The following is a 57,671-nucleotide window of genomic DNA, read 5'->3' on the forward strand; positions in this document are numbered from 1 at the left end:
TCAGTAAGTTTATTTCGCTACGGTTTGGACTATGTTCAAATGGCTATTCTACGTTTGATTGGTTTTGGAAAAAAAGAGGAATTTAAGAAAATTCTAGCAATTTTAAGAAAGAAAAAGCCTGATAGGACAAGGGCTATATGAAATTTGTCGTGTACAGAGAAAAAATTATAGAAAAAACTCAGTAATGTAAAACTTCTTATCCTCTCCATTTGCATCTTATTTCAAAACATCTAACCACTTTCAAAGTTGGCGGGCTTTTTGCTTGAAAGGGGTTGTATTCCTCTCTTGATTTGATGACTTATGTGGCAAAAACTTAAACGTAGTTTATTTCTACAAGTCCTCTGCGCTCTCTTTCTCGGTATTGCAGTAGGACTTGCTTTTCATGATTTCTCCCTAGCTTTAAAACCTCTTGGTGATGGTTTTATTTCCCTCATTAAAATGTTGATTGCTCCAATTGTATTCTGTGTAGTGGTACTGGGAATCTATGGTGCAAACGACATTAAAAAAATGGGCAAAGTCGGTGCAAAAACGATTCTTTATTTTGAAGTGGTCACGAGTATTGCTTTAATTTTGGGAATTATTGTTGCTTATGTCTTTAAACCGGGCGTCGGTATGAATATCGATATTACTCATTTAGATGCTAAAGATTTAAGTACCTATACCGAACGTGCTCATGACATGCATACAGGTTCGGAGTTTTTACTCAATATTATTCCGAAAACATTTACTGCCGCTTTTGCCAACGGCGATATTTTACAAGTTTTACTCATCGCTATTTTATTTGGCGTTTCACTACTGTTAATTCCTAAACATTTAGCAGAGTTGGTCCGTCAAGCGCTTGAAGCTTTTTCGGAAGTCTTCTTTAAAATTATGGGACTCATTATTCGCTTGGCACCAATTGGTGTATTTGGTTCAGTTGCTTATACCACTGCAAAATTTGGATTAGATTCACTCCTGCAACTCGGTTATTTAGTTTTACTCTTTTATGCGACTTGCATTTTATTTGTTGTCATTATTTTGGGTTCAATTTTAAAACTCACCGGACTGAATATCTTTAAATTTGTCGGCTATTTTAAAGATGAACTCGCTATTGTTTTAGGGACAGCCTCTTCTGATTCCGTTTTACCCCAAATCATGAAAAAGCTTAAAAACTTGGGAATTAAAGATTCAACAGTCGGTCTGGTTATTCCTACCGGTTATTCTTTTAATTTAGACGGCTTTTCAATTTATTTAACATTAGGCGTGATCTTTATTGCACAGGCCTGCAATATTAATCTCTCCATGCACGACTTACTGGCTATTTTATTAGTTTCGCTTATTACATCGAAAGGTGCACACGGCATACCAGGGTCAGCCTTAGTGATCCTTGCTGCAACGCTTTCCGTAATTCCAAGTTTACCTGCAATTGGTTTGGTACTTTTACTGTCTGTAGACTGGTTTATCGGAATTATCCGTGCCTGCACCAACTTAATTGGTAACTGTGTCGCAACCGTAGTCATTGCCCATTGGGAAAAAGACATCGATCATGCACAAGCGAAACAAATACTTAATATAAAAAATTAAATCTCTCATAGAGAATATTGAAGTATTTCAATGTTCTCTATTGTTCAATTCTGCAAGCTAATAGTTCAGTTTCAAATGCCAGCCAGTCATGTTCATGTTGGCTAATCATTTCAATGCGGTTATCAATGCCCTCTTCACCAGACTTATAGTTAAACTGCTCAGGATTAAAGTTAAAGGTCTTCCATCCCTGATCTGTATTAAAAATTCCCTTAATACGTAGCCAGTCTTGCTGTGCACACAACACATCGAGCAAAGCATAAAACTCAAATTTCCAACGTTTAGGAAATTTCCAACCCGCGACTATATAACCCTGCGCCGACTCAACATAATGGTAAGGCAGTTGGTGAATTTCTTTTGCAACTTCGGCTTCAGTCATTTGCTTTTGCAGCTTGAGTAAAGGCTGTATAGAGCGTGCAGTTAAACGAGCAGACACATCAATTTGCGCCAGTTCAAGTTGACCATGTTCAGTCTTTAGCCATTGTTGCTGATAAGGTTGGTATTCTTCTTTAAGCTCAACAAGTGCCTGTTCATCTTCAAAAGTCATGGTATCGGCATGAGAGACCACCACAATCTGTGCAGCTTTTAATTGGTCTTCATATAGGTTTTGCTTGACCCAATTGGTGTCATGCAGACGACTACCATCAACCACAGTCACTATTACACGCATAGCTAAGCTGTTTTGCCAATGTGGTTCCGTTAACTGATCAAATAATTGCGAAGGATGTCCAAGCCCTGTAGGTTCAATAAAGAGTCGGTCTGGCTTTTGTTCACTTAACAAGCGAGCCAAAGCAATATGCATAGGAAGTTGGCTACTACAACATAAACAGCCGCCCAATAGTTCTTTGACTGCATAACCTTGATCTTGAGGTAGGAGTTGTTGATCGACTCCGATTTGCCCAAATTCATTCATTAAGACAGCCCACACTTCATCTTTCGGTTTCTGACTTAATAAATGTTGCAATAATGTCGTTTTCCCTGCTCCTAAAAACCCTGAAATAATATGGGTAGGAACAGTTTTTTGGGCAATCAGTTTCACAAGCGGCTCAAATCAACAAGGTTTAAAAACTAAGAAAGGTATATCACTGTTTAAGTAGCATGAAAATAATTTTTCACTTTGAAGATATACTTTTCAATTATCAGGCTAAAGCACCAAATATGTGACATGCATCTCACCAATTATCTAAATTAACTTTAGAAAAATAATAATTAAACGAAATATCCTATTTAAGGACATTCACAATTCATGCCAGAGTGTTTTGTTTACGTAACTAACTTGCTTTTTTTTTACTCAATACGAAATATTCTTTCACATTTTTAGCGCTCAAGTAGCGCTTTAATTTTACAGTAGACGCACATAAACGGACGTTATATTTCATATTGTTAAGATAGGCGTAATAGATTGTTAAGTTAATTGATGTAATCCCAAGCTCGGCTTAGCATGTGTCCTAGCTTAATCATTCAGCCCTATATGTTCTATGTAGGTCAGAACGATTAGGTTTGATTTATTTTTTAATGAATTTAAGGATGCCATAAAATGAAATTAGCTAAAACTTTACTCGCTACTACACTAGCTTTAACTGCTGCTTCAACTTTCGCTGCTTCTAAGCACGACCAAGCACATAACACTGCTGGTGAAGAAAAAGTTGTTGTTTCAACTCAAGAGCAAGCAAACACTGCAAATGCTGCTTCTGACGCTGTAGGTTCTGCTTCTGAAGCTGCTCCTGCAACTCGTTAATTATCTCTGCACTCTCCTCCAAGCTCAGAGATAATTTTACTGAAACGAAACAGGACGTTAAATTTCGGTGAAGAAAAAAGATCGAACCATGCTGCGGTTCGATCTTTTTTTTTTAAGAAGTTTTCTTATACATGCTGCAAGAAGGGTTATGATTCTCTTGTAGGCGCAACACCTTACGATGTTCAGCTGCTTCAAATCGGCAACGTTTCCACTCGGTATCTAAATTTAATTTAGGCACTTCGCGTGGTTTACCCTGCTCATCAACCGCAACCATAGTGAAATAACAGCTATTGGTATGACGAACGGTACGCTTTTGAATATTTTGAGCCTCCACACGGATACCCACTTCCATTGAAGTACGTCCCACATGGTTCACACTCGCTAAAAATGTAACGAGTTCACCTACATAAATAGGTTCTTTAAAATTTACTTTGTCTACAGACAACGTTACAACATAGCTGCCTGAATAACGACTTGCACAAGCATAGGCCACTTGGTCTAGTAACTTTAGAATTGTTCCACCATGAACATTACCTGAAAAATTTGCCATGTCCGGTGTCATTAAAACTGACATGGTTAATTCTGACTGATCGTCAGTTACGGTTGTCATTTCATCTAATGTAGGCATGACTCAACTCTGTCTCAAACAAGCTCAGAAAACATTATGGTTGATAATTCACAAAAAAAACATGCTTAAATCCACAACATAGCATCGTATTTTTTAATATTGTTAATTCTTTTTTTGAACGAATATTTTTTAAGCTATTATTTTTAATAATTTTTTAGTTTTTCTTAAATAAACAATTATTGAGCGGTCAAAAATAATCAAAAGATGCTATGCCATTTTGTTCCATTTTAAATGACACAGCATCGTTTTATATGAGGTTCGCTATACTTTATGGATCAGTCCGGTAACACCATTAATAATCATATCAACAGCAATCGTACCGATTAATAAAGCAGATAAACGCCCGACAATATCGAAATAGCGATCGATATATTTTGCATGTTTGTACCGCAAATGATCATGTGAAAATTTCATCAAGATCAAAATACTGCATGTTAAAAACATGGTAAACCCGATCACAAGTGCCGCAGCACCAATCGACATTTCAATACCTGTCACCACAGCTGCACTAATGGTACCCGGCCCAATCATAAAAGGCATGGCTATGGTGCCGGCTAAATGTTCAGGTGCACCGCGCATTTCACCAATGGTATCTGCCCCCTGAAACACATAGCGGTAACCAATCACCAAAAAGATAAGACCACCAAAAATCTGGAAAGCTTCAAAGCGTACATTCAGGTATTTACTAAAGATTGCTTCACCGCCCCATGCAAACAGCATAAAGACGATATAAGCAATCAAGCTCCCCTGAATTAAGGCTTTGTTAAATACCTTGGTTTCTGAATGGCGGATGAGGCCAATCATATAAATGCTCATTAAAAAAGGATTGAGCAAAGAGAAAAATAAAGCAAAAGAATGCAGATATGGTGAAACCATGCATATTCCCCTTAAGCTTGTGGATCTGGGAATAATGGACGGTTCCCAGGGCTAATACGATTAATATGCAAGAACGTCATATGTCTTTCATATTTATCTAAAATGTCATTAATAACCTGTTCTTTACTGTAACCAACAAGGTCGTTGTCTTGAGAACCTTCATAAAGATAGGTTTCGAGACGGTAATAGAACTGTTTGCCTCGTTTTACACGCTGACTAAAGTTAGGCGCGCTATAACGGACAGGCCAAATCTGATAAACGAAGTTTTGCTCTTCTTCCAAATGAATAGTGATATCGAGGTGATATAGCGCCTCTTCATCTTCAAGTGGTGTTTGTTGCACATCTACGTTCATACCTTGCTTAATGAGTTCATCGGCAACAGCTTGAACGGCAGGTTTGCAAACGGTATCGAGCATTCGTCTGGTTTCAGTCGTTCCCGGATGATGCATAACCCGAGTCAAACGCTGTTTCCAATTGAGAATATCGACGTTACCCACCACAGGTGCCGCGTTCATACTTCGACTGGCATGCCTATAGTCTTCAAGCCTGAGCGATTTATAAAGCCCCGCCATCACAAGGAACATCACGAAACTAAACGGCAGTCCCATAATAATGGTTGCATTCTGCAAAGCGGTAATCCCGTTAGTCATCAGCATAGCGAGCGTTAATAACCCAATGGCAATTGCCCAAAACACGCTTAACCAACGCGGCGCATCATTATCAATATGGGTAAGCTTGGTCGTGAAGTTACCTAAAACCAATGCCCCCGAATCGGCAGAAGTCACATAGAATAAAAGGCCCGTCACTGTTGCGACTGAAGCAATAAAGGTAAAACCCGGGTACTGCGCTAACAGGTCATAAAAACCATGTGCCGGATTAGATAATACCGTTGCAGCTAAAGTCTGGTTGCCTTCAAAAATAACACTGTGCAATGCGCTATTACCAAAAATGGATAACCACGTTAAGGTAAATAACAGAGGAATAATTAAAGTCCCGCACACAAACTCACGAATAGTACGGCCTCTAGAAATACGGGCCAAAAACAAACCTACAAATGGCGACCAAGCAATCCACCATGCCCAGAAGAACAAGGTCCAACTGCTCATCCAATCTTTAGGTTGCTCAAAAGCAAAACTTTGTAAGGCTAAGGTTGGGAAGCGAGTTAAATAATCACCAATATTTTGTACTAGCGCATTGAGTAAAAACTCGGTATTGCCCAAGAACAAAATAAACAGTAAAAGACCAATCGATACATAAATATTGATTTCAGACAAAATCCGAAGGCCTTTATTCACCCCAGATGTCACTGAAATAATACTAATACCGACTGCAATAGCAATGAGTGCAAACTGCATCCAGATATTCTCTGGCAGTCCTAATAAAACATGTAAACCATAGTTCAGCTGTACCACGCCAATTCCGCAGGTGGTCGCAATACCAAAAATTGTCCCGATGACGGCAGCAGTATCTACACTATGGCCAATGGCCCCATTAATCCTATTCCCAAAAATTGGGTAAAGTGCAGAACGAATGGTCAGCGGCAAGTTATAGCGATAACTGAAATAACCAAGTGCCATACCAATCAAGGCATACATACACCATCCGGTCAAACCATAGTGAAACAGCGTCCACACCATACTTTGGCGTGCCGCTTCATAGGTCTGGCCTACGCCGACAGGCGGCTGCATATAATGAGATAATGGCTCAGCCACCGAGAAGAACATTAAATCGATACCAATACCTGCCGAAAACAGCATGGCAGACCAACTCAGTAAACTAAACTCAGGCTTTGAGTGTTTAGGGCCAAGTTTAATCTCACCATACCGTGAGCAGGCAATGAAAATTACAAACACCATATACAGCGTTGCAGCCAGTAAATAGTACCAGCCAAAGGTTGACGTTACCCACGCAAGGACGGTGTTAATGGTTCGATTTGCGAAATCGTTAAATAAAAAAGTAACGAGAGAAAAGATTAAAATGATTAGAGCTGAAATATAAAAAACCACACGGTTAAGCGGGTCTTTTTTAGATTTAGATAATGTTAAATCATCAACTGCTCTTGGATTATCTGTTGCCATACAATCCTCAAGGAATAGAAGAAAAATAAAATATTCAATTTAGTCTTTTCACTATTTAACAATAATGAAAAGACTGCTTTGAACGCAAAAAATATAAATAAATGTGATGAACCAAGGTTATAAAACCTCGGTCACTTTGTTCTGGTCACAATTCGATGGAATAGAAATGTCTTTTGAAATAGCTAACTGCTTTTTCGCAACATTCGGGTCAAAATCATCTTGCTTTAGGGCTTTGGCTAGACCAAACATATAAAGCAAAATAATCACAGAAAATGGTAAACCACATAACACCACTGCACTTTGCATGGAGTTAAAACTACCTGCTAATAATAAGCCGATACTTACAATGGTAATGACCACAGACCAAAAGATGCGTAACCAGATCGGTGAATCACTATCACTGGTGCCCCCTTTCGAGGACAAATTGGCGATCATTAGTGTACCAGACCCAACCGGTGTCAAAAATAAAACGAAACAAATTACAACAACAATCCCGGCAATATACGGATTAAACGGAAGATATTCGAGTAATTTGAATAATGACAACGCAGGGTCGCTTAAAACCATATCACCTAAAACTTTCTGTTTTTGATTGAGAATTAAATGAATTGCAGTATTTCCAAAAATCGAGATCCAAGCCAAGGTAAAACCTAATGGAATGAGACATACCCCCAAAACCACTTCTCGAATAGTTCGGCCTTTGGAAATGCGGGCAATAAACATTCCTACAAAAGGTGCCCAAGCAATCCACCATGCCCAATAAAACACAGTCCATGAACCCAACCAGCCACTGGCTTTTTGATTGTATAAATACATATCAAAACTTTTACCCATAAAATTATTAAGGTAATCGCCCGTATTTTGCACAAGACCATTTAACAAATGGTTGGTCGGTCCTGTTAAAAATACAAATAAAAGTAAAGCATAGAGCAAACGTAAATTAATCCGTGATAACCATGCCAAGCCTTTTTCAATCCCGACCACTGTAGTGACTGTCGCCACAAACATCATGATTAAAACTGCAGTAATTAAAGTTGCAGAGTTATCGGGAATTTCAGGAATTAAATAACAAATGCCTGAAACCAATACCAAAGCACCAATACCTAAGTTGGTTACCAAAGAAATTACGGTTGCTAAAATACCAAAGCCATCGACAAAATCGCCTACCAGACCATGAACTCGCTCTCCAAAAATTGGATAGAGTGCCGAGCGTAGTGCGAGTGGTAAATCTTGTCTAAAGGCAAAATAACCTAATGTCACACCCAGCAAGGCATAAAGCACCCAGCCATGAATACCCCAGTGCAAAAAGCTATAGGTCATGGCATTGCGGGCGGCCTGAATAGTACCGGCCTCACCTTCTGGCGGTCTTAGAAAATGGTCAACAGGTTCAGCAACACCATAATAAAGTAGCGCGATACCAATACCTGCCGAAAACAGCATTGAGGTCCAAGCCAAATAGCCAAACTCAGGTTTGTCGTGGTCTTTTCCTAAAGGAATCTGTCCCACTTTTGAGAAGGCAAGCCAAGCCACAAAGCCTAAACACAGCACAATCACCAACATGTAATACCACCCGAAAAAGTGGTTTACCTGCTCTTGCACATAGGTCAGCCAAAACTGACTTTTTTCTGGAAACAGCACAAATAATAGGCCAAAAATGCCGATACTGACTGCCGAACTCCAAAATACAAAACGATTTAACCGAATATGGTCTGAAGAATATCCATCACTTTTCAACACCATCTTATTGCTCCTTGCAATCGGTGTATTTTTTCCAAAATAACGTGATAAGTACCGGACTTATGCGCATCATCCTATCCGTAAGAACTTCTGATTCTATCTCTTCTACCCCGAAGTAAGATTCAAAAATTCATTGATTTTTACACATCATACTTGTTATTGATTGAACGTTCAATCAATAACAAGTATGATAAAAAAGTGCTATGATGCTCTGCAAGTTAACATGCTGAATTTAAAGCACCCATAAAAGTGCTGATGTGGACAATCATGACAAAACGCAGAGTAAAACCAGAGCATGTGCGCCGTGAAGAGATTATGAACGCTGCACTCGACGTAATTTATGAAGTGGGGTTATCCAATACCACCATTGCACAAATTGCAAAAAAAGCCGAGTTGTCGACCGGTATTGTCAGCCATTACTTTGGCGACAAACAAGGGTTAATAAATACCTGTATGCAAGAAATGCTCAATGTTTTGCGTCGGAAAACCGAACAGTACAGAGCAGAAGCAGATTCGCATCCGGAAAGCCAGATTAAGGCAATTATTGACTCTAACTTTGACATTAGTCAGGTAAATGAAAAAGCAATGCGGGTCTGGTTAGACTTTTGGTCTGCAAGCATGCATGTACCGGACCTGAGCCGTTTGCAAAAGATTAATGATCAACGCCTGTATTCCAACTTGAAGTTTTATTTTCTCAAGTTAATGGATGAACAACAGGCCAGTGTTGCCGCAAGAGGTCTGGCAGCATTGATTGATGGATTATGGCTACGTGGCAGTTTAAGCCGTCACAATGAATTTGACAGCGAACTGGCCCGTTCCATTGCTTACGATTATGTAAAAACGCAATTGCAATTTGCGAACAAGCCTTTGCAGGAGAGACAAAATGAGTGATGTACAAGTTCATCAATTGTATATCCATGGACGCTACGTTGAAGCAACCAGTGGTAAAACATTTAATAGTATTAACCCTGCCAACGGCGAAATTATCGCGACTCTTCAACAGGCATCTGAACAAGATATTGAAGCTGCTGTAAAAAGTGCCCAACAAGGACAAAAAATTTGGGCAGCCATGACCGCTATGGAGCGTTCACGTATTTTACGCCGTGCTGTCGATATTCTCCGTGAACGTAATGATGAGCTTGCCCGTCTTGAAACACTCGACACCGGTAAAGCCTACAGCGAAACATCTACCGTCGATATTGTGACTGGTGCAGATGTACTCGAATACTACGCAGGACTTGCAACAGCTATTCAGGGCGAACAAGTTCCGCTTCGCGAATCAAGTTTCTTTTATACACGCCGTGAACCTTTAGGCGTAGTTGCAGGTATTGGTGCCTGGAACTATCCAATCCAAATCGCTTTATGGAAATCTGCCCCTGCCCTTGCTGCCGGCAATGCCATGATTTTCAAGCCAAGCGAAACAACGCCACTTACTGCATTAAAACTTGCAGAAATCTATACAGAAGCTGGCTTACCAGACGGCGTATTTAACGTGGTACAAGGTGCTGGTCGTGAAATTGGTCAATGGCTCACAGAACATCCTGTGATTGAAAAAATCTCATTCACAGGTGGCGTAGAGACTGGCAAAAAAGTGATGGCAAGCGCTGCTGGCTCTACACTAAAAGAAGTGACTATGGAGCTTGGTGGGAAGTCGCCACTGATTATTTGTGAAGATGCTGACCTTAACCGTGCCGCAGACATTGCAGTTATGGCGAACTTCTTTAGCTCAGGTCAAGTATGTACCAACGGTACGCGCGTATTTGTTCCAAAATCACGTTTAGCTGACTTTGAAAAAGCGGTTGTAGAGCGTGTACAACGTATTCGCATTGGTGACCCAATGGCTGAAGACACAAACTTCGGTCCGCTCACTAGCTTCCCACATATGGAAAAAGTGTTGTCTTTCATTGAGTCAGGCAAACAACAAGGCGCTAAAGTATTAATCGGTGGTGGTCGTGCGACCGAAGGCGAGCTTGCCAAAGGCGCTTATGTACTACCGACTATATTTAGTGACTGCACTGACCAGATGGCGATTGTTCAAGAAGAAATTTTTGGACCTGTCATGAGCATCTTAAGCTATGAAACCGAAGAAGAAGTGATTCAACGTGCCAACGACACGACCTTTGGTCTAGCTGCCGGTGTGGTCACTCAAGATATTAGCCGCGCTCATCGCATTATTCACCAAATTGAAGCTGGTATTTGCTGGATTAACACTTGGGGTGAATCACCTGCCGAAATGCCAGTTGGTGGCTACAAGCAATCTGGTGTGGGCCGCGAAAATGGCTTAACCACGCTTGGGCACTATACCCGTATCAAATCTATTCAAGTTGAACTTGGCGATTATCAAAGCATTTTTTAATGCCTCAATCGCTCTAAAAACTTCAACCTAAATCACATATGCCGAGCAGTCTTTATAGATTGCTCAGGCAAACTGTTAGTAAAAAAAGGATAGTTATGAATATTAAAGAATATGATTACATTATTATTGGCGCAGGATCTGCCGGAAATGTACTCGCTGCGCGTCTTACTGAAGACAAAGATACCACCGTTTTACTGCTAGAAGCAGGTGGACCAGATTATCGCTTGGATTTCCGTACACAAATGCCGGCAGCTTTGGCCTACCCTCTTCAAGGTCGTCGCTATAACTGGGCTTATTTAACTGACCCAGAGCCACACATGAACAACCGTCGTATGGAGTGTGGTCGTGGTAAAGGCTTAGGTGGCTCATCTTTAATTAATGGTATGTGCTATATCCGCGGTAACGCCATGGATCTAGAACAATGGGCGACCCATAAAGGCCTTGAAAACTGGACTTATGCCGACTGTTTGCCTTACTACAAAAAAGCCGAAACTCGTGACATTGGTGGCAACGACTATCATGGTGATAGCGGCCCTGTATCAGTGGCTACACCAAAAAATGGCAACAACGTGCTATTCCATGCCATGGTTGAAGCAGGTGTACAGGCAGGTTACCCACGTACTGACGACTTAAATGGGTACCAACAAGAAGGTTTTGGTCCAATGGACCGTACCGTTACGCCTAAAGGCCGTCGTTCAAGTACCGCACGTGGTTATTTGGATATGGCAAAAGGTCGTCCAAACCTGACTATTTTGACTCATGCGACGACCAACAAAATCTTGTTTAATCAAAAGCAAGCAATTGGTGTTGAATATATTATTGGTGCTGATCAAAACAACTTGCAACGTGCTTTGGTTAAACGTGAAGTATTACTTTGTGCAGGCGCAATTGCGTCACCGCAAATTTTACAGCGTTCAGGTGTAGGTCAAAGTACCTTCTTAAAATCAATGGACATTGATGTGGTTCATGATTTGCCGGGCGTGGGTGAAAACTTACAAGATCACTTGGAAATGTACTTACAGTATAAATGTAAGCAACCCGTTTCTTTATACCCTGCTTTAAAATGGTATAACCAACCTGCCATTGGTGCCGAGTGGTTATTCAATGGTACAGGTATTGGCGCAAGTAACCAGTTTGAAGCGGGTGGATTTATCCGTAGCTCGGATGAGTTTAAGTGGCCAAACATTCAATACCACTTCTTGCCAGTAGCTATTAACTACAACGGTAGTAATGCAGTAAAAGAACATGGCTTCCAAGCACACGTGGGTTCAATGCGTTCACCTTCACGCGGTCGTATCAAACTTAAATCGAAAGACCCGTTTGCGCATCCAAGTATCTTGTTTAACTACATGTCGACTGAACAAGACTGGCGTGAGTTCCGTGATGCAATCCGTATTACGCGTGAAATCATGCATCAACCTGCGCTTGACCCATATCGTGGTGATGAAATTAGCCCGGGCAAACATTTGCAGACAGATGCAGAGCTTGATGACTTTGTTCGTAACCATGCAGAAACAGCTTACCACCCGTCTTGTAGCTGTAAGATGGGCGAAGACGAAATGGCTGTTGTAGATGGTCAAGGCCGTGTACACGGTATGAATGGTTTGCGTGTAGTTGATGCCTCAATTATGCCGCTGATTATTACCGGTAACTTAAATGCAACCACCATTATGATTGCCGAGAAAATTGCAGACCAAATTCGTGGACGCGAAGCGTTACCACGTTCGACTGCACCATTCTATGTAGCATCATAAAATCTTAAAGGGCATATTTCTTATGCAGGAATATGCCCTTAATTTATTATTTATAGCACTCATATTAATAAGAAGTATGTATGACAGAAAAATAAGGTCATGCAAGGATATTAATTACATCAATAGGTCATAAATTAAAAATTCACCTATTTTTATCGAAGCATATCCTTCAAATGGCTTAAGTTTAACCAAATTTATTTTATTAATTTATTTTCAATTACTTACAATAAAATTAAAACTAAAAATAATCTTATAAAAGTTTAATTTGATCAAATATAAATCATATTTATGATTTTAATAGAACCCATTTATTATAAAAATTGTATTGTCAATGCAAAATTAGTCTAAAATATAGAGTGTTTGCGATAATCCCAAGTAATTTTTCTTTTTTCAAAGTTCTCTGTTTTGGAGAATTTTACTTTCGCATTTATATCCGTTTTGTCTGGATACGCTGTCTAGGTTTCCTCACACCTTAAGTGACTCAAATAACTTATTTTAAGGTCCCCCTTACATGAAAAAGTTTTTGAAATACCTTCTGGTATTAATCATTCTTATTTTAATTGCGGGTATTGTTTTCTTGTTTAGACCGATTGCGTCAAAACAAGTACAAACTGCAAAAGATGAGCCAGTTGTTGATGCTGTTCTTGTTGGCGGCGGTATCATGAGTGCCACTCTCGGTACTTATTTCACTGAGCTTGAACCGAATTGGCAAATTCGTATGTTTGAGCGTCTTGACCAAGTTGCTCAAGAAAGTTCAAACGGCTTTAACAATGCCGGAACAGGCCACTCTGGCTTTATGGAAATGAACTATACCGAAGAGAAAAACGGTAAGATGGAAATTGCCAAAGCTGAAAAAGTTGCTTCTCAGTTTGAAGTTGCTAAACAGTTCTGGTCATATCAGGTAAAACAAGGCGTTTTAGCTGAACCAAAAACATTCATTAACCCAGTTCCACACATTGCTTTCGTTTGGGGCGATAACGTTAAATTCTTAGAAAAACGTTATGCTGCCATGATTCAAAGCCCGCTTTTCAAAGGCATGAAATTTACTGAAGACCCAGCTGTGATTAAACAATGGGCACCTTTAGTCATGACCGATCGTGATCCAACTCAAAAAGTTGCAGCGACTCGTATGGAAGTTGGTTCTGACGTGAACTATGGTTCAATCACTAAACAATTAGTGAATCACCTAAACCAAAACCCTAACTTCAAATTACAGACTTCAACTGAAGTGACAGGCATCAGCCAAAATGATGACAAAACTTGGACGGTGTCTTTCAAAAATTTGAAAACTGGTAAAACAGACCACGTTAAAACGCGTTTTGTATTTATCGGTGCAGGTGGTGCCGCGGTTAAATTATTGCAACTTACTGGTTTACCAGAAGCGAAACAATATGCTGGCTTCCCTGTAGGTGGTGAGTTCTTAATTACTGACAACCCAGCAATTACTGCTCAGCACACAGCGAAAGTATATGGTCGTGCGGAACTTGGTGCGCCTCCAATGTCTGTACCACATATTGATACACGTTATATCGACGGTAAAAAATATGTATTGTTTGGACCATTTGCAACGTATTCAAACAAGTTCCTAAAAAATGGTTCTCAACTTGACTTACTTGCGTCAACAAACAAAAGCAACGTTTTACCAATGACCACTGTTGGCTTGGAAAACCTTGATCTTGTTAAATACTTGGTGAGCCAAGTCATGATGTCAGATGAAGACCGTCTCAATGAACTTCGTAAATACTACCCAGATGCGAAAGCTGAAGACTGGCGTTTAAGCCAAGGTGGTCAACGTGTTCAGATCATCAAAAAAGAACCAGGTAAACCTGCAACACTTCAATTTGGTACAGAAATCTTTGCGTCTAAAGATGGTGCTGTAACTGCATTGTTAGGTGCGTCTCCGGGTGCTTCGACTTCTCCATACATCATGCTTAACTTGCTTGAAAAAGCTTTCCCTCAGCAAACTGAAGGTAAGTGGAACCAGAAGCTTCATGAAATTGTGGTTTCTTATAAACAAGACTTAAGCAAAGACCCTGTGTTACTCGACAAAGTTCGTCAGTACACAAGCTCTACGCTTGGCTTGAACTATACATCTCCGTTCAAAGCTGCAAACGATGAAACTGCTGCTGCCCCTGTTGCAAAAGCAAACTAAGTTTGATGATGTATAAGTAAAATATCAAAAGGATGAATTTCGATTCGTCCTTTTGTTTTTTAAGACTTCTGTTGAGATATTTAGACTTGCCATGACGCCTTTAAAATCATCACCTCGCCTCTTACCGTTTTGTTTTAAGCTCGTGCTTGTTTTGCTACTGGCTTATCTTTTGTTAAGCGGGTTTTATATGTGGATGATTGGCGGTACAGCTATTTACGTCAGCTCAGCCGTGTTATTTGTCATAACAGCTTATGCATTTAAGCTCGGTAAATATCAAAAACTATGTGCTGTTTTAAATGTGCTCATGAGCGCAGCCGCACTATATTTCAGCATGGCTCATCTATTTTTTTCCCCTATCCAGTTCTTTATATTTTTACCTGCGCTATTTTTTGTTGTGTTGGCTTTTACTCAAGTAAGTAAAGTTCGTAGTTTATCTAAAGTACTCATATTAATTAGTTTATTGATTTGGTCAGGCGTACATTTTACGCAGCTTGAACAACTTAAAGCGTATTATCAAACACAGCATACTGGTGAAAGCTGGCAGCAATACGGCGCGCTATAAGACTATTTTTAGTCTCTATACTTCATGAATATCTATTTTCTTTTTCACATGAAGTTCATCAGTAAAACTGAACAGCATTTACAGAATTCCTTTTAAGAAAAAATATTCATAACAATCTAATTTATTTAGAAATATATCGAGCATATTAGCGATTGAATAGCATTCATCTACACGCTAGATTAGCTGAATTATTTTTCTCCCTTTACGTTGTAATTTATGAAAATTTTAGATGGCGGTTTAGGCCGTGAATTGGCTCGCCGTGGCGCTCCGTTTCGTCAACCAGAGTGGTCTGCGCTTGCACTCATTGAAGCACCTGAAACAGTAAAAGAAGTCCATCTCGACTTTATCAACGCTGGTGCAGAAGTCATTACAACCAATAACTATGCGGTTGTGCCATTTCATATTGGTCAGGAACGTTTTGAAACTGACGGCGTGCGTTTAATTAAAGTTGCGATTGAACAAGCAAAAAATGCAGTTAAAGAAAGCGGCAAAAATGTCAAAATTGCAGGCTGCTTACCCCCGTTATTTGGTTCTTACCGCGCCGACTTGTTCCAACCGGGACAGGCTAAAAATCTTGCTGAGCCAATTATTAACACATTGGCACCAGAGGTAGATTTCTGGCTCGCTGAAACCCAATCCTGCTTAAAAGAAGTTGAAACAGTCCATGCGTTATTGCCACAAGATGGTAAGGACTATTGGGTGTCATTTACGCTGCAAGATGAAATCAAACAAGAACAAGCATTACTTCGCTCTGGCGAAAACATGCAACAAGTGGCTGACTTTATAAAGCAGTCAAATGCCAAAGCAGTATTGTTTAACTGCTGCCAACCTGAAGTGATCTTGCAAGCAATTAATGAAATTAAAGGACTCATTCCAGAGTCTGTGCAAATTGGTGCTTATGCCAACGCTTTCCCACCGCAAGATGAAAGCGCTACTGCTAACGATGGCCTTGATGAAATTCGTAAAGACCTAGATGCTCCAACTTATCTTGCTTTTGCCAAACAATGGCAACAAGCGGGTGCAAGTTTAGTGGGCGGTTGCTGTGGTATTGGACCAGAACACATTGCTGAACTTTCTCAATTTTTTAAAGAATAAATACCATGTCTGCTGCCAAAATCGGATTATTGTCTCTTACAGCGCTGGTATTTAGTTCTATGGTGGGGTCAGGCGTATTTAGCCTCCCCCAAAATATGGCTCAAGTTGCCAACGGCTCTGCCCTTCTTGTTGCATGGCTCATTACCGGAGTCGGCATTATTTTCTTGGCCCTGTCATTGTTGCATTTAACTCGTCAACGACCAGATCTAGATGGCGGTATTTATAACTATGCACGCGAAGGCTTTGGAGACCTCATCGGGTTTTGCTCGGCGTGGGGTTACTGGTTGTGTACTACCATTGGTATTGTCGGTTATGTAGTGATTGCCTTTTCAGGTGTCGGCATGTTTACCGACAGCAAAGACCACGTTATTTTTGGTGAAGGCAATACGCTCTACTCTCTGATTGGATCAAGCATTTTTGTATGGCTGGTGCACTGGTTAGTAAGCCGAGGTATTAAAGAAGCTGCGATTGTGAATTTACTGGCAACCATTGCCAAAATTATTCCAATGGTGGTCTTTATCTTCTTTACTTTTATTGCCTTTAAGTTTGATTTGTTCAAACTCAACTTAAATGACTTCTCTTTAAAAGTTCCCCTTTGGCAGCAAGTAAAAGACCTAATGCTCATTACCCTTTGGGTATTTACCGGTATTGAAGGTGCGGTGGTTTTATCATCACGTGCCAAAAACCGTCATGACATTGGCAAAGCGACTATTTTAGGTGTTTTACTGGCATTAAGTTTTTACGTGATGGTGACAGTGTTGGCTTATGGTGTGGTGAGCCGTGAAGCGCTTGCGGGCATGCATAACCCATCCATGGCGACCATTTTGCAGCAACTCATCGGTCTACCCGGTACCATCATTATTACCATTGGGCTTATTATTTCAGTTTCATCGTCTTATTTAAGCTGGACGTTATTTGCGACTGAAATTCCATATTTAGCTGCAAAAAATGGTGCTTTCCCGAAACTATTTTTAAAGAATAACCAAAATAATGTGCCGATTTCATCACTATGGCTGACCACTATTGTGGTGCAAGGTTCTCTGATTGCCGTGTATTTTTTCAATAAAAACTATACCCAGCTTTTATTGATTTCATCGGTGATGATTTTGCTGCCTTATTTTCTGGTATCGGCGTTTTATCTTAAAGAATCGATTCGCCACAAACGCACGCCGCATATTGCCATTGCAAGTGTCGCTTCAATCTATGCACTTTGGTTGCTCTATGCAGCGGGTTTAGACTTACTGCTGTTGTCTGGTGTATTGTATTTGGTTGGCTTGGTTATTTTTTCAATCAGCTACTTTGAGCATAAAAAATCGCTCAAACAAAACCAGCTTAATTAATCACTTCAACCACTGTTGAGCTATTTCAGCAGTGGTTTTCTAAAAACAAAAAATTCTATTTTGAAGGCTGCGACTGCTTAAAATGTAATCGTAAAATACGGCGTAATTCTAAAATTGCCTCAGGGCTAGTTTGAATCGAATGCCCACCTTTAATAATCAGCTCCGACTGCTCCCCACCCAAATGTGAACTTTGATACGGCACAATCCCATCGCTCATTTTTGACTTATCTGTCGTACCATTTATGTTGCCCATAATTGAGTGATAGACCACGTTGGACGAGGGTTGAATGGCTTGGGTGAGCTTCATAAAGTTGGAAGAACGACTTAAATTACTTGCTCCATTTTCAATTAAGCCTTTTCTGAGTTTGGTATTTTTCTCATCTCTCATTTCAACGGCAATAAAAAAGTCGGCAGGTAAGCGAATAATACGGCGAGCAATTTGTGTAAACCATCGGTCAGCATAGTCAGTACCATGATGCGGCGCCGAAACAAAAACAACCCGCTTAAAATAGGGCAAATCTTTGAACTGAAAACGCTCACGAATAACCGGATTTTCTTTTAAACGCTTTAACTGTGCTTCATTCATTTTTTGCATGGCTAAATCAGAAACATCTGCATCGCTTACTAGCAAGCGGCTAATCACTCCGCCCATACTATGTCCAACCAATACGGCATCGTGTGCGGCATAACTGTCTTTAGCAACGTTTTGAAAAGCCTAATTCAGCAAAGAATAAATCTGAAAACGACTTTCAAAAATTGGCATATTGGTTGAATAAAACACCTGCCAAACTTGGTAGTTTTGTCTTAATTCGGCATCACCCATAATGTCGTTGGTTAGGCTCACCCATGCCTCTGGGCTGCTTGCCAAGCCATGAATAAACACAATAATTTTCTTATTGGGGTTAAAGGGTTCCAGCATATATAAATGCGGCATAATCAAATTGGCTTCTTTATTAATTAAAGACCAATAGCCTGCTGCACCTAAATTATATTTCGATAACCATAGCCCATAAGGCGCCGAATAGTTGGCAGTGAGTGGATAGTCCACGCCTTCAACTTTTACGCGGTCCTGTCGGTATGGGTCAAACATGGCAATTTCTAACTCTGCCCCATCAATGACCTGATCGGCTGTGGCCTTTTGTTTTGGGTAAGCAATAGCCGTGACTGGAAAGAAACGTGGTAAATGAATGTTGGGATTACTCTGGTGAGCATAAAAAGCATCGGGATCTAAAATAAAACCATGATTTACATCATGCTCCTTACGCCCCACAATAAACTCCGCGCCTAAGCCATCCTTACGGTTGACAGTATTAAACCCTGAAAAGTTCATGTTATAGCTAGAGCGAAAGGTATCGACTTCAATATGCTGTACATCTACAGCATGATCAAAATTGACGTGATACTCATGCCCATCTACTTTCAGTAAAGGTGGGAAATGAAGCGTATTTAAATGATTAAAATACGTGGTCATGAGCTTCGACAAGGCGACGTTATAAAAGATACGTACCTGATTTTGTCGATGGTCAAATACCCGATCAAAAGGTGACTCTTCAGAATCAAACAAATAGACATAGCTATAGCGCAAGCTTTTATCAAACAACGCAAGCTCTTGCTCAACACAACTGTTACTTTTAAGAGTGGCATTGCACTGGCTACTACGCCCAACATCTAAAGCTTTTGCCAAATAAATTTCACTCAGCGCCGCATAACGTTCTTCTCGGCTGCTATTTTCGGACAAGCTCCGAATTTTCTTTAAACAATCATCAAAATTTTGTAGGCAAGTTTTTTCATCTTCTTTAACCAAATACAGTAAGTTTTGGGTTTGATGACTTAAAGTATTGTCGGTCAGAATACTTTCATTTTTACTTTTTAAAGCACTGCTTAAGTTACTTTCTTTTAAATGAATGACCTGACAACCACTGAGCAAAGCCATTATTGTTATGATTGAATAATGGTAAGACTTTGTCATCCTGCCTTCCTTAATCGAATGTATTTCCCCACCCATCATTATGCCTGTAAAGCTGTGCCTGAACAATTTCGGCTCAGCTTCGATTGGACTTTATTTGGAAAATAAAATTGACCGTCTATTTTATTAAGCTTGTTTAAACTTCTGCTGGGAAGCCAAATAAGAAAAATAAAGGATAGGTAAAATAAACGGCGCTACGCTCCAAAAGTCAAAATAGACATAAAGTACCGCCCCCATCAAAGCACCTATAACAAAGCCAATGACAATACTGGCACTTTTAAGCAAACTTGCCCGATTGGCAGCATTATTATTTTTAAGCAAGTTAGCAATATCAATCCCAAGCTGGGTAGTGTTGCCTGTCATCATGGTACTTGGGCTAATATTTTTAATGAGGGTTTTGCTTGATGTATTACGAATCGCTAAAGCAATTAAACCGAGGCCGCCAGTGATTGCAACCGTAATCGAATCGGCATTTTTAAATGGCTCAAAGTAAAGCCCAGCAGCCATAAAAGCAAAGAGAAAAATAGCTTCAAATAAAAATAAATAAGACAGCGTTTTGTGTTTGGTCTGACTACGGTCAATTAAAAGTTTGGTAATAACCACCGTCACAATAAACAATGGAATAGCCGCAAGTTTAATCCATAAACCGGCACCCCCTTCACCAACGCAGCCCCAGCCAATACCAAGTTACCCGTTACATGCGCAGTAAAAAAACCAAATAAAGCGATAAAGCCAATGGTATCAATTGCCCCACCCACCATAGTCAATAAAACAGGATCTCGACATATTGCCCATGTACTTTGTGTTTCTTGTTGAATTGAAGTCTCTGGCATAAGCAGCATCCTGTTCTTTTAAAGTCATTAAATTCAGTACGAAGATGTTTTAAGTATTTAAAAACAAATCAAAGCTAAAGCATTTATCAAAACAAAAAAGTATGTAAAAACATAGAGTGTTTAATGTCGCAACACTGTCTTCAAAACAGCAACAATAAAATTTGTTTATTTTTAAAACATTAAACGCTTCTCATCCGCAAATCAATTTGACCTCTAAAACCGTTCTAACTATGATGAAGCCGCAAGTTTCGCCAATATTTTGCACAAACGGCTGTTGTGCTGAGTGATTGATAAAGAAAACAACAACGACGAGAAGGAATATGTCTCTTTATAATTTTTCAGTTTTTTTGGGTGGATTGTTATTTGTATCAATTGCCTCTGCCGGCTATAAAAGTCATGCACACCGTGACTTTTACTCAAAATGCGTAGCCGCTGGACATAGTCGCGCGACCTGTCTGTGTATTTATCACCGTTTAGAACGCCAATATTCCCCAAAACTCATGCATAAGCTTGGAAAGTTAAGTCTACAAAGCCCAGAAGTGCCGCGTGATTTTGTAAAAACCATGCTTCGAACGATGCAACAGTGCCAGTCATAAAGTTACAAGTTTTTTTAAAGCAAATCGGCCAAATTTCTAATTTCTTCCATCACTGCCTTACACGCAGGCGTTAAATAGCCATGTTTAGAAATAGACAAAGAAATATAGCGCTTTAGGGCAGGGTTAATAATTTTTGCGGCTTGAATTGAGGTGTATTGGCTGGCTTTTTTTAAAGCTTGCGGCCCCAGCATGGTATACATGCGAGATTCGGACACCAAATGGGTTTGTAAACTAATCGAGTCGGCTTCAAACACAATATTCAGCTCTACCCCATTTTCATAAGCCATGTGGTCTAAAAAATTGCGCCAGTTACTTGGCCTGCAAAAGGTGACCAGCGGTAACTGATTGATTGCTTTAAAGTCGACTTCACTGGCCTGAGTGAGTGCATCTCCTTCGCAGCCGACCAAATAGGTATCGGCTTGGGTAAGGTAAATATCGCCTTGTTTAGGTGTCGGGTTAAACCGATAAAGAATAGCTAAATCGACGCTGCCATCTTCCAGCCATTTTTCTAAATGTACCCCTTGCCCTTCCCGTACCGACAGTTTAATTAGGGGATATTTCTCTTGAAGCACTTTATAGAGAGTCGATAACAACGGATGTGCAGTAGACGGCAAACTGGCAATACGCACCGTACCAATCGGGGTATCGGTCGAGTGCAAAATTTCATTATTAAGTTGGTCGGTTACGTTCAGCCATGAACGAATTTTAGGAAGTAAATGCTGGCCTAAATCGGTGAGTTCTACGCCACGTCCAGTTCGGTTAAACAAACGACCGCCACATTGCACTTCAAGCTCGTTCATTTGCCGACTGATTTGCGGTTGGTTGGTGTTATGCAGCATGGCGACTTTGCTTAAACTACCGAGTTCCACCGCATCTAAAAATATTTTCCATAATTCATAATTCATCGATTCTTCCTAAATCGTAAATAGGCAGCATTTCGAGCCATACATTTTCAGTATAACTGAAATTCAAGAATTGGTAATTCCTACATAGCTCACCTATTTCTATACTCCAATCATGTTCTCTACAACACGATTTAAGTCAGATTAAGAACCAGAGAATATTTAATTACACTGTATAGGAAGTACGATTATGAGTTTAGATTTACGTGGATTAACCCCAGCACCTGTGACTCCTTTTACCCGTGATGGACAAGTAGACCATGATGCAATTCAACGTTTAGGTTCATGGTTAGGTAGTATTGATGGTGTGAAAGGCTTGGTTGTTCTTGGGCATGCAGGTGAAGGAACATTCTTGTCGCAAAAAGAGCAAATGCAGGTCATCGAAAGCTTTGTTAAATCGGTAGATGACAAAATTCCAGTAATCGCAGGGATTACGCTCGAAGGTACTTCGGTTGCAGCAGAAGAAGCAAAACGTGCAGTCAGCGCTGGTGCTTCGGCAGGTTTGATTTATCCTTCACATGGCTGGTTGCGTTTTGGCTATCAAAAAGGCGCACCACAAGACCGCTATAAAGCGATTTATGAAGAAAGTGGTTTGCCATCTATTTTATTCCAATATCCAGATGCAACGAAGGCCACTTACGACCTAGACACTCTACTCGATATTTCTGCACAGCCAGGCGTATTTGCCATGAAAAATGGTGTACGTAACATGCGCCGCTGGGATGTCGAAATTCCAATTATCCGCCGTGAACGCCCAGACTTACAGGTGTTGACGTGCCACGATGAATATTTGCTTCACACCATGTTTGATGTAGACGGCGCTTTGGTTGGCTATGGCAACATTGCCCCTGAACTTTTAATTGAAATGATTAAGGCTGGTAAAGCCAAAGATTATGCCAAAGCTCGTGCGATTCACGACCAGTTATTACCAGTGACTCGCAATGTCTATCACCGCGGTTCACACATGGAAGGTACGGTCGCGCTTAAACATGCACTGGTTGCTCGCGGAATTTTGGACCATGCCACTGTACGTTCGCCTCTGCTTCCACTCGCTGATGGTGCTGAGCAAGAAATTCATGATGCAATGCGTCAAGCCGGAATTGGCAAGGTCGATTTAACCCAAGCCGTTGCTTAAATTCCATTCGGGCTAGCATATACGCTAGCCTTTTTTTCCTGTACGCTGCCTGAGGCCAAACATCGGGCATGTCTCTTAAAAACAATAATAAAAAGCATGCAAACTGTGGTGAACAGGTAGTGCGAAATAGAACAACAAAACTACGAGGAATGTAGTGATAAGGAGATATAAGATGACAAATCTAGCGGATGTAGAACAAATTAGTCATCATCAAAAAAATGCGGAAATTATTGCAAGACTCGAACGGCTACCCGTCACCGGACGATTGCAATTTATGCGAATTACCATTGGGATCGCGACCTTTTTTGACGCTTATACTGTTCTAGCAATTGCCTTTGCTTTACCCCAACTGATTACCGAATGGCACCTGACGCCTGCCTATGTCGGCGCAATCATTGCCGCGGGCTATGTCGGGCAACTGGTCGGTGCAATCTTCTTTGGTTCTCTTGCCGAAAAAGTCGGTCGTTTAAAAGTGCTGTCTTTTACCATTTTACTGTTTGTGGCAATGGACATTTCTTGTTTGTTTGCTTGGAGCGGAATGTCGCTGTTAATTTTCCGTTTCTTACAAGGCGTTGGTACAGGTGGTGAAGTGCCTGTTGCGAGTGCCTATATTAATGAGTTTATTGGGGCAGAAAAGCGCGGTAAGTTTTTCTTACTCTATGAAGTTTTATTTCCACTCGGTCTTATGTTTGCAGGCATGGCAGCATTTTTCCTGATGCCAATTTACGGTTGGAAAGTCATGTTTATTGTTGGCTTAATTCCATCTTTACTGGTCATTCCTTTACGGTTTTTCTTGCCTGAGTCACCACGCTGGCTTGCTTCCAAAGGCCGTTTTAAAGAAGCGGATCAAGTCGTCAAAAGTTTTGAAGATGGTGCCATCAAAAGCGGTAAGACTTTGGCTGAACCTGTGGTTAAAGAAATTAACCCGCAAGGCATGGCAAAAACCGATTGGCGCGAGCTGTTCCGTGGCATTTACCGCAAACGTACCTTTACCCTGTGGGGCATGTGGTTTTGCGTATATATGGTGAACAATGCCATGGTGACTTGGCTGCCATCTCTCTACAAACAACACTTTGGTCTGTCGCTGCAAACCAGTTTAGGTTATGGCTGGATTACTTCGGGCGTGGGTGTGATTGCTTCTATTATCTGTGCGTTAATGATTGATAAAGTCGGCCGCCGTCCTTGGTACAGTGCAGCGTTTTTCTTGGCAATCATTCCACTTATGAGCCTCTCGGTTTTAGGCGCAAAATCGGCGATGCAAGTTGTGATTTTAGCAACGCTGAGCTATGCCATTTTGCAAACCATTTCATTCTCTTTATACCTTTACGCTGCTGAACTTTACCCAACTCGCCTACGTGCGATGGGCATTGGTTTTAGTACCGCTTGGTTACGTGCCGGCTCTGCAATTGGACCTGTTATGGTCGGCCTCGTGGTTGGTGGTTACGGCATTCAATATGTGTTTAGTGTGCTTGCGGTTGTGGCGCTCGTTGGTGGCCTAGTGACCTTCTTGTTTGCCATTGAAACCAAAGGCCAAGTACTCGAAAAACTCTCTCCTTAATTCATCCATTTCATAAAAGCTTGCCTAACCTCAGCGTTAGGCAAAGGGCTTATTCATGCTTAAAAAAGGAATTTAAAATGAATAAATATTTGCTATGGGGCTGTATTGGTTTAGGCAGCGTGAGCAACGCTTATGCAGAGCTTCCTCAAGAATTTGGCAAGTTAGAATTAAAACTTAACACCCGTTACTGGAACGATGAAGGCACTGCCCACCCTACGCTTGCCAACCCTTCACCTTCGTCAAGTGAATATGAACAAAGTGCTTTAGGGCTTGAGTTAAATTATCAGTCACCTTACTTGTGGGACTGGCTTGGAGTAGATGGTTCACTCTATGCAGTCACCAAGTTATTTGACTCTGGCAAGCCGAGCGCTCAGCTTTTAGAGGTCGAAAATAACGGCAAGCTTGACCAAAACTTTGCAACTTTAGGGCAGCTCTACATCAAAGCAAAACTGGGTGATAAAGGTGAAATTAAGTTAGGCCGCCAGTTACAAGATTCGCTCTTGCTTAAAAGCACCAATAACCGTGCGATGCCCGATACTTTTTCGGGTACGAGTGGTCAGTTTCAACTGAATGATCAGCTACAGACTTACATGGCTTACTATAATCGCTGGAAACCGCGCAGCATGGACTCTTTTGAAAAACTGGTGACTGAAAATGACGAGCGCATTGATTATGTCGGTTTGCTTGGTGCCAAATATCAGTACAAAAACTGGAGCGTGAATGCCGAATATTTAAATAGCAAAGATTATTTAAAAAAGTACGGGGCGATTGCTCAATATAAATTGCCCTTGCATGGCTTGGTGTGGACATTTAACACAGGTGCTTTTTTCTCGCGTGATGATGGCAAGCTGTTTAAATGCGGTGCCGAAACCGAGCTGGACTGTGTCAAAGGCCAAGACATTAACAACCGTGGGAATGGCTATTTTATAGATGTAAATGTGGCTAAGAATAATATTGAAGGTGGCATTGCCGTTTCAAAGTTTGATGGTTTTTGGATTGAAGATAACTTTGCCGTTCACTCCGCCCGCAACTCGGTTTTGACGCAAGACCACGGTACTAACCCGTTTCCGACCTCTGCGACCATTGGCCCTGACTTTACCAATAACGATGAAACCGCCGTTGCCCTTCGCCTGAAATATAACTGGAAAGACTACGTGAAAGGTTTAAAAACCGAAGCGAAGTATATTTATGGCTTTGGCGCTCACCAAAGTAACATCAGCAGTGATATTGAGGGTAAAGAGCGTTACTTTGACTTTACGGTGAGTTATGCCTTGCCGTGGGTAAAAAACTTAGATGTGCGTTATTCATTTTTGCATTATGAGTCGAAGTTTGAAAATGCAAACCTAGGTGAAAAAATAAATGGCATATCTCGGAAAGATTGGGACCAGCACCGCGTATTTATTAATTACCGTTATACATTTTAAGCACAGGCTAAACGTTTAGTTTAGCTTGGCTTTGTTGCACAAAGATTTAAAAGTTAAGACTTCTCATATCTACTCAAATTTAAGTGACAACTCGGGTATGTGGTCTGCCTAAGTCCGTAAATTTATTTAATACTGCCATACGTGCATGAATCTCATTGACTTGGCTTTGAAAATTTCTCGCACTGAGTTTATCCCCTAATAATTTGATGCAATGCATCTTGGTTTCAACCAAACTTCGCCGATGATAGCCTGACCATTTCTTCCAAATAGTTCTTCCTAAACGTTTAACTGTTCGAAGCAACTCATTGCGTTCTAGCGAGCCCATCTTTTTATCTTTCCATGGCTTCGCATTTTTTCTTGGTGGAATCACTGCATGTGCTTGCCGATCCGCAATGACCTGTCGGCACTGTTTGGTATCATAAGCTCCATCGGTATAGACGGAGTCAACTCTCTCATCTTGTGGAATCTGATCGAGTAAATCACCAAGTACCTGTGAATCACTCACATTGTTGGTTGTGAGCTGAACAGCGCGTATTTGTAAGGTTTTAGCATCTATACCAATATGTAATTTACGCCATTGGCGACGATATTCAGGCTGATGTTTTTTACGCTTCCATTCACCCTCACCTAAGAATTTCAGACCTGTAGAGTCAACGATTAGATATAGTCCATCACAACTTTTTTGATAGCTAATCACAATATCAATATGCTGTTGTCGTCTACAAATTGTAGTGTAGTCTGGCGCTATCCAATTTAACCCACAAAGATGGATGAGACTTTGAACAAAGCCAGTGACCATGCGTAAAGATAATCGAAAGAGAGATTTAATCATTAGGCAGCATTGGATAGCTGCGTCGGAGTAAGTTTGATTTCGTCCTTGTTTGCCTTTTGATGGGGCATACCATTGCGTAGCAGGATCAAACCAAATGGCAATATTTCCACGATTAATGAGAGCTCGGTTATATGAAGACCAATTGGTTGTGCGATAAATTTTTGGTGTCGACTTATTCATTTGAAAATTATATTGTGGAATAAGCCTTTAGAGATAGGTTTGTGCAACAAAGCCGTTTAGCTTTATTATTTTTATTAATTTATAGCTTTAGAGATATTAACTTTTGAGTTTAATTAAAATATAAATTTATATTTAAAATTTTTATAATATTTTATTTAAATTGAATTGACCTGTTAAAAACTTATGATTATTATGGTCCCGCTGGCCTACATTGCCAGTCGGTTTTGACAGACCGCTATACATACAGCGCATCAGATTTGCTCCTTCTGAGGGGGAGATCTGTGTGTAAAAACCACCGTCCCCCTCACGTTGCGGTAGGGCGGAAGGGGGACACCTTCGGGTGTGCTGGTTCTGTATGTCCGGTCTGTCAACCCTCTTTCGTTCTACCACCCTAATCAATTGACGGTGATTTTTGGTGGTAGAGCTCCATAAATTCTAGGAGTTGACCATGCCACTATATATACTTATCCCCTCTCTCTTATAAACTTTTTATTTATTTAAAATTTGGGTTTTCTATTATCTAAATTTTCAAATTTATAAATTATTTTTATTTTAAAATTTAAGTCATTTTATTTTATTGCTTTTATAGGCAGGTTAACTATTGCCTTTAAAAATGATTTTAAAACTTAAAATATAGCGGTTTATTTTTTCTCATTGAGATATCCCCAAATCATCACGAGAATAATATGAAATTTTATAAAACTATTTTAGTTTTAGGCCTCGTTGTCGGCGATTACAGCGTTTCGGGTTGTGACCTCCGCACGCAGCAGGAGTTTGAAAAAATTTGCCTGTCTGGTGGGCATACCCAAGCCAGTTGCGACTGTATTTACCAGCGGCTCGAACAAGTTTATTCGCCTCAGCTCATGCAACGGTTAGAACATGTCAGTTTGCAAAGTCCTGCTCTCCCACAGGACTTTGCCCCTACTTTTTTTAGTGTGATGCGGCGGTGCGATAAAAACGATATGGGCTAAGCATTTGGCTTAGCTCCCTTATCCCTGTGTCGCAATGGTGGATAACTTTAAATCAGCGCAAAAAATTAAAGTTCTATTGTGGCACGGGGGCCTTGGGGGAAATGAATTTAATTATTCATCTATCAGTAATAATACAATTATATTTTTTAAATCTACTTATCAAACTTAATTTAAATCTTTGGGCTTCCATACCTTTAAATTTCTAGGCAATAAAATTAAAGTTAATATATGGTCAAATCTTTCTGATGTAATTTTATACTCTATAACCGAAGCATCTTTATGAGCATATGGAAACCAAATATTAGCTTGTACCTTTTCACCATTTTTTTCTTCTAAAACTAAATTATTACTAGCTAATGATTGCTCAGGTATCTCAATAATATTCTTTTTTGTTTTAAAAAAAGCTCCGTTATTTTTTGCTGACCGGCTCGAAACAGCCCAATTCATAAAACCATCTCTAGAATTAATTAGAATTACGCTTTCTTCTGTAAATTCTAACCACTTTAATATTGCAGCTGTTAAAGAAACCCCATATCTTAATGCACATAAAGATAAGGATTGGATTAACTGTGTTTGATCGATTTGTCTTCTAAAATCATCTATTGGCATAAGCAAATAAGATGAAAATTTATTAGCTTCTGTTTCAATAGAAGCAATATCATAAGTTTGCAAGTCTTCGGCACCACATAAGAACTCATCCTGTATTGTTCTGTGAAGTATGTAATGACCTAACTCATGAGCTTTTGTAAATAAAATTCTTCCTGATGATTCAACTGTTGGATTATATAAAATAGTCCATTGATGGATATTTTTTTAAATAAGGCGCCATCAAATCTTTTTATTGAGACTTCTTTAATTTCAGTAATAGGATCATTCCACTTAAAAATATTAGCAGCTTCTCTTTCTGACTCATTCAAGCTTAATAAAATGAAAATTTAAATACTTCTTTACCAATTAAATTCAAGTTGGTTATATAGCTGAAATGATATTTAATTTCAGCCATATTAAAACTAAGCTTTTGAAAATATTATTTTTTATATTTAATACAATTTGGGTTTAGCTTGTTAATTTTGTTATAGTGAAATTTCAGCATTATCGTGTCACTAGCAGCTTCTTCTAAAACTAGTTGATTATCGGTGATACTTATAATTCTTAATGCTTGCTCGAACTCCCCCTGTTCATTATACAACTCAATTTGATTTTGCTTATTAATTTTAAAGTTCGATTTTTCAATACTATCTACAGTATAAAGACCCGTTTCAAAATCACATTGCACAGGATGTAAAGTAGCTGTATTTCCTGAAAACTCAACTAAGTTGGCAATTCCATTATTAAGCGGATGCATTGCCCATATACCTTGTAAATCTTTGGGAGTGTAGCCAAAGCTATTAGCACTAAACATTGACATGCTGATTAAAAGAAATGAAGTAAGGGATTTTTTTAATAAAGTTAATTTCATATTGATATGACCTAATTTAATCATTTTTGCCTAGGAATTTTAGATATTACAAGATATTTATATAATCTTTATTTCGTTAGCTTTTTAAAGTACTGCACTATTCTAACTTCTATAGATCTTTTCTAAAAATAATAGTTTTTGATTTTGCTCTATTTTTTACACAAAACCTTTTCCTAGTTTTAGGAGAAGTTAAAAATTATCTTCTTATATTGCTTATAACTTGAATTATTTAAATCTTAAAAAGAAAAAACCCCGAAACTTTCGTTTCAGGGCTTTTCACGAATCTTGGTGGGATGGCGTCAATTGAACTGATAAAACAAATAATTGTTTTTTAAAGTTAATTTCAATTCAAAAAATAACAGTGTACACAATAGTGTACAAATTATTTGTTACTAGGGCATTTCTCTGAGTTTAGTTGTCATGCTGGGTGACGAACTCAGGAGTTAAAAACACTCCTTTTAGTGGATCGGATTATGAGGCTCGTTATTTGGCTTCAATAAATTTATTGAGCGCAAAACCATATTTGGTGATTGGATTTTAAATCTTGAATTAACTTAGCCGTTCAAGTGGCTGATTAAGTAGCTTGGTCGCGTTTTAAGTGTGAGCAAGTTATAAAAATCACGAAATACTTTCGATTGCAGATACGTGCATCCAGTCGCGTGTACATTGCCGAAGTTGAGGATTTAGATGGTGGGGGGGTATCCCTATGTTCAGGTTATTTGCAGAAGTAAACCGCCCGAATAATCGCACTGTAGTTCTATTGGGATTTTAAGCCTTAAAAACATATTTGAAGCATCCCTCTCGCGCGCGCGTGTTTGTTGCAAAACGCGATTTTGCGCTTTGTTGAATACCGTTGCTCAATTTTGAGCTTTGCTTTTAAAACATGGATTAGCCAACGCAATTTTGCGCTCACCTTTGGTTTCAAATGTTAATCCGGCATTGGACGCACCTAAAACCCGATAAAACCTTATCAATTCTTATCATTTGCTCTTAATAAAACGTAATCTTTTATCTAGGTAGCTACTACGAATTTCTCGTAGTAAGGCACTGTATTTAAAACGTGGAATTGTTTTTTAACTTTCGCCAGTGATGAAGCTTTATAGACATGTTTCCCTTGATGTACCTTGATGAAATGAGATTCCTTAAAATAGCGATAAACCTTGTTGTATATAGCTTCAAGGTCATTTTAATGGTCTTTCTACTGGTGTCCTATCAAGGATAGCTGAATAAACGTTGTAAAGAATAATTTAAGGCCGTTTTGTTTTACGTAGTTTTACGAAATCAATTTCATTAAATTCCTGTATGCCTTGCTATGACTGGCATAGATGGCATTTTTCATAAATACGCCGTAAAGCAAAAATTAATTAGATGAAATAAGCCATTCACGTTGATGGAATAGAAAACTATCCATGTTTTTAGGCATGTTTTTTAATTGATTACTGGGGAATATTGCATGCTCCTAGAACGACAAATCCGCTTTACTTGTTGGACGTAGTTGGACAAAACAAGGTTCTATTTGAATCGCTATACTCCCTATATAGCTTAGATTTGAGTTGGTTTTTTAAGGGCTTTTTAGTTTGCCTTGTCCAACAAGATTTAAGGCTATTTTGTGATACGTAATGCTATAGATTAAGAGATATAGAAATCTCCCTATTAGATTTCAAATCTATAAGGGTGAATTTCCGATTCAACAATCTAAATTTGTTATACGTAGTTATACGGATTTACCTTGACGTACATTGACGAAATATCACTTTTAAAACTTTACTAAAATTGACTGTGCTTCATTATTGATAAGGCCTTTAGCTGAATAGGCAGGCTGTTTTAAATATCGGTCTGTCAAGGTAAATTGCTTGTATCTTGTATAACAAGATTTAATCTCTTTTTTCCTATCTTGCTGTACGTAGCTGTACGGATTTACTTGGACGTACTTGGACAAAACTTCATTTTATAGCCCTCTCTAAAATCCCCTTGATGCTCGGTCTATAAGGCTTTCCACTAAATTTGGATGTGGTTTAAAAGATAAAGTTGTCCAAGTAAATTGCACCTGTCTTGTACAACAAAATACATGGCTATTTTTACCATTATTTTTAGACGGATTGGTGGAAATGGCACACAACTTGAAGCAATTTAAAATGTGGCCAAGTTTTGCTAGACGTAGCTAGACGAAATCATTTTTTAGGTTGACAGAACGGGGATTTATCAAAATTAGCTAAAGCCTTGCTATACATGGGTTTGATTGAAATTTAAAGTCTAATTACTACCAAAGGCCGTCTATCTAAATTTAAATAGCCACACTTTTTATCGCTAAAATTGTCACTTGTTTACACTTTAAAAGTGGCATTTAGAGGGAAAATTCTAGTTTCACAATTTGGTTACATCATATTTTAATTTTCAAATAGTGGATTTCTCTTTTTATAAATACTGATCTATAAAAAAGCCCTTTCAGGGCTTTTTTATTTCTAGACAATACTACTTTGATAAAAAAGGTATGCCGTATACACACCTAATGCAACACAAATAATAATCGCCACATAAATGTAAGACATTACTCTATCGAACTTATCATTTACTTCACCTTTTATTTTTCTAATTTCTGCATCTACATCTTCAAATTTTTTTTCTAATTCATCAAAAATATCTAAATACTCTTCTTTCACTTGATTAAGTGTATTACGTTGCCCATGTACATTAAGAATCATAATAAATATCATTGATAAAACGGTCATTAATACAATGAAGTTTTTGGTATATATAAAACTACTAATAGTTTTCATGGTAGTCATTTGGGCTGTAGCGAACCAAATACCTGCTGGTATTGCAAACATTTTTGTAGCGACAGAATCGAAAGTATCATTCAATTTTTTGATGTATTCAGTTTTCTTTTCTTTATACTCTTTTCTCACCTTATCAAAGGTATAATCCTCTACATAGCTTTGATAACTATGATTGATATTCGTAATCAAGGGATTCAAGTTACGAATAAGATAGCTAAATCTAACATCTTCAATTTCGTCTTTAACAAAAGACGTTAATTCTTTGCACATCAGATTAATAATAGCCTCTCGGTGCATATCTTGATGTTTGAACTTACCTAAGCTTTTAGTATCAATCGGATAATTTAAATCATCTTCACAAGCTTTAATTTTAAACTTATAACTACGATTATAAAAAATACAATCTTTGTCTGCATTAGACTCCTCAGACAAAAATTTAATGAATGAATATAGTTCACCCATGGCAAGATAATTTTTATATTTACTATCACTAGAGTCAATATCAAAATAATCTTCGACATCTGTTAAAAAAATTTTCTTTATAGGATTCTTTATATAATGTTCGTATTTAAGAACTGTATTCCAGCTATCACAAACAATGAAATCGTGTCCCAAATTAATATTAGTTTTATTTAATTTAACTTCAAAAATGTATTTACTATTAAATTGACTGCTTTGAATTCTCTCTAAATCTACGCCTGATCCACGTTGCTTCCCTTCAACTTTTACATCAAGGCTGCCAGCAGCCAATGAGTATGCATTTAAAGCTTTTAGAGAAGCAAGTTTGTCTGCATCTAGTTCCATCCAGCTTACAAATTGGTCACAACTTTCCTGTCTGTCTTGCATAGACAGAAAGATGTCACGATAAATTTGTACTGGATTCATAGTCATTTCTATTCATCTGAATTGCTTGCTGTTGTAGCTGCTTTAAGTTCTGCTACCAAACTATCCGACAGTAATGAGCTGTCGATCTTGAGTATATCATTTTCAAATTTAATTTTATCGTTCAGCAAAGCTTTTGCAAAAGTAATTGAAAGGTCCTTTCGGCTACTACTAAATTTCTTAAATCCCTTTAATTCTGTTTTACTTATTTGCAAAATTCCTGACAAATTATGCCCTTCGCTTGCATATTCAAAAAACTCATCACTATCAGCAGGAAAAACATGTTTTGCTACATTCGACAAAACAACATCGTCACCTTTGGTTATACAATCATTAATATATGAGTGGGCTAAAGCAAGATAGTCATCTGCAGCAGTTTGGGATAGTTTAAGTTTCTCAGTAGCAAAGGATTCAATAGCTTCTTTTAATTTCTTTGTTTCTTCATTTGCAGCTTGTTTATCGACTTCACAACCAATAAATTTTTGAAAATAATCAGTTACCTGTTCTGACTGACCATTTTTAAAACGAATATATCGTTCCGAAAACTCATCACGCCACTCTGTAATATTGATTGTTGCCCCCAAATGCAATTTATCTAGATCCAGAATTTCTTTGGCAATAAAATTAAGATCAGGATTAATGTCAGTCGCATTCGATTTATTAATTACAGCAACTGCTAACTTGGTATGTTCATCACCTTTAAACTCAAAAAAAACAAGAAAACCACCAGTAATACTTTTATTTTCAACAAGAAAAGTTTTAAAGTATTCTGCCAACTCTCTTGTCATTTCAACAAAGTCTAGACAATTTTCACCAGAATAAAAATTATCTAACCCTTGTTCAAAGGCTGGTTTCTTTTCTGTATCATTCCCAATAGAAAACTGTCCTACCATTAAACTAGAACTAGAAAAAAGTTTTAATAATTTTGCTGCTAATTCACCATTTAATGATCTTAAATCATTCTCTGTATCTTTGATCTTAGCAATTAATGTTTCTGTACTTTTTTTTTCTTCTTTAACGCGTCGAATTTCGTGAACAATAATATGTTGGATAGACATGATACATCTCTAGAGTAAATAATTAGATTCAGTGAAAGTTCTTTAAATCAATAGATGGAATAACCCCCCTACCCTATAGGGAATTCAGCCATAGGTATTACATGCTTTAATAGAAACTCGATATATCTTTAGATGTTCAACCATTCATGAGCCCCCTCATATGTTTGATCTTAAATAATTCTTATAAGGCCTCTTTAAAGGAGTACTCCAATATTCTTCAGAAGCTATAAAGCCCATTCACTAGGGCTAAATAAGGTTTAACACTATAAGAGTGTTAACTTTTTATCCTATTGTATTCACTTGTGAATATATTTCAATTAGTGAATACAAAAATATGAACTAATATGCACCAATATGGTCTAATAAAAATAATCCAAACAATTGCAATACATCCGCCCGAATCTCTGTTACCTCTCGATCTATGCCATTTTTAGTCTTTCCACTTCCCAGTACACAATGAACCCTCAATATATGCCTTACTGCCATTCTTGAGATATTTGCTAAACGTCCGTTGCTGCTGATTCTGTGCCATTAAAGTTATCTCTTTTTGTTATACATGGTCATACAAAATTAAAAAATGAATGGAAAAATTTAGTCAGCCTTCAAAGGAGAATTTAAAGACATTTACTCTTACGTAGTCTTACGAGATAGTATTTGCCAAAAAAGTCGTAAAGCTTGTGCTATATAGGTTAGAACCTATTTCACCTTTGTTCAAAGATAAAGTTGCTTTCTGTAGGGGGCGTCAAGGTAAATTGAAGATAGGCTGTCTAGCAAAATCATACAGTGTTTTTACACCATTTAAGATGAATTTAGGTTGACGTAGGTTGACAGAATGGGGATTTATCAAAAAGGGCTAAAGCCTTTCTATACATAGGTTTGAGTGGTACTTATTGCCTAATTTCTATCGTATGCCGTCAACCTAAATTCAAGGTGCCTGAAACTTAATTATTCAATAGCCTTTAATCAGACACTATTAATCGAAGATAGGTAAACTCCCTTTAAAAAAAGGGAATTCAAAAAGTGCTATTTCTCTTATTTCTTGTGCCAAAGCATCATCGCCATCGCTATGATTCCCAACATTTAAGTAATAATTTTTCCCATTGCAATGATGGTAAATAATCCACTCACCAGTTAACTTTCCATCATTAATTCTATCTATATATTGCTTCCCAGAACACAAGTATCCTAAGGCTTCAATTCTTTTATCCTGAGGAATTTCAGAGTTATTGAATATATCGCAAAATTCTTTAAAAAAAGTATTATTGAATATCTTCTGCTGCTTATTATTCAATCCCATCTGCTGCTTAATATTCATTGCCATAGATTTAAGCCCGACCTGCTCATAATGCTTATGCCATAACCCTTCTAGGGGCTGTTTAATGAATTTCGTTGCAGGCTTCATTCGTTTATAATTTTTACTTGGTTTTTCTAATTCCCTAATTTCATTAATAATACTATCTAGGTGAGCTCCACACATAAATGCATATAACATTTTTATGATAAAAACAGTTGTGAATCTTGATTCTGTAATTATTTCTAAATTGCTCATTAATAGCCAATTGAAAAAAAAATGAACCTCTTGCGGCAGGTTTTCATTATTAGTTTTTAAATTTTCATAAATTTTTTCTATTTTGCCCATAGATACCTTCTAAGTGATTTTCTTAATTTGCTATTTGTTGATTTTGTTTGGAGGGTTAATTTTCTCTTTTACTAATAGCTCTAGCATAAGCACTATTAATCTCATCCGCAGAATAACGGCGATTCAAGATATCTTGCTGGATACTTGTTGGTAGGCTCAATACATCCGCCCTTTTCCCATCAATCATGTTCTGATTTGCTTTACGGATAGGGGCAAGGCTCACACTTCTAAAAAATGCTTTCATTATTGATACTCAAAGAACATCAATTGATTAGATGGATTTGCGACATCAAAATATTGATCTACACGCTCGTCTTTAAACTCATATTTACTCCAAACAAGCCCCGCATAGAAGTCTATGAATTGAAGTTCTTTCGTTACTCGGCTATCGAATGGTTTAACATTCAAAGTTTCATTTAGAACATCATCTAATTGCGAACGCTCTGCAATCATCTGTTTTAAATATATTTCTAAATTCCAGCCTACATTGACTTTTTCACATCGAGAATCAGGAATGAAGTCTATATGCTTATGATTGCATAAATGGTTTAAGAGCATATTTTTAACCATATAGTTATATAGGGCATTAGGGTCATTTCTTAATTTTGTTTTTACCCGTTTTTTGTTTACGGTTATGGATAGCAATTTTATATCTGGGTGGTTTGAATGCAATTTGATAATTTGTTGAACAAATTGTTCTTTTTCTTTTGAGCTAAGATCATATGATTTTAATTCATTATTGAGAGGGCGTTTTCTAGCTTTATAAAATCCAGTCACAATTCGATTAAGATGCTTTGTCTTATCTCTTGGGCAAATCACACATGCTATTGTGAGAGTTCTACTTGACCCACCTTTCCCGTATGGGGCTGTAAAAGTCCAACCTAAATCACCGCTTTCATCTAAATAGATGGCAATCATATAATCCCCAGAAAGACAAAAAGCCCACGAATGGGCTTTAAGATACGGCGTGTAACCTAGTATTGGCGAACTTACAGAACGCTTACGATCATAACGGCATTTATCGCAATTGCTCTAGGCTGATTATTTATAACATCTCCGTTACTACAAGCATATTATTAATCATATGGGGCTTATTTGCAATTGGATGATACAAAAATATGCACTGATATAGACTAATACGGACTTATACGGACTAATCAAAGCAACTGCAACACATCTGCCCTAATCTCTGTTACTTACCAATCTGGTGCTTAAGTACAATATTAATATCCAAATACAATTTTTCTCGTGAGAATTTCTCTAATCCGGAGCTAACCAAGCATTCAATGGACCCACATACTTGTTGATTCCATATGCAAATGATTCTTGTTGATAAGGTGCTCCTTGATAGAGAATATAATCATTTGTTACTTCCAACTCTTTATAAACTTTATTATCTGTAGCACAACTATACAATAGAGCTATACCAATTTCTTTACCAAGCTTTGATGCTCTTACTGTTATATATCCACCAGATTTAACAGGTTGCCCAAAAGAATGACATTGCCATCCATTATCTCTAAGTCTTTTAACTATTTCATCATTCATTTTAGTTGATAAAGTTGCAGAGCGACCTAACCAACCATCATCTGAAGCTGTTGGGTTGAAAGGTAAGCACCCATCGATTTGTAATTGCTGCAAAAGAGTATTTTTGATGACTTGTAAATTTAAGCAAGCAAAAACATCGTTACGAAAAGATTCTGATCTTATATCTGGAGTTGGTGGGAAAATTGATAACTTAGACTCTTTCATGGCAAAACATTCAATAAATGCCAATGCTTGAATTAGACCCATGGCGCGAAAAAAATTAGACTGATTTTGCCAAATTTCAGATTTAGCATGAGCAAAAAAATGTCGATTAAATCCTGAAGTATTTTGGTAGTTTTCGGTATTCTCATAAAAACTATTTTTAAGCCAATTACCTATTAGTTCAATAATTCTAATACGCACATTCATTACTTTCAGCACATCATCTTGAACATACTCTTCGGGAATCCAATCTGCACCTAATATATGATCATGTTTTATATTGTGTTTAGCACGTTTTATGCATCGATCAACTTTAGTTTTTAAATCAAGATTCTCAAAGGAATCCTCAATGATAGTATTTAAAATATCTTCGATCATCGGAATTAAGGATGCTATAGAAGCTACTCTCATTCCGCTATAAAAAGCTAAAATTGATTCTTTAATTAATGGTACATGCTTTGATATAGCTATTGAGTCTGAAAAAGTTTGTACAGTGATGGGAATAATGTTGGAGAAATTATATACAGTCGGGAAAAACTCTTGAAAACGTTTTTGTAACTCCTCTTTAGGCAAAAACTCGTGGTAACCAATTTTCAAATTAGCTACTTTAAAGCCTTCACCTATTTGTTCTCGATTCATAAAGACTGGTGGGAACCAGTCTACTTTAGCCCAGAATTCTTCTTGTTTTTGGAATGGTATAATATTGTTCTGATAAATTTGAATTTCTGATAGTTTCTGTCGAGGTAATAAAGCCGTTACATTGTTTACAATTGAAATCTTAATTGCTGGAATGCTTTGGTTAAAACCAAAAGTACATTCTTCAATCTCAATAATCTCTATCCCCCTTTTTATACAACATATACGCATCTCATCAAGGGTAACCGTTGACATTCTATTTTGATTGTTAAATTTACACCAAATTCCCTTAACTTTTCTTAATTGCTGTTCTGACATAACTAACCTTGATATAAAAGTTGAGTTTATTAATTTAAGCTAAACCTACTAATTGAATTTAAGAATAGCACTTCAACTTTACCCCCTTAACTTTCATTTGTAAGAAATTAGCCTGCCCCTTCCCTTAATATAAACCTTACGGCCTTTGGCAACACTCTTTAAACGATTGTTGATACAGATTTATGCTATTAGCCTCTTTACGCTCACCTGTGGTCTTGTCTTTCCAAAACTCAGTAGTTGCAACGCTGAATGTCGTAACGCTGCCACCGTTGGAAAATTGTTTAGTTTCAGGGTTAAGACCTAACACACCCATGACAGTAACTTTCTTTACGTTTGGCATTGTTCAATCTCTTAATATGCTTGTACTTGTATATGTGTAATTTTAGGTGGACATGGTGGACAAAGTGGACATTCACTTCTATATACATGATTTTAAATAATTAAATCTGTCCACCCATAGGAAAAACAACATATAAAAAAAGTGGACATTAAAATCATAGTAGGTGGACAAGATATATTTACCTTGAATCATGTCCACCTTATGTCCACCTATTAAAATATGTATATTTATATAAAGTGGACATAATAATATCTATATATAGCAATACATTAACTATAAATATTTTCTTTATGTCCACTATGTCCACATCGTCCACCCTATAAAATCTATTTTCAGATTTCACTATCTGAGTTCTGCATGGCCTCAGTGCTAAAGTGCATCATTCTCGGCCGTGTGCCGTCAGGTAGATTGACGCTAGACTTTTTCACATATAGTTTCTTGCCTCCCTCGATAAACTCTTTAATCCAGCCATGTTTGATTAAGACTTTTTTAACATTCGCCTCGTTCATGCCTATGCACATTTCCTTTTTAAACATGGTCGGCGATACAAGATAGACTTTATCATCAGGATCGTAATACCCAACGCGGTTATGAGTGCGCGGACGGATTACTTCGCCGTCTGCCTGTCTGATTACAGTTAAGTCTTCAAAACGGCTCGTTCCGTTGGATTCAAAAAAGGCTTTGATATGTTCAAGAATCTTTGTTTCTTCCATATTCTCGCCACCGCCTAGACTATTTAGCCAAGTATTAAAGCATTGCGCTACGGCTTCAAATGCGCGTCCTTGCTGCCACTCTGTAATGCCTGCCAGCGTTGCCAGCTCTCCAGCCACCGCCACCAATGCAAAACGGCGTAAAACGCGGTTAGCTTGTCCGTTCTTTGCTTGGGTGTGCTGCTCAATAAAGCTGTCTAGTAATTTCTGGGCCTGCTGCATTACTACATCTTTATCACTGGTCAGATACTCAAGCCATTTGATGCCTGCATATCCGTAATGCTTCGCAGCAAGCTCATTAATGCGGTTGCCCAAGTCGCTTGAATTGCTGCCATAGTTGACACATTCAAATACGCCGTATCCTTTGCCTGCATCACTAGGGATATGGGCGAACCTAAGCAATAAACCTGCATCTAGCTCGATACCGCCACGCCGTAAATGTTCCTCGAGGGTGACTTCGCCAGTGGACGTATACATCAAGTTGAATTGCTTAGAATCCCTATTTTTGCCTGTCTTGCTGCTTCGTGATTTACCTTGCCCACCAGTAAGCATATAAACAATATCCGACACGGCCTTAGGGGGCGCCTGTCGCAATTCATCAAGATTTAGAAAGCTATCGTTTCTTAATTCGGCTTCGTTCTCCAGGGCATTGTCTGTGGTGCGCCATTGTTTCGATACTTCTCTAGGATTGCCCCACACGCTACACGCTGCTTTTGTAATGGTACTTTTTCCATCGGTAGATGAGCCATAGATATGAAAGCCACCACTCTCTAAGTTTAATGGCGCAACCAATTGTCCCGAAAATGCACAAGAAAACGCCAGTACACCCAGTGCATGGGGCTCTATCAAGCGGCTTAGTTCTTGCCATCCTGCAAGGCTGCCATGCACGGCGTAGGGGTTTTTCATTTCACTATTAAATAAAAGTTCTTCTCCGCTAGAATCGCCATATGTTTTGCTTGGCGTAACGTATGAATGACCATGCCATCCGGTACGGTCAACACATCGAAAACGCTTTTCTATTGGATAGTCCTGAATGTAGTTAATAAATACATTCTTCTTATTTGGTTGTCGTGGTGGCATTAATCCATGATTGGCAATGATCTTTAATGCTTCTTGTGCTTCACCCATGAAATGCTCATAGGGAATGAGTAACGTATGCTGAACATTGTCTTTATCATTAAACTGAATTACACGCTTCCAGTTATTATTATTCAAGCTTCTGGCTTCACCTAATATAATTGCTGAATCAGATATTCTGGTTCTAGTACGTTTAATACCGCCTTCTCCATCATCATGTTCCTTCACTAGATATAAGCCATCCATAAGGATATTTAAATATTCGCCTTCCTTGATCTTAAATGGTTTAGCTAAGTGTCCTTTTGCCAGGCTCTTGGCTTGATCTATCGCCACCTTAATCATGCTGTCTAGCTCATCTTGAAGCATAGCAATGTTTGGAGGTTCAGGAATAAATGCCATTTTGACATCCATACCACTGTAACGCCGTTGTATAGCATCTTGCTGATGGACTGGGGCTATCACACATAGATCAGCATGTGCTTGCATCAATGTCTTGAGGGTATAAGCATTAATCTTATCTGATTGATACGGTGCATAGATTGGATACGCTGTTTTAAATGCAAGATGAATGTCATCCGTCACAATCAAAGGTAATTCATTCAACTTTGACCGGTTGAAATACAAACCGCCATGGCCGAAAACAATATCCTTAAAACCTTTAATAGTTGGGTTAGTGAATACTGCACCTGTAGGCTGTAAATGCTCGTTGTATAGATCAAATACGGCTAAACCATATAGGGCATTATCATCAGCTTCTCCATATTGGGTGGCTTTCTCAATCACTGAACGGCGGATTTCTACAGGACAACCACCCACCATTTCAGCCATTGCACCGTGTAGTGGATTATTGTTAAATAATGGGACTGTATGTTCTTCAAGTGCTTCAATTATTGAATGACTTGCACCATTGCCCACTTCCTCCAGTGGGCTTTGTTGTGTTTGCGGGGTAATATTTGAAATGCTGCCCTCAAACATATCAGGCTTGGTATCCCAAGCGGGTTTAATGTTCATTGTCCCCCCTCCTTACCCATGCCATTCTTTTTTATATTTCTCTGCCTGCTCTGCATGATAGCTGTGACGTTTTTCGGCAATATACTGGTACATATCAATGACATTTTCCAAAGCATAAAAGCCCAAAACATCCTTACCACCAAGTTCGGCTTTTATTTCTTTTAAACGATTTTTAATATCTGAAATTGCTACTTCCATCCAGTTCATATCAAATTCAGCTAATGATTGAATGTCCCATAAATCGCCTGCATCATAAGTTTTAGGCGTGTTTTTAGCGTTTTGGTTATTCATAGTAATTACACTCCCCATACTTTTTTAAGCATTAAAGAAATGCGTTTAACCAATCCCTGCTTTTGTGCAAATTCTGCTGACTGGATACGCTGGCGTGTAATTTGATGGATATTTTTAGGCATGATTAATGCGCTCCTTCGTTTTTTAAAAGAGCTTTGCCATTCACGACCAAATGAGGGTGGCAAAGCTGAAAAGGGTTGGTCGACAGGGAACAAAGGAAACCTGCACACCCGAAGGTGTCCCTCTCCAGCTTCGCCATAGAGATATGCGAACGCATAGAGATATTACGCACAAAAAAAGCCCGATAAGCGGACTGTGCGCCTTTGTTACATTTATAGCCGACCAAAGCTAACTTTGAGATTTTGCTCAAAGCCCGATTAATATAACCATACTTGGGCATGTTGGCAATATCGAATAATTCATTTTTCATTATTGGCCCTTACTGCACACGGTTGATATGAATATTTGAATCAATCAAAACGCCGTCATTTGATAATCCGACTTGCTGGCGGTTATCCATCATCTGCAATAAACACTGTTCTGCTTCTTCAAAGCTAATGCCGAAATGCTTTGCAATGTCCTCTAACTGGTACATGGGTTCGCCGTCATCCGTATAACCGCTTGGGGGTGGCAATAGATTTAATTCCTTTGCCTTTTGGTGCATTTCCGCTTTGATATGCTCAGGCGTGTAGTGCATTGTCAAAATGAGGGCCTGCTCAGTGATGGGGTGATGTTCCCCATACTGGGCCAGCATTGCTTTGTAATGGTCAAAGGCTTTGAAAAATTCAGGGTTTACATACTTATTCATGGTGTAACCCATCAAAAGCAATCTGTAAATTTGCTTTGCATGTTTGGATACGCTTGGCGTTTAAATGCTTTTCATATTTACGGCGGTGCATACCTAAACTATGAAATGTACCTTTATCCTTAGATACTTTCTCTTGCATACATAAACGGTTCAATTCTTCATAAGCTGACTGTCTAGCAGAATATGAACCGGTTTTTCTAATTGACGGCAATACCTCAGCAAATACCCAATTTTGGAAATTCAACGCTTCGGTTTTATTAGATCGAAAGATGATGCGATATAAATTCGGCTCATTAATAAATTTGAGTTTTTGAATACCGCCATTTGTAGGGGTGTGGTAATCCGCCACACCCTTTGAATCTAATGCACCATTTCGCTTAGGGGTTTCGTTTTTAACGTCCCCCCTTTGAATCTGTAATAAATCAGATGATCTTGAAATGTCCAAAGCCTTACATACATCGGTTAAACAAAACCACGGTTCTTGATTATCATCTAGGACAATACGAACGGATCTGGATTTAAAATCGAAATGGGTTACGGCGTTCATGCTGTCACCTCTTTTAATTCGTATCGGGCATGAGTGCCTTTGCTGTTTAGGTTTGGCTCTTGGTGGGTCACAATGTTATGACCTAATAGGCGTAAACGCTGAATAACAGCACTTAGGCGGTAACAATCGCATAACTCTATGGCTTCAGCTTGGCTTAGGGTCTTGCCTTGTTTGAGATAATCTAGGATGACAGTTTGATGGTTCATGGTTATGCCTCTATAGCTGCAAGGCTTTGTTTTTGGTTGTTATGCCACTCTACAAGCTCGGCATAGTCGAAATAGACTGGAGCCTGTTTGGTATTACCTATTTTTATTGCTTTCGGGAAAGTTTCATCTGTGCGCTGAATGTGGCGCAATGATTCACGACTTATATCCAGTAGTTCACAAGCAGTTTTGAATTGAACGCGGATTGGTTTAATAGTCATAAAAAAGCCCATATACAAAAGAATATGGGTTTAGTATGGGTTTTATTTTGTTATTAAAAAATATAAATTAGTCACCTAAATATATGAATTTAAACAACTAAAATATTAATTAGTCGGACAAAAATATTATTTTTCTTCGCAAATTATCACTATAGCTAAAAAAGTATTATTTTAATAAGATGTAATTATTACTTTGATAAAAGAAAATATTATTTTTGTTCTTGAGAAAGTATTTTTTTCATAGCTGTGCTGGCCTCATCTTTGGCCGTAGTTCTAACTTTTATCAGATTTGAAAAGTGTATAGCGTTGGTCGGTGTATTTTGTACACCGTAGTGCTGTCCATATTCCTCAAGGCAATCGGCAACTCTTTTCTGTTTTGTACCCTCAAATCTGCCAACTGTATTTAAATCATGATGTATTCTTAGAAGCAAGGCGTATGCTGGGATATAGTTCGGATTACTTGGATTTAAGAGATAGGTATTATTAATATCCTTTTCTTGCTGGATAGGTAGCTCTAGTGCAGGACTTTGACCAATCATACTTATTAAATAGGCGCATTGCTTTTTATAAAAATTATCATCATATTCATGGCAGTTTTTGGCAATATAAGCACGGCTATTATTAATCAAGGCATCGCCAATATCTAAGCCAAGCTCCTTCAAGCTCATTAATATTACATACCTAGAAAAGCCTACGTAATCACTAAAAGGGTCGCAATCTTCGCCACTAGCAATAAGCGACAACGCTTCAATTGGGCAGTTATAAAAATCATTATCGCTATGTTCGTATTCGACAAGTGTATATTCATTTTTAAGGACTAGCTTTTTGGCTGCATTCAAAATTTGTTTATTGTTTATAAGCCATTGCGCGGACTTTTCTAAGGTAGTTTTTTCAAGGTCGGCAAAAATTTCTAGCAACTCATTAACTGAAATAAATTGCTTTGGAATATTATCCAAATCTTCATTAGCACCAATCAAAACCGCCTCCCAAGCATCCCCCAAAGTAGCTAGGTAAACAAGTTGGGGACTTGCTTGTCGGCTGGCCTGCCTATACCTAGTAATCTAAATATAAACGATATTTACCTATATTTGTGCATTTATTGGCTAATAGTTCGCCATATATTGTCATTTAGCCTTTTTAAACTGAATAATCCTTTGATCTGCAATTTCTTCTAAATGATTCGCATACCATTGCAGCATGATTTTTCTATCATCTAAATATTGAGCCTTGTTATATACGCCTGCCACGCCATCCTTTACGTGTGCCAGTGCTGCTTCAATATGACGTTCATCAAAACCACGATTGTTTAACAAGGTGCTGGCAATGTGCCTAAATCCGTGCGGTGTTTGTCTACCTTCATACCCCATACGGCGCAAGGCCATAATAAAAACTGTGTCCGACTTTGGCTTGCTCTTGTCTGATCTGCTCGGAAATAAATACTCAGAATTGGTTTCGTAAGTTTTTAACTCATTTAGTATGGCAATAGCTTGCCTAGGTAAAGGCACTACATGCTCACGGCGTTTCTTCATGCGCTCGGCTGGTATATTCCATATCCCTTGATTCAAGTCGAACTCCTGCCACTTGGCTTCCCTTAGCTCGGTAGGTCGACAGAACAACATGGCCAAAAGCTGCAAGCCCATCCGAACGTCCATAGTTGGGTAGCTATTAATGGCCCTCAATAGTGCTGGTAACTCCTGTTCACTCACATGTGACATATTTTGTTTTACGCCCTGCTGTAGGAACTTTTGCAGCCCCTCTAATGGGTTGTAATCAATACGGCCTGTCACCTTTGCAAAATCGTATATATCACGACACATGGCCCGAACTCGGTTTACCTGTTCATATATTCCTTGATGTTGCTGAATACCTTTTAAATGATTCATCCATTCAATCGGCTTAATGCTGGTGTACAAGCGTTTACCAAAAATGGGAAATATATGTTTTTCCAATGCACCCTTATTTCGGGTCATGGTGTCCTTTACCCAAGTATTTGCTTTGGTATCCAGCCATTCACGGGCCAATACTTCAAAGGTGGCATTATTTTGCTCAAGCTCTTGGCGTTTACGTTCTTGCTTGGTAATGATTGGATTATCACCTTGTGATATATCCTTGATTATCTCTCTAGCCTTCTTCCTTGCGCCTGCTCCTGATAATTCAGGATAAGTACCGATACCCAGCCATGACCATTTACCATCTGCTTTTTTATATCTGAATAGCCATGCTTTTTTACCATCAGGCTTTACACGGAAATATAAGCCTTCGCCGTCCAGCTCCCGATATTCTTTTGATTCCGGTTCAAGGTTAGCTAGTACGGTATCTGATAACGGTCTACGTTTGATTTCTGTTCTTTTCATGGCTTGTACACCAGCGAGTTCAACAAAATGTGCAATGTACAAGGCAGTGTACACGGTGCATGTACACTATGGCTAGTTATATTTAGTTATGTTCAGGCAAGAAAAAAGGCCCAATCCCTTTAGAATCAAGCCTTTTCGTTTTAAAACTTGGCATATTTTGCCATGTTTTGTTAGGTATTTGGTGGAGATGGCGGGAGTTGAACCCGCGTCCGCCAGCACTACGCTCGAGAATACTACATGCTTAGATATCGTCTATTGTTTTAACACCAAGTGACCCGACGAACAGGGTACAAGGTGCGATCCTCTAAGTTTGGTATAAAGCCCCGAGGCTTGACTCTATACGGACTTGTGTGCGTGCGCTTCAGTCGGGTTCCCAGACCACAAGTATTCTAGGAAGCGGACAAGCGGCCCTTAGGCAGCTAGAGCGTAAGTTTCGTCGTTTGCGACTATTTAAATGCAAATTTTATTTACGAGAGAAAATGCGCTCTCGGCATGCATCTATGAGTTTCATCACCGGCGTCGAAGCCAATAACATCCCCATGAATGTCTGCACATCATAGCATAACTAAAATAAAATGCTGTGCATTTTATCAACAGTCTGCCACTGATGAACATACTTACATAATTGAGTGCCTTTTGTTTTTTTCAAGGCCCCTCATAAAAAAAGCTGCCAAAAATGACGGCTTTTTTAAGTTTAGCCTATAAAGCACCATTGCCTAACACAATCCCTTCACGGCGTGGGTCTACCCCACCTGCGTATTTACTTTGATTATTTATATTTACTTTCATAATCGTTGAAATACCACTGGTTTGCGCAGTGTTCGATATGCCATGCCCTTTTGCTTTTAAGCCTTCAATTAGGTCAACTAAGGAAAGCTGTACATTCGAGCTATCTACATTGGTGTTTTTGCTATTGGTTGCGCCAAAGTTAACAAGCGAAGTGGCCTGCTGTGCATTTAAGTTCCAGTCCAATGCACCTACCAAAGTTTTAACCACATATTGAATGATGGTACCGCCACCTGGTGAACCTGTTGCCATATAAAATTCATCTGGCGTGGTGCCTTTAAACACTAAGGTTGGCGCCATAGTACTACGTGGGCGTTTGCCGCCTTCTACACGGTTGGCAACTGGTGCCCCAGTGCTGTCATAAGGGTTTGCGCTAAAGTCAGTTAACTGGTTTGACAGCAAGAAACCATCCACCATGTGGAATGAACCCATGCTCGATTCAACAGTCGATGTCATTGAAACCACATTGCCATAGGCATCTACTATCGTGAACTGAGTTGTGCCATGTTCAACAGTGGTATCTACACCTGCCGCTGTATTGAAATTACCTGCTGGTGCTACGCCCATACTTTGGTTCGGGTTAATCAGTGCTGCACGCTGCTTCAAGTAGTTTTTATCAATAAAACTTGGAATACCCTGTGCTGGTAAATCCACAAAGTCGGTATCTGCGACATATTTGTCACGGTCGGCATAGGCCAAACGCTCTGCTTCAGACACTAAATGCACGCCCATCACATCGGGCACACCACCTTCATTTTCAGAATTTTTAGGTGGATAAAGCGACATATCAAAGTTTTCTAAAATACCCAACGTCTGTGCAACTGCAATCCCTCCCGAGGATGGAGGTGGCATGGTACATACATAGTAACGGTCACGGTACGTCGTACAAATCGGGTCGCGTTTTTTCACCTGATAGTTCGATAAATCCTGCAAGGTCATCAAACTTGGGGTAATTGGAGTCCGTGCTGGGTCATCACCCACGGTTTGCCCTGCTTTTGCCACAATGGCTTGCGCAATTGGACCAGTGTGCAGTGCGTTTGCCCCTTGTGAAGCGAGTGCTTCAAGTGTCCTGGCATAGGCTTTATTGGTCATGGTCTCGCCGACTTTACGTGGTGATCCATCTGGGTAGAAATAAGTCGCCATTGCATTTGCATCAAGTGCTAAATTGCTTGCATTACTTGCAATGGCATCTGCCAAACGCCCCGGTATGCGAAAACCGTTATCAGCCAAACCAATCGCTTCACCAAAAAGTTGGTTCCACTTAAGTTTGCCATGCTCTTTTTGTGCTTGTTCCAATAAACGCATCACACCCGGCACACCAATCGAACGACCGCTACGGCGGGCACTTGGTACAGGCGGAGGTGAATTTGGGTCATATATATTTTGGCGAATTAAATAAAATTCGTTGGCTGCAGCAGGTGCGGTTTCACGGCCATCATAAGCCGTGACTTGTTTGGTTTTGGCATCGTAATACATCATAAAACCACTACCGGCGATGGTACTCGACTGTGGCTCGACCAAACCAAGTACGGCTTGTACTGCTACGGCTGCATCAACTGCACTACCGCCTGCTTTTAACACATCGCAACCTGCTTTTACCGCAAGTGGCGTGTTTGCCACCACCATATATTTATCTGCGTATTTAACCGTGTTACCGAGCCTATAACCCGATGCACCCTCTGGCGCGGCAGGGTCACCATTTTGGTTTGAACCGACCACCACGCTTGAACCATCTTGTGCCAGTTTGCTACAACTGGTCGGGTCATTATCTACAATTAAATTGGGAGGGGTTATATTTGAATCATCCTTGGGCTGATCTGATGAGGAGTCATCTCCACATCCTTGTAATAAACCGACTGCTAATAAACTACTGAACAAAAATGAATATCTTTTATTCACGTGATAACTCCAATATATACGCCTGCCTATCCATGCAATTGCCATGCAAGCTTCTTTGTTTTCAGGTCTTCAGTTTTTTAATCTTTGATAAAAATAAAGTTTTAATAATATTAAATGATTGAGGGTGTTTATTTTGTGCCTTGCGTTATGTCTCCTTGCTTGTTATCACACTCTTTTATAACTGATTTGCCCAATTCTGGCATGCTTTATTTCTTTAACTACAAGCAAAATTTCCTATTTATAAACTCGCTCATTTTGTAGTAGACCTAAAAAAAGCACCTCCGAAGAGATGCTTTTTGATGTTTAGTGAGAAGGCATACCACTGACCTGTTTGGGTTTTGGACACAGCCAAATGACCAGCCCTGCAAAGACAAACACGATCGCAAAAAGCAAAAACACATGGTTTGCCGACATGGTAATGGCTTCTTTATCGACAAGGTTTGAAATAATTCCAAGCGTCGAGTCAGCCGTAAAACCATTTTGCAAAAGTGTGTTTTGTACTTCAGTCGTATGTAGGTTTGACACCATTTCACTACGGGCAACTTTGGCGTGGTCGTCCCACACGGTCACCGCAATTGAAGCGCCAATCGCCCCTGCCATGGTTCTTAAGAAGTTCATGAGGCCCGCAGCAGATGCAATTTCTTGCTGGAGTACCGAACCAAGTGCAATGTTAGACAGTGGGATAAAGAAGAACGGTACTGCAAAACCTTGCAGGATTTGTGGCCAAGCCAGTGCCATAAAGTCGGCATCTGTGGTCCAGAATGCCCGCATTAAGGTCACAATACCCAGCAAAATTAAACCAAAGCTCGCCAGCGCACGCGGGTCATGTTTGGTCGAAAGTTTTGCCACAATTGGTGACATGGTCAAACTACCAAAGCCCATGGTTGCAGTTAAATATCCGGCCCACGTCGCGGTATAGGAAAGGTTCATTTGCAGCCACTGCGGAATCAGTACAATACTGCCAAAGAATGCGCCAAAGCCGAGCGACAAAGCCAGTACCGAAATGGCAAAGCCCCTATGCCTAAAGACTTTGACATCCACCACGGGGTGCTTATCGGTGAGTTCCCATATCAGGAACACCACAAAGCCAATGGCGGCAGTTAAAGCTAAAACCACAATGCTGGTGCTGTTAAACCAGTCGCGTTCATGCCCCAAGTCGAGCATAAGCTGTAACGCACCAATCCACAGAATTAACAGACCTAAACCAACAGTGTCGATTCTTAAAGAAATGGTTTCTGTTTCAGCTACTCTTAACAAGCGCATTGCTGCTAATACACAGACAATACCAACCGGTAAGTTAATAAAGAAAATCCAGTGCCAAGACAGGTTGTCACTAATTAGGCCACCCAAAATTGGCCCTAAAATTGGCCCGACGACTGTGGTCATTGCCCATAGGCCCATTGCCTGCGCATGCTTTTCTTGAGGAAAAATACGCATAAGCAAGGTTTGGCTGAGTGGCATAAGTGGACCACCACAAAGACCCTGCCCAATACGGAAAAACACCAACATTTCTAAGGATGTTGCCAAACCGCACAGGAAAGAAAAGACCGTAAAGCCAATTAAACCAAAGATAAAGACCCGCACCGTTCCAAAGCGGCCTGCCAGCCAGCCCGTTAAAGGTACACAAATCGCTTCTGCAACTGCATATGAAGTAACGACCCATGTGCCTTGTGTGCTTGAAACAGCAAGGTTACCGGTAATATGCGGTACAGAGACGTTGGCAATGGTCGTATCAAGTACGACCATAAAGTTCGACAAGGCAATAACAAACGCTGCCAGTAGTAAACGGCCACCGCTTAACTCGGCAAAAGGTGTTTGCGTTTTCATAAGCGTTTACTTCGCAGATAAGTCGACTTTTGCTTCCATCGACAAGCCAACACGTAATGGGTGTTCAGCAAGTTCTTTCGGGTCAAGTGCAATACGAACCGGCAAGCGTTGAACCACTTTAATCCAGTTACCTGTTGCGTTTTGAGCCGGAATTAAGGCAAAGGCAGAGCCTGTACCACCAGAGAAGCCCACCACTTTGCCGTGGTATTCAACATCATCACCATATAAATCTGATGTTAATGTGACTGGCTGACCTGGGCGGACTTTTTTCAACTGACTTTCTTTGAAGTTAGCATCTACATATAAATCGTTAAGCGGCACAATCATCATCATGCTTGTACCCGGTGCAACGCGTTGACCAACTTGAATATTACGACGGGTAATCACACCATCAACTGGTGCACGAATCACGGTACGTTCCAAGTCAAGCTGAGCTTGTTCTACATGCGCTTGTGCAACTTGTACATCCGGAGTCGAGGTTTCGCTTACACCCTGAATTAACGCTTCGTTTGCAGCTAAGGTGCTTTCGGCTGCCTTACGACTAGAAGTCGCTTGTGCAAGGCCGGCTTTAGCAAGCTCTAGCCCTGCTTTAGCAGTTTCAACCGCACTTTGTGCTTTGGTGAGTTCTTCTTTAGACACAGCGCCAGATGCCGCAAGCTGTGCACGGCGGTTCAGTTCTAAAGCAGCTTTGTCATAGTCGGCTTGTGCTTGAGCAACCTGTGCTTTAGCACTGTTAATTTCGTCAGCACGAACCACCACTTGAGAGTTTAAAGAACTACTGTTTGCCGCAGTTTGTTTATATTGGCGTTTTGCTTTGGCAAGTTCTGCCTCGGCTTGTGCCAACGCGATTTTGGCATCACGGTCATCAATACGAACCAGCACATCACCGCGGTGTACTGTTTGAGTATCTTTTACCAAAACCTGAGCGACCTGTCCGCTAACCATTGAGGTAATTTGCGCGGTTTCTGCACCGACATAAGCATTATCCGTACTCACCGAGTGATTTAAAAATAATGCCCAGATTGCATATAAAATAGCGGCGATCAATAAAATCAGCGCAAAGAAACCAAGAAATTTTTTGCGCTTGTTTTGCATGTTGTCATCCGAGGCAGATGTTGTTGGCACTGTTTCTTGTACATTGCTTTGTGCATCAGTCATGGTATGTTCCTAAAGATGAGTTGGCTTTGCCATCAATCTCGCACTACACCTTGTTATAGAGTTTTTATTTTTCTATAAACAAGACATACCGCATTGTCAAAGGAGACAATTTTAACGCTAAAACCTCATGATATGAGAATAAAAAAATATAACTAATGCGTTCGTTCTAATTAAATTAATGTTTATCTCAAAGTTTTTGTGAAATTTTTATCTTTTTTAATATGAAAAAAAGCGCCCTGAGCGCTTTTTAAATGCTTAAAATGCCTAGATTAATAGGCATATGAGGCAATGCCGGCAGCAATCTGTTTATCTTCATCATTGACCATGGTCATGCGCATGGTACAGCCCTTGCGGCCTAAACGTAGGACTTCGGCACGTGCAATAAAATATTTACCACGCCCCGGTGCCAAATAATCTACACGCATATCGACAGTTGCCAAGCGTGTAACCTGTTTAATGGTTTCAGGCAGGGTTTCGGGGGTTGAACGGCGATAGAGATGTTCCATTGCCACAATTCCACCAATGCTATCGAGCAAAGTTGCAGCCACACCACCATGCAAAACCTGAAAAGCCAAATTGCCAATGAGGTCAGGTTGCATTTCAACATAGCCTTCAATGTGCCCATCTACCACACGCATAATCATTCCACTATGCTTAAAAAATGGACAGCTATTAAACGCCTTACACAATTGGTTGAGAACCACATTTAGGTCGGTTTTGGCGCCTAATTGTATGTTCCCCGTCCAATTTTTCTTTTCATCACTCATACGTTGCCTAAATTTAAAAGCATGATAAACACCCATAATTTTGTACAAATCCAGCATTATGGGGCTACAATACAGCAGTCGGTTGACAGTAATGGAATATCCGCCAACCTATCCTAGTGTAATACCGAACATCGAGATTGTTATGACTTATACGTTCAATCGTCCTGCATTTCCAGCTACTCGCATGCGCCGTATCCGTAAAAATGACCAGTTGCGTGCGATGGTCAGCGAAACACAGCTCACTACCAATCACTTGATTTATCCAGTATTTGTATTACCGGGACAAAATCAAACCCAAGATATTCCAAGTATGCCAAACATTCAGCGTTTGTCGGCAGATTTATTACTGAAAAAAGCTGAAAGACTTCTGGAATTAGGCGTATCCAAACTGGCTCTTTTCCCTGTAACACCTCAAGAAGATAAAAGCCTCACCGCAGAAGCTGCATGGCGTGAAGATGGTTTAGTTCAAACCACTTGTCGTTTGCTTAAAAAAGAATTACCAGAAATGGTGCTAATCACCGATGGTGCACTCGACCCATACACGACTCATGGTCAAGACGGCATTATTGATGAAACTGGCTATGTGCTCAATGACGAGACTGTAGAATGCTTGATTAAACAAGCTTTAAGTCACGCAGAAGCAGGTGCCGAAGTAATTGCACCAAGTGACATGATGGATGGCCGTATTGGCGCAATTCGTCAAGCTTTAGAAGCCAATGGTCACATCTATACCAACATCATGGCCTACTCTGCGAAATATGCGTCTAGCTTCTATGGTCCTTTCCGTGATGCTGTTGGCTCTGCATCCAACCTAAAAGGTGGTAATAAATATAACTACCAGATGGATTTTGCCAACCGTGCCGAAGCATTACATGAAATCGCGCTTGATATTCAAGAAGGCGCCGACATGGTAATTGTAAAACCGGGCATGCCATATCTGGATGTGGTACGTGAAGTGAAAGATACCTTTGGTATTCCGACATTCATTTACCAAGTGAGTGGCGAATACGCAATGTTAGCTGGCGCAATTCAAAATGGCTGGTTATCAGACTCAGTGATTTTAGAATCGCTCATGTGCTGCCGCCGCGCTGGTGCAGACGGGATCTGGACTTACTTTGCAGAAACCGCTGCTGAAAAACTCAAGGAAATGAACTAAGTTCGCAGAGAAAGGATAACACTGCATGCATATTGCAATCATTGGCGCGGGCATAAGTGGATTAATGTCTGCGCTGGAGTTGGTTGAACAAGGCTGTACCATCAGCATTTTTGATCAACAACAAGCGGGACAAGCAGCCTCTTGGGCTGGTGGAGGTATTCTCTCTCCAATGTACCCGTGGCGCTATGTGCATGCAGTGAACCAACTTGCCCAATTTGGCAAAGCCTCTTATCAAGCATGGAACCAAAAGCTCTACCCTATTACAGGGATTGATTTTGAAATTCATGACACAGGCATGCTGATTTTTGATGAAGAAGATTTTGACGTTGGTTTGTCCTACGCCGAGCAGCATCAAGAACCGATGCAGCGCTGTGAATATTTACAAAGAGATGCCTTAGAGCAAGTAAATCCACATATTTCCGATCAGTTTCAAGAAGCGATTTATTTCCCTGAACTGTCTAATATTCGCAATCCCCGCGTATTACAGTCCCTGATTCGCTATTTAAAGCAACATCCAAATGTTGAGTTTTTTGAACACACTCCTGTTAAAAAACTGATTCAACAAGGTGATGCCATACAAGCGCTCCAAACCGAAGATGGTCGCAAACATACAGCAGACCATTTTGTAATAACTTCGGGCGCTTGGAGCCATTACTGGAACTCACAATTACAACTCGAAATTCCAGTCGAACCTGTTCAAGGTCAAATGTTGTTATTTAAAACCCCAGCTCACTGGCTACCGACCATGTGTATGAATCGAGTCATGTATTTGATTCCACGTATGGACGGTCATATCGTGTGCGGGTCAAGCATGGCACATCGTGGTTTTGACACTTCTACCGACGAAACGACTCAGCACAATATTTTAGAAGCATGTTTAGAAATGGTGCCTGAACTGGCCGATTTCCCGATTGTACATCGATGGGCAGGTCTCAGACCAAGTTCACCAAATGGTGTTCCCTACATTGGCAAAATGCCTGAAATGGATAACCTCTGGGCAAACTTTGGTCACTTTAGAAATGGTTTGTGTATGGGCGCAGGTTCTGCACAATTGCTTCGTCAGCTTATGCTAGATCAACCAACCTTAATTGATGCCAAAGCATATTCACCAGAGCGCTTACAAAATAAAATCTTAGCCTGAGGCGAGTATATTCTCTAAAGCCATTTTTAATTGAGGATAAGCAAACTCAAATCCTTCTGCTTGTAAGGCTGCGGGTTTGACGTATTGCCCATTTAAGATCAATTGCGACTGCTCTCCTAACAAACAGCGAAAAACTGTACTAGGCGCCGACAACAGTGGTTTCTTATTCAAAACTTTGGCAGCTTGTTCAACAAATACCTTTTGGGTCACGTTTTCTGGGGCCACGACATTGTGAATTTGAGCAGATTGAGGATGCTTGAATATAAACTCAATTGCGTTTAATACGTCTTCAATATGTACCCAAACCACAGGTTGACTGCCATGACCAATTTGACCGACTAAATTGAGTCGAATAGGAAGCAACATTTTAGGCAAGATGCCGCCACCCTGCCCAAACACAACGCCTAAACGAATAATTTTAGTATTTTGCTGAGAGTCTGCTAACGCTGCGCGTTCCCACTCTTGGCAAAGCTGAGACATGAAAATGGGCTGTGGCGAACTTTGTTCAGTGCACACCTCTGTCCACTTTTCTTGAGCATCTATACCGTAATAACCAATGGCCGAGCCAGAGACAATCACTTCAGGAAAAATTTGAGATTGATTAAGCCATGCATACAGTTTTTGGGTCGTATTTACACGGCTTTCAATGAGTTGTTTTTTACGTGACTCGGTCCAGCGTTTCTCACCAATATTTGCACCGGCCAAATTCACCACATAATCAATTTGACGGGTCGAAATATCTTTGAACTTTTGTACCCACTGCAAGGCAGGATGGTCAGATGTCTTTCCAGCCTGCCGTGTCACAGCAATCACGTTATAATTTTTTTGTAATAGGAACCTAATTAAATGCGTTCCAATAAAGCCACTGGCACCTGTAATTAATACATTCTTATTCATATTTCTTCCAAAACCGAGGACAGCAGTTTTTAATTGATATAGTTATAAAATTTAATATCGAACTAATCGTATCAGTTTTGTGGTGAGTTATGGCACATTAAACATTTTGTTTGCCATGCGCTGGGCTTGTTTGCCATAAAACCAATAGGTAATTAAATAAAGCGGAATAGCTAACATTAAAAGCATAATCACCATAATGCTTAAGAACTGAGGTTGTTTGAGGTAAAGCATAAAGTTTTGCAAAATCTCAGGGTCTTTTCTTGAAAATAAAAACAGACCAAATAAAACACCACACAAGTTATAGCCCCAAAATATGAGCGTAAAACCTAAAGTAAATTTCTTTTTTTCTGGTACTGTCGGTGCACGGCGTTCTTTCTTTAAAAATCTAAATAAGACAAAAATCATTGCGCCTAAATATGGAACGGCTGTTAAAATACCGCCTACACTCGCTGGTAATAGTGCTGCAATCACACCGACAATTAAAGTAAGCACGATGCATAAAGCAAAAAACCAGAGAAAGTAAGAACGTATTTTGGTCATATTTTTGCCTAATTTATGGGTTCAAAAAAATAATTATAAATTTTTTTCGATTTTTTTTCATTTTTCTGTCAACCAATCCTGATCTCTTGACGTTATATAGGGTAACAAGGTCGCAGCAACCGAATACTTCCTTTGCACGGCATCCGCAAAATTGTTTCGGTGACCTTTCATTACGACTCTTTCTTCCTTCGGATTAGGTTTTGTTAGCAGCCGAAACCCTTGATGAAGTTTTTGACCGACGATTCTCTCATCACTCGAATCGTCGGTTTTTATTTTCTAGCACTTTCATTTATTTTACGCTCACCATACACAATAGTGCTTTCGTGGCTATAAAGGCTATGCGTATACTTTTTACACCATAAAAATATGATTTAAATAATATGAACAATATTGCCTATTTTGAAATCCAGTCTTCAAACCCTGCCCGCGATGCGCAGTTTTATCAAGCTGTGTTTGGTTGGCAATTTAAACTCGATGAAAGCTTACCGATTGAATATTACCGCATAGAGACACCTTCAATTATGGGAGGACTCTTAAAACGCCCTGCTCAAATACCGCCAATGGAATATGGCACCAATGCATTTACTTGTTCGGTTCAGGTGGAAAACTTCGATGAAGTGGCTGCAAAAATTTTAGCGCAAGGCGGTATTGTCGCGATGGATAAATTCGCTATTCCGGGCCGCGCTTGGCATGGTTACTTTGTCGATTTAGACCACAACGTTTTTGGTATTTTTCAAGTCGATGAAAATGCAGCTTAAATATTTTATTTAACGATTTTATTTATTTTAATTTATAGCCACCGCTTTTATCGGTGGCTATTTCATATGAATTATTCAGCAAAGCTAAAGCTGGCTTCACATGTAATTGGAAAATTTACCGAATTGGCAATCATACATTCGTGATGTGCTTCTTCATGTAGTTTTGCTGCAAGCTCTTGGTCAGCACCTTTTTCTAAAACAACCTCGGGCCTTAAAATAATTTGGGTAAAGTGACCACGTTTGACCGGATCTGTATCTTCCATAAAACCAAGGGCATGATCGACATAACTCATAACGTAAATATGATTGACTGCACATAGGTGTAAATACCAAAGCTTATGACAAGCAGAAGCTGATGCGACCAATAAATCTTCTGGGTTCCATCTGGT

At 39.5% G+C, this 57,671-nt stretch carries 49 protein-coding genes, 1 other RNA gene and 3 pseudogenes (1 of these 53 running past the window's edge); 18 read left to right on the plus strand and 35 right to left on the minus strand.

Going from position 1 to position 57,671, the window contains the following annotated elements:
* Both G9371_RS15085 and dctA read left to right on the plus strand, forming a co-directional pair.
* Positions 1-141 (plus strand): annotated as a pseudogene (locus G9371_RS15085) (IS4 family transposase); the annotation flags it as partial.
* A 159-nt stretch (positions 142-300) separates the two neighbouring features.
* On the plus strand, positions 301-1,563 hold the full coding sequence (gene dctA, locus G9371_RS15090; protein WP_016654321.1) for a C4-dicarboxylate transporter DctA: 1,263 nt from the start codon (positions 301-303) through the stop codon (positions 1,561-1,563).
* Between the two features lie 37 nt (positions 1,564-1,600).
* Here dctA and G9371_RS15095 read toward each other — a convergent pair whose 3' ends face one another.
* A complete protein-coding gene (locus tag G9371_RS15095) occupies positions 1,601-2,599 on the minus strand; it encodes a CobW family GTP-binding protein (RefSeq protein ID WP_017725537.1) in 999 nt (332 codons plus the stop codon).
* 498 nt (positions 2,600-3,097) lie between these two features.
* On the opposite strand from G9371_RS15095, the gene G9371_RS15100 reads away from it, so the two are divergent.
* Entirely contained in the window at positions 3,098-3,298 is a 201-nt protein-coding gene (locus G9371_RS15100; protein WP_000761577.1) for a hypothetical protein, read from the plus strand.
* Positions 3,299-3,410: 112 nt separating this feature from the next.
* Here G9371_RS15100 and G9371_RS15105 read toward each other — a convergent pair whose 3' ends face one another.
* From G9371_RS15105 to G9371_RS15120, 4 genes are all read right to left on the minus strand, one after another.
* A complete protein-coding gene (locus tag G9371_RS15105; protein ID WP_002060125.1) occupies positions 3,411-3,926 on the minus strand; it encodes an acyl-CoA thioesterase in 516 nt (171 codons plus the stop codon).
* Between the two features lie 261 nt (positions 3,927-4,187).
* Positions 4,188-4,802, minus strand: coding sequence for a MarC family protein (locus G9371_RS15110; protein WP_000254582.1), 615 nt, complete (start codon positions 4,800-4,802; stop codon positions 4,188-4,190).
* Positions 4,803-4,813: 11 nt separating this feature from the next.
* Positions 4,814-6,880 carry a choline transporter gene (locus G9371_RS15115; RefSeq protein WP_000179784.1) on the minus strand — a complete coding sequence of 689 codons (2,067 nt, stop codon included), beginning with the start codon at positions 6,878-6,880 and terminating at the stop codon, positions 4,814-4,816.
* A 117-nt stretch (positions 6,881-6,997) separates the two neighbouring features.
* On the minus strand, positions 6,998-8,620 hold the full coding sequence (locus tag G9371_RS15120) for a BCCT family transporter (RefSeq protein WP_000243373.1): 1,623 nt from the start codon (positions 8,618-8,620) through the stop codon (positions 6,998-7,000).
* Between the two features lie 264 nt (positions 8,621-8,884).
* On the opposite strand from G9371_RS15120, the gene betI reads away from it, so the two are divergent.
* The 7 genes from betI (at position 8,885) to G9371_RS15155 (ending at position 17,876) form a co-directional block, all read left to right on the plus strand.
* Positions 8,885-9,508, plus strand: coding sequence for a transcriptional regulator BetI (gene betI, locus G9371_RS15125; protein ID WP_000166965.1), 624 nt, complete (start codon positions 8,885-8,887; stop codon positions 9,506-9,508).
* Positions 9,501-10,973, plus strand: coding sequence for a betaine-aldehyde dehydrogenase (gene betB, locus G9371_RS15130; RefSeq protein ID WP_002058314.1), 1,473 nt, complete (start codon positions 9,501-9,503; stop codon positions 10,971-10,973). Before betI ends, betB begins: the two co-directional genes overlap by 8 nt.
* Before the next feature lie 95 nt (positions 10,974-11,068).
* The gene (betA, locus tag G9371_RS15135) at positions 11,069-12,727 is read left to right on the plus strand and encodes a choline dehydrogenase (RefSeq protein WP_001021934.1); all 1,659 of its coding nucleotides are present in this window, start codon (positions 11,069-11,071) and stop codon (positions 12,725-12,727) included.
* A 511-nt stretch (positions 12,728-13,238) separates the two neighbouring features.
* Positions 13,239-14,879, plus strand: coding sequence for a malate dehydrogenase (quinone) (gene mqo, locus G9371_RS15140; protein WP_000714073.1), 1,641 nt, complete (start codon positions 13,239-13,241; stop codon positions 14,877-14,879).
* 91 nt (positions 14,880-14,970) lie between these two features.
* Positions 14,971-15,441, plus strand: coding sequence for a hypothetical protein (locus G9371_RS15145; protein WP_000188090.1), 471 nt, complete (start codon positions 14,971-14,973; stop codon positions 15,439-15,441).
* A gap of 216 nt (positions 15,442-15,657) precedes the next feature.
* On the plus strand, positions 15,658-16,536 hold the full coding sequence (locus G9371_RS15150) for a homocysteine S-methyltransferase family protein (RefSeq protein ID WP_000697115.1): 879 nt from the start codon (positions 15,658-15,660) through the stop codon (positions 16,534-16,536).
* A gap of 5 nt (positions 16,537-16,541) precedes the next feature.
* A complete protein-coding gene (locus tag G9371_RS15155; RefSeq protein ID WP_001271336.1) occupies positions 16,542-17,876 on the plus strand; it encodes a basic amino acid/polyamine antiporter in 1,335 nt (444 codons plus the stop codon).
* A gap of 55 nt (positions 17,877-17,931) precedes the next feature.
* Here the strand turns inward: G9371_RS15155 and G9371_RS15160 are convergent.
* Positions 17,932-19,845, minus strand: a pseudogene (locus G9371_RS15160) (lipase family alpha/beta hydrolase).
* Positions 19,846-19,968: 123 nt separating this feature from the next.
* Positions 19,969-20,675 (minus strand): annotated as a pseudogene (locus tag G9371_RS15165) (YoaK family protein).
* Between the two features lie 320 nt (positions 20,676-20,995).
* On the opposite strand from G9371_RS15165, the gene G9371_RS15170 reads away from it, so the two are divergent.
* Positions 20,996-21,271, plus strand: coding sequence for a hypothetical protein (locus tag G9371_RS15170; RefSeq protein WP_000061132.1), 276 nt, complete (start codon positions 20,996-20,998; stop codon positions 21,269-21,271).
* A 14-nt stretch (positions 21,272-21,285) separates the two neighbouring features.
* Here G9371_RS15170 and G9371_RS15175 read toward each other — a convergent pair whose 3' ends face one another.
* Positions 21,286-22,176 (minus strand): LysR family transcriptional regulator, encoded by an 891-nt coding sequence (locus G9371_RS15175; protein ID WP_002058305.1) that lies wholly within the window; start codon positions 22,174-22,176, stop codon positions 21,286-21,288.
* A gap of 187 nt (positions 22,177-22,363) precedes the next feature.
* Between G9371_RS15175 and G9371_RS15180 the strand changes: the two genes are divergently transcribed.
* From G9371_RS15180 to G9371_RS15190, 3 genes are all read left to right on the plus strand, one after another.
* Complete coding sequence (locus G9371_RS15180) at positions 22,364-23,308, plus strand: dihydrodipicolinate synthase family protein (RefSeq protein WP_000050871.1); 945 nt, start codon at positions 22,364-22,366, stop codon at positions 23,306-23,308.
* Between the two features lie 172 nt (positions 23,309-23,480).
* Positions 23,481-24,866 carry an MFS transporter gene (locus tag G9371_RS15185; RefSeq protein WP_002058307.1) on the plus strand — a complete coding sequence of 462 codons (1,386 nt, stop codon included), beginning with the start codon at positions 23,481-23,483 and terminating at the stop codon, positions 24,864-24,866.
* A 77-nt stretch (positions 24,867-24,943) separates the two neighbouring features.
* Positions 24,944-26,290, plus strand: coding sequence for an OprD family outer membrane porin (locus tag G9371_RS15190; protein ID WP_016654323.1), 1,347 nt, complete (start codon positions 24,944-24,946; stop codon positions 26,288-26,290).
* A 79-nt stretch (positions 26,291-26,369) separates the two neighbouring features.
* On the opposite strand, the gene G9371_RS15195 is transcribed toward G9371_RS15190, so the two are convergent.
* The gene (locus tag G9371_RS15195) at positions 26,370-27,302 is read right to left on the minus strand and encodes an IS5-like element ISAba13 family transposase (protein ID WP_001043692.1); all 933 of its coding nucleotides are present in this window, start codon (positions 27,300-27,302) and stop codon (positions 26,370-26,372) included.
* Between the two features lie 686 nt (positions 27,303-27,988).
* On the opposite strand from G9371_RS15195, the gene G9371_RS15200 reads away from it, so the two are divergent.
* The gene (locus G9371_RS15200; RefSeq protein WP_000675273.1) at positions 27,989-28,273 is read left to right on the plus strand and encodes a hypothetical protein; all 285 of its coding nucleotides are present in this window, start codon (positions 27,989-27,991) and stop codon (positions 28,271-28,273) included.
* 165 nt (positions 28,274-28,438) lie between these two features.
* Here the strand turns inward: G9371_RS15200 and G9371_RS15205 are convergent, their stop codons facing one another.
* The 23 genes from G9371_RS15205 to G9371_RS15320 all read right to left on the minus strand — a co-directional run bounded on the left by G9371_RS15205 (position 28,439) and on the right by G9371_RS15320 (position 52,790).
* Positions 28,439-29,080: an ImmA/IrrE family metallo-endopeptidase gene (locus G9371_RS15205; protein ID WP_227548463.1), complete on the minus strand. Its 642-nt coding sequence runs from the start codon at positions 29,078-29,080 to the stop codon at positions 28,439-28,441.
* Between the two features lie 220 nt (positions 29,081-29,300).
* Positions 29,301-29,732 carry a hypothetical protein gene (locus G9371_RS15210; RefSeq protein WP_005129415.1) on the minus strand — a complete coding sequence of 144 codons (432 nt, stop codon included), beginning with the start codon at positions 29,730-29,732 and terminating at the stop codon, positions 29,301-29,303.
* A gap of 2,462 nt (positions 29,733-32,194) precedes the next feature.
* Entirely contained in the window at positions 32,195-33,400 is a 1,206-nt protein-coding gene (locus G9371_RS15215; RefSeq protein ID WP_032047075.1) for a hypothetical protein, read from the minus strand.
* A 2-nt stretch (positions 33,401-33,402) separates the two neighbouring features.
* Complete coding sequence (locus G9371_RS15220) at positions 33,403-34,449, minus strand: nucleoid-associated protein (RefSeq protein ID WP_032047077.1); 1,047 nt, start codon at positions 34,447-34,449, stop codon at positions 33,403-33,405.
* 973 nt (positions 34,450-35,422) lie between these two features.
* The gene (locus tag G9371_RS15230; RefSeq protein ID WP_000515965.1) at positions 35,423-36,088 is read right to left on the minus strand and encodes a hypothetical protein; all 666 of its coding nucleotides are present in this window, start codon (positions 36,086-36,088) and stop codon (positions 35,423-35,425) included.
* 55 nt (positions 36,089-36,143) lie between these two features.
* Positions 36,144-36,332, minus strand: coding sequence for a hypothetical protein (locus G9371_RS15235; protein ID WP_000642900.1), 189 nt, complete (start codon positions 36,330-36,332; stop codon positions 36,144-36,146).
* Positions 36,332-37,006, minus strand: a complete 675-nt coding sequence (locus G9371_RS15240) for a DUF3800 domain-containing protein (protein WP_000560650.1) — start codon at positions 37,004-37,006, stop codon at positions 36,332-36,334. Before G9371_RS15240 ends, G9371_RS15235 begins: the two co-directional genes overlap by 1 nt.
* Positions 37,007-37,348: 342 nt before the next feature.
* Positions 37,349-38,791: a hypothetical protein gene (locus G9371_RS15245; RefSeq protein ID WP_000003532.1), complete on the minus strand. Its 1,443-nt coding sequence runs from the start codon at positions 38,789-38,791 to the stop codon at positions 37,349-37,351.
* Positions 38,792-38,927: 136 nt separating this feature from the next.
* Positions 38,928-39,131 carry a single-stranded DNA-binding protein gene (locus tag G9371_RS15250; protein ID WP_001984265.1) on the minus strand — a complete coding sequence of 68 codons (204 nt, stop codon included), beginning with the start codon at positions 39,129-39,131 and terminating at the stop codon, positions 38,928-38,930.
* Between the two features lie 332 nt (positions 39,132-39,463).
* Entirely contained in the window at positions 39,464-41,929 is a 2,466-nt protein-coding gene (locus G9371_RS15255; RefSeq protein ID WP_001022396.1) for a DUF927 domain-containing protein, read from the minus strand.
* 12 nt (positions 41,930-41,941) lie between these two features.
* A complete protein-coding gene (locus G9371_RS15260) occupies positions 41,942-42,220 on the minus strand; it encodes a hypothetical protein (RefSeq protein WP_001064707.1) in 279 nt (92 codons plus the stop codon).
* Between the two features lie 124 nt (positions 42,221-42,344).
* The gene (locus G9371_RS15265) at positions 42,345-42,650 is read right to left on the minus strand and encodes a hypothetical protein (protein WP_000787149.1); all 306 of its coding nucleotides are present in this window, start codon (positions 42,648-42,650) and stop codon (positions 42,345-42,347) included.
* Between the two features lie 9 nt (positions 42,651-42,659).
* Entirely contained in the window at positions 42,660-43,028 is a 369-nt protein-coding gene (locus G9371_RS15270) for a hypothetical protein (protein WP_001046481.1), read from the minus strand.
* Positions 43,021-43,575 (minus strand): Bro-N domain-containing protein, encoded by a 555-nt coding sequence (locus G9371_RS15275; RefSeq protein WP_001988245.1) that lies wholly within the window; start codon positions 43,573-43,575, stop codon positions 43,021-43,023. Before G9371_RS15275 ends, G9371_RS15270 begins: the two co-directional genes overlap by 8 nt.
* On the minus strand, positions 43,572-43,781 hold the full coding sequence (locus G9371_RS15280) for a helix-turn-helix domain-containing protein (RefSeq protein WP_001016479.1): 210 nt from the start codon (positions 43,779-43,781) through the stop codon (positions 43,572-43,574). Before G9371_RS15280 ends, G9371_RS15275 begins: the two co-directional genes overlap by 4 nt.
* Positions 43,782-43,783: 2 nt before the next feature.
* The gene (locus tag G9371_RS15285) at positions 43,784-43,999 is read right to left on the minus strand and encodes a helix-turn-helix transcriptional regulator (protein ID WP_031977877.1); all 216 of its coding nucleotides are present in this window, start codon (positions 43,997-43,999) and stop codon (positions 43,784-43,786) included.
* 209 nt (positions 44,000-44,208) lie between these two features.
* Positions 44,209-44,976: a hypothetical protein gene (locus G9371_RS15290; RefSeq protein WP_000578616.1), complete on the minus strand. Its 768-nt coding sequence runs from the start codon at positions 44,974-44,976 to the stop codon at positions 44,209-44,211.
* A gap of 147 nt (positions 44,977-45,123) precedes the next feature.
* The gene (locus tag G9371_RS15295) at positions 45,124-46,353 is read right to left on the minus strand and encodes a tyrosine-type recombinase/integrase (protein WP_031977880.1); all 1,230 of its coding nucleotides are present in this window, start codon (positions 46,351-46,353) and stop codon (positions 45,124-45,126) included.
* Between the two features lie 179 nt (positions 46,354-46,532).
* Positions 46,533-46,892, minus strand: a transfer-messenger RNA (tmRNA) gene (gene ssrA, locus G9371_RS15300).
* 160 nt (positions 46,893-47,052) lie between these two features.
* Entirely contained in the window at positions 47,053-49,038 is a 1,986-nt protein-coding gene (gene ggt / locus G9371_RS15305; protein ID WP_002058570.1) for a gamma-glutamyltransferase, read from the minus strand.
* Positions 49,039-49,341: 303 nt separating this feature from the next.
* Complete coding sequence (locus G9371_RS15310; RefSeq protein ID WP_000857095.1) at positions 49,342-50,865, minus strand: DHA2 family efflux MFS transporter permease subunit; 1,524 nt, start codon at positions 50,863-50,865, stop codon at positions 49,342-49,344.
* Between the two features lie 6 nt (positions 50,866-50,871).
* Positions 50,872-52,023, minus strand: coding sequence for an EmrA/EmrK family multidrug efflux transporter periplasmic adaptor subunit (locus G9371_RS15315; RefSeq protein ID WP_000128703.1), 1,152 nt, complete (start codon positions 52,021-52,023; stop codon positions 50,872-50,874).
* Positions 52,024-52,292: 269 nt separating this feature from the next.
* Complete coding sequence (locus tag G9371_RS15320; protein WP_002156418.1) at positions 52,293-52,790, minus strand: thioesterase family protein; 498 nt, start codon at positions 52,788-52,790, stop codon at positions 52,293-52,295.
* Between the two features lie 142 nt (positions 52,791-52,932).
* On the opposite strand from G9371_RS15320, the gene hemB reads away from it, so the two are divergent.
* Positions 52,933-53,946: a porphobilinogen synthase gene (hemB, locus tag G9371_RS15325; protein ID WP_000222569.1), complete on the plus strand. Its 1,014-nt coding sequence runs from the start codon at positions 52,933-52,935 to the stop codon at positions 53,944-53,946.
* A 25-nt stretch (positions 53,947-53,971) separates the two neighbouring features.
* A complete protein-coding gene (locus G9371_RS15330) occupies positions 53,972-55,087 on the plus strand; it encodes an NAD(P)/FAD-dependent oxidoreductase (RefSeq protein ID WP_000546680.1) in 1,116 nt (371 codons plus the stop codon).
* Here G9371_RS15330 and G9371_RS15335 read toward each other — a convergent pair.
* Both G9371_RS15335 and G9371_RS15340 read right to left on the minus strand, forming a co-directional pair.
* Positions 55,079-55,984, minus strand: a complete 906-nt coding sequence (locus tag G9371_RS15335; RefSeq protein ID WP_001039368.1) for a TIGR01777 family oxidoreductase — start codon at positions 55,982-55,984, stop codon at positions 55,079-55,081. The genes G9371_RS15330 and G9371_RS15335 overlap by 9 nt on opposite strands.
* Positions 55,985-56,071: 87 nt before the next feature.
* Complete coding sequence (locus tag G9371_RS15340) at positions 56,072-56,524, minus strand: ABZJ_00895 family protein (RefSeq protein ID WP_000161637.1); 453 nt, start codon at positions 56,522-56,524, stop codon at positions 56,072-56,074.
* Positions 56,525-56,904: 380 nt separating this feature from the next.
* Between G9371_RS15340 and G9371_RS15345 the strand changes: the two genes are divergently transcribed.
* On the plus strand, positions 56,905-57,282 hold the full coding sequence (locus G9371_RS15345; RefSeq protein WP_001059432.1) for a VOC family protein: 378 nt from the start codon (positions 56,905-56,907) through the stop codon (positions 57,280-57,282).
* A gap of 71 nt (positions 57,283-57,353) precedes the next feature.
* Here the strand turns inward: G9371_RS15345 and G9371_RS15350 are convergent, their stop codons facing one another.
* A protein-coding gene (locus G9371_RS15350; RefSeq protein ID WP_000152331.1) for an OsmC family protein crosses the window boundary here: on the minus strand, positions 57,354-57,671 show its 3' portion. It continues 156 nt past the right edge of the window; 318 of the gene's 474 nt are visible here — the last part of the coding sequence; the start codon falls outside the window, past its right edge — the gene reads right to left on this strand; the stop codon is at positions 57,354-57,356.

It is taken from the genome of Acinetobacter sp. EKM10A, assembly GCF_011075215.1.
Lineage (GTDB): Bacteria > Pseudomonadota > Gammaproteobacteria > Pseudomonadales > Moraxellaceae > Acinetobacter > Acinetobacter baumannii.

Coding starts and splice junctions, on each gene's coding strand:
- betB (WP_002058314.1), top strand. CDS start 9,501: ATGAGTGATGTACAAGTTCATCAATTGTATATCCATGGACGCTACGTT.
- G9371_RS15285 (WP_031977877.1), bottom strand. CDS start 43,999: ATGACTATTAAACCAATCCGCGTTCAATTCAAAACTGCTTGTGAACTA.
- G9371_RS15335 (WP_001039368.1), bottom strand. CDS start 55,984: ATGAATAAGAATGTATTAATTACAGGTGCCAGTGGCTTTATTGGAACG.
- G9371_RS15170 (WP_000061132.1), top strand. CDS start 20,996: ATGTCTCTTTATAATTTTTCAGTTTTTTTGGGTGGATTGTTATTTGTA.
- G9371_RS15240 (WP_000560650.1), bottom strand. CDS start 37,006: ATGATTGCCATCTATTTAGATGAAAGCGGTGATTTAGGTTGGACTTTT.
- G9371_RS15235 (WP_000642900.1), bottom strand. CDS start 36,332: ATGAAAGCATTTTTTAGAAGTGTGAGCCTTGCCCCTATCCGTAAAGCA.
- G9371_RS15180 (WP_000050871.1), top strand. CDS start 22,364: ATGAGTTTAGATTTACGTGGATTAACCCCAGCACCTGTGACTCCTTTT.
- G9371_RS15280 (WP_001016479.1), bottom strand. CDS start 43,781: ATGAACCATCAAACTGTCATCCTAGATTATCTCAAACAAGGCAAGACC.
- G9371_RS15330 (WP_000546680.1), top strand. CDS start 53,972: ATGCATATTGCAATCATTGGCGCGGGCATAAGTGGATTAATGTCTGCG.
- dctA (WP_016654321.1), top strand. CDS start 301: ATGTGGCAAAAACTTAAACGTAGTTTATTTCTACAAGTCCTCTGCGCT.
- G9371_RS15245 (WP_000003532.1), bottom strand. CDS start 38,791: ATGTCAGAACAGCAATTAAGAAAAGTTAAGGGAATTTGGTGTAAATTT.
- G9371_RS15175 (WP_002058305.1), bottom strand. CDS start 22,176: ATGAATTATGAATTATGGAAAATATTTTTAGATGCGGTGGAACTCGGT.
- G9371_RS15255 (WP_001022396.1), bottom strand. CDS start 41,929: ATGAACATTAAACCCGCTTGGGATACCAAGCCTGATATGTTTGAGGGC.
- G9371_RS15295 (WP_031977880.1), bottom strand. CDS start 46,353: ATGAAAAGAACAGAAATCAAACGTAGACCGTTATCAGATACCGTACTA.
- G9371_RS15270 (WP_001046481.1), bottom strand. CDS start 43,028: ATGAATAAGTATGTAAACCCTGAATTTTTCAAAGCCTTTGACCATTAC.
- G9371_RS15340 (WP_000161637.1), bottom strand. CDS start 56,524: ATGACCAAAATACGTTCTTACTTTCTCTGGTTTTTTGCTTTATGCATC.
- G9371_RS15145 (WP_000188090.1), top strand. CDS start 14,971: ATGACGCCTTTAAAATCATCACCTCGCCTCTTACCGTTTTGTTTTAAG.
- hemB (WP_000222569.1), top strand. CDS start 52,933: ATGACTTATACGTTCAATCGTCCTGCATTTCCAGCTACTCGCATGCGC.
- G9371_RS15260 (WP_001064707.1), bottom strand. CDS start 42,220: ATGAATAACCAAAACGCTAAAAACACGCCTAAAACTTATGATGCAGGC.
- G9371_RS15210 (WP_005129415.1), bottom strand. CDS start 29,732: ATGAAATTAACTTTATTAAAAAAATCCCTTACTTCATTTCTTTTAATC.
- G9371_RS15185 (WP_002058307.1), top strand. CDS start 23,481: ATGACAAATCTAGCGGATGTAGAACAAATTAGTCATCATCAAAAAAAT.
- betI (WP_000166965.1), top strand. CDS start 8,885: ATGACAAAACGCAGAGTAAAACCAGAGCATGTGCGCCGTGAAGAGATT.
- G9371_RS15100 (WP_000761577.1), top strand. CDS start 3,098: ATGAAATTAGCTAAAACTTTACTCGCTACTACACTAGCTTTAACTGCT.
- G9371_RS15320 (WP_002156418.1), bottom strand. CDS start 52,790: ATGAGTGATGAAAAGAAAAATTGGACGGGGAACATACAATTAGGCGCC.
- G9371_RS15220 (WP_032047077.1), bottom strand. CDS start 34,449: ATGTCTATCCAACATATTATTGTTCACGAAATTCGACGCGTTAAAGAA.
- G9371_RS15195 (WP_001043692.1), bottom strand. CDS start 27,302: ATGAATAAGTCGACACCAAAAATTTATCGCACAACCAATTGGTCTTCA.
- G9371_RS15105 (WP_002060125.1), bottom strand. CDS start 3,926: ATGCCTACATTAGATGAAATGACAACCGTAACTGACGATCAGTCAGAA.
- G9371_RS15215 (WP_032047075.1), bottom strand. CDS start 33,400: ATGACTATGAATCCAGTACAAATTTATCGTGACATCTTTCTGTCTATG.
- G9371_RS15315 (WP_000128703.1), bottom strand. CDS start 52,023: ATGACTGATGCACAAAGCAATGTACAAGAAACAGTGCCAACAACATCT.
- G9371_RS15190 (WP_016654323.1), top strand. CDS start 24,944: ATGAATAAATATTTGCTATGGGGCTGTATTGGTTTAGGCAGCGTGAGC.
- betA (WP_001021934.1), top strand. CDS start 11,069: ATGAATATTAAAGAATATGATTACATTATTATTGGCGCAGGATCTGCC.
- G9371_RS15150 (WP_000697115.1), top strand. CDS start 15,658: ATGAAAATTTTAGATGGCGGTTTAGGCCGTGAATTGGCTCGCCGTGGC.
- G9371_RS15265 (WP_000787149.1), bottom strand. CDS start 42,650: ATGAAAAATGAATTATTCGATATTGCCAACATGCCCAAGTATGGTTAT.
- G9371_RS15275 (WP_001988245.1), bottom strand. CDS start 43,575: ATGAACGCCGTAACCCATTTCGATTTTAAATCCAGATCCGTTCGTATT.
- G9371_RS15345 (WP_001059432.1), top strand. CDS start 56,905: ATGAACAATATTGCCTATTTTGAAATCCAGTCTTCAAACCCTGCCCGC.
- G9371_RS15155 (WP_001271336.1), top strand. CDS start 16,542: ATGTCTGCTGCCAAAATCGGATTATTGTCTCTTACAGCGCTGGTATTT.
- G9371_RS15120 (WP_000243373.1), bottom strand. CDS start 8,620: ATGGTGTTGAAAAGTGATGGATATTCTTCAGACCATATTCGGTTAAAT.
- G9371_RS15230 (WP_000515965.1), bottom strand. CDS start 36,088: ATGGGCAAAATAGAAAAAATTTATGAAAATTTAAAAACTAATAATGAA.
- G9371_RS15250 (WP_001984265.1), bottom strand. CDS start 39,131: ATGCCAAACGTAAAGAAAGTTACTGTCATGGGTGTGTTAGGTCTTAAC.
- G9371_RS15110 (WP_000254582.1), bottom strand. CDS start 4,802: ATGGTTTCACCATATCTGCATTCTTTTGCTTTATTTTTCTCTTTGCTC.
- G9371_RS15200 (WP_000675273.1), top strand. CDS start 27,989: ATGAAATTTTATAAAACTATTTTAGTTTTAGGCCTCGTTGTCGGCGAT.
- G9371_RS15310 (WP_000857095.1), bottom strand. CDS start 50,865: ATGAAAACGCAAACACCTTTTGCCGAGTTAAGCGGTGGCCGTTTACTA.
- mqo (WP_000714073.1), top strand. CDS start 13,239: ATGAAAAAGTTTTTGAAATACCTTCTGGTATTAATCATTCTTATTTTA.
- G9371_RS15115 (WP_000179784.1), bottom strand. CDS start 6,880: ATGGCAACAGATAATCCAAGAGCAGTTGATGATTTAACATTATCTAAA.